This is a genomic window from Enterobacter sp. BWH64, from assembly GCF_001037645.1.
Classification (GTDB): domain Bacteria; phylum Pseudomonadota; class Gammaproteobacteria; order Enterobacterales; family Enterobacteriaceae; genus Enterobacter; species Enterobacter hormaechei_C.
The window spans coordinates 750,643-803,846 of the sequence record NZ_KQ089922.1; the positions used below are offsets into that span (position 1 = coordinate 750,643).

The 53,204-nt window shown below is 54.7% G+C and carries 71 protein-coding genes (1 of these 71 running past the window's edge); 57 read left to right on the forward strand and 14 right to left on the reverse strand.

All coding sequences use genetic code 11. From position 1 onward, the window contains the following. Positions 1-22: 22 nt before the first annotated feature. From rpe to trpS, 3 genes are read left to right on the forward strand one after another with little or no spacing between them, the layout of a single operon-like run. On the forward strand, positions 23-700 hold the full coding sequence (gene rpe, locus SK50_RS03495; protein ID WP_003861634.1) for a ribulose-phosphate 3-epimerase: 678 nt from the start codon (positions 23-25) through the stop codon (positions 698-700). Continuing rightward, positions 693-1,454 carry a phosphoglycolate phosphatase gene (gph, locus tag SK50_RS03500; RefSeq protein ID WP_017384158.1) on the forward strand — a complete coding sequence of 254 codons (762 nt, stop codon included), beginning with the start codon at positions 693-695 and terminating at the stop codon, positions 1,452-1,454. The genes rpe and gph overlap by 8 nt, the downstream gene beginning before the upstream one ends. Continuing rightward, positions 1,447-2,451 (forward strand): tryptophan--tRNA ligase, encoded by a 1,005-nt coding sequence (gene trpS / locus SK50_RS03505; RefSeq protein ID WP_045344745.1) that lies wholly within the window; start codon positions 1,447-1,449, stop codon positions 2,449-2,451. Before gph ends, trpS begins: the two co-directional genes overlap by 8 nt. A 137-nt stretch (positions 2,452-2,588) precedes the next feature. Here trpS and SK50_RS03510 read toward each other — a convergent pair whose 3' ends face one another. The 5 genes from SK50_RS03510 to tsgA all read right to left on the reverse strand — a co-directional run bounded on the left by SK50_RS03510 (position 2,589) and on the right by tsgA (position 8,721). Then, positions 2,589-2,759, reverse strand: a complete 171-nt coding sequence (locus tag SK50_RS03510; RefSeq protein WP_008503029.1) for a YhfL family protein — start codon at positions 2,757-2,759, stop codon at positions 2,589-2,591. Between the two features lie 142 nt (positions 2,760-2,901). Continuing rightward, positions 2,902-4,275: a siroheme synthase CysG gene (gene cysG / locus SK50_RS03515; RefSeq protein WP_045328514.1), complete on the reverse strand. Its 1,374-nt coding sequence runs from the start codon at positions 4,273-4,275 to the stop codon at positions 2,902-2,904. 134 nt (positions 4,276-4,409) lie between these two features. Further along, positions 4,410-4,736 carry a nitrite reductase small subunit NirD gene (nirD, locus tag SK50_RS03520; RefSeq protein ID WP_015571429.1) on the reverse strand — a complete coding sequence of 109 codons (327 nt, stop codon included), beginning with the start codon at positions 4,734-4,736 and terminating at the stop codon, positions 4,410-4,412. Further along, entirely contained in the window at positions 4,733-7,276 is a 2,544-nt protein-coding gene (gene nirB / locus SK50_RS03525; protein ID WP_045344746.1) for a nitrite reductase large subunit NirB, read from the reverse strand. Before nirB ends, nirD begins: the two co-directional genes overlap by 4 nt. A gap of 260 nt (positions 7,277-7,536) precedes the next feature. Then, positions 7,537-8,721, reverse strand: coding sequence for an MFS transporter TsgA (gene tsgA, locus SK50_RS03530; RefSeq protein ID WP_015571426.1), 1,185 nt, complete (start codon positions 8,719-8,721; stop codon positions 7,537-7,539). A gap of 278 nt (positions 8,722-8,999) precedes the next feature. On the opposite strand from tsgA, the gene ppiA reads away from it, so the two are divergent. From ppiA to SK50_RS03550, 4 genes are all read left to right on the forward strand, one after another. Next, a complete protein-coding gene (gene ppiA / locus SK50_RS03535) occupies positions 9,000-9,572 on the forward strand; it encodes a peptidylprolyl isomerase A (RefSeq protein WP_000920483.1) in 573 nt (190 codons plus the stop codon). Positions 9,573-9,677: 105 nt separating this feature from the next. Then, complete coding sequence (locus SK50_RS03540) at positions 9,678-10,262, forward strand: putative adenosine monophosphate-protein transferase Fic (RefSeq protein WP_023295530.1); 585 nt, start codon at positions 9,678-9,680, stop codon at positions 10,260-10,262. A 30-nt stretch (positions 10,263-10,292) separates the two neighbouring features. Further along, positions 10,293-10,856: an aminodeoxychorismate synthase component 2 gene (pabA, locus tag SK50_RS03545; protein WP_017384162.1), complete on the forward strand. Its 564-nt coding sequence runs from the start codon at positions 10,293-10,295 to the stop codon at positions 10,854-10,856. 87 nt (positions 10,857-10,943) lie between these two features. Further along, positions 10,944-12,164: a bifunctional acetylornithine/succinyldiaminopimelate transaminase gene (locus tag SK50_RS03550; protein ID WP_180260367.1), complete on the forward strand. Its 1,221-nt coding sequence runs from the start codon at positions 10,944-10,946 to the stop codon at positions 12,162-12,164. On the opposite strand, the gene SK50_RS03555 is transcribed toward SK50_RS03550, so the two are convergent. Beyond that, a complete protein-coding gene (locus SK50_RS03555) occupies positions 12,161-14,248 on the reverse strand; it encodes a YccS/YhfK family putative transporter (protein ID WP_039269627.1) in 2,088 nt (695 codons plus the stop codon). The genes SK50_RS03550 and SK50_RS03555 overlap by 4 nt on opposite strands. Before the next feature lie 57 nt (positions 14,249-14,305). Beyond that, positions 14,306-14,938, reverse strand: a complete 633-nt coding sequence (gene crp / locus SK50_RS03560; RefSeq protein ID WP_000242758.1) for a cAMP-activated global transcriptional regulator CRP — start codon at positions 14,936-14,938, stop codon at positions 14,306-14,308. Positions 14,939-15,248: 310 nt separating this feature from the next. Between crp and SK50_RS03565 the strand changes: the two genes are divergently transcribed. Then, positions 15,249-15,653, forward strand: coding sequence for an OsmC family protein (locus SK50_RS03565; RefSeq protein ID WP_015571423.1), 405 nt, complete (start codon positions 15,249-15,251; stop codon positions 15,651-15,653). Between the two features lie 94 nt (positions 15,654-15,747). Here SK50_RS03565 and SK50_RS03570 read toward each other — a convergent pair whose 3' ends face one another. The 3 genes from SK50_RS03570 to SK50_RS03580 are packed head-to-tail and all read right to left on the reverse strand — an operon-like array spanning position 15,748 to position 17,885. Next, positions 15,748-16,617 (reverse strand): phosphoribulokinase, encoded by an 870-nt coding sequence (locus SK50_RS03570; protein WP_003861663.1) that lies wholly within the window; start codon positions 16,615-16,617, stop codon positions 15,748-15,750. Between the two features lie 30 nt (positions 16,618-16,647). Continuing rightward, on the reverse strand, positions 16,648-16,866 hold the full coding sequence (locus SK50_RS03575; protein ID WP_014171926.1) for a YheU family protein: 219 nt from the start codon (positions 16,864-16,866) through the stop codon (positions 16,648-16,650). Continuing rightward, positions 16,866-17,885, reverse strand: a complete 1,020-nt coding sequence (locus SK50_RS03580) for a hydrolase (protein WP_017693875.1) — start codon at positions 17,883-17,885, stop codon at positions 16,866-16,868. Before SK50_RS03580 ends, SK50_RS03575 begins: the two co-directional genes overlap by 1 nt. Positions 17,886-18,113: 228 nt before the next feature. Here SK50_RS03580 and mdcA point away from each other — a divergent pair, with 228 nt between their 5' ends. From mdcA to mdcH, 8 genes are all read left to right on the forward strand, one after another. Next, entirely contained in the window at positions 18,114-19,769 is a 1,656-nt protein-coding gene (mdcA, locus tag SK50_RS03590) for a malonate decarboxylase subunit alpha (protein WP_015571421.1), read from the forward strand. Next, entirely contained in the window at positions 19,769-20,626 is an 858-nt protein-coding gene (locus SK50_RS03595) for a triphosphoribosyl-dephospho-CoA synthase (RefSeq protein ID WP_017384166.1), read from the forward strand. The genes mdcA and SK50_RS03595 overlap by 1 nt, the downstream gene beginning before the upstream one ends. Positions 20,627-20,635: 9 nt before the next feature. After that, entirely contained in the window at positions 20,636-20,935 is a 300-nt protein-coding gene (gene mdcC / locus SK50_RS03600; RefSeq protein ID WP_015571419.1) for a malonate decarboxylase acyl carrier protein, read from the forward strand. Then, on the forward strand, positions 20,928-21,761 hold the full coding sequence (locus tag SK50_RS03605) for a biotin-independent malonate decarboxylase subunit beta (protein ID WP_048229098.1): 834 nt from the start codon (positions 20,928-20,930) through the stop codon (positions 21,759-21,761). The genes mdcC and SK50_RS03605 overlap by 8 nt, the downstream gene beginning before the upstream one ends. Beyond that, positions 21,761-22,561 (forward strand): biotin-independent malonate decarboxylase subunit gamma, encoded by an 801-nt coding sequence (gene mdcE / locus SK50_RS03610; protein WP_048229947.1) that lies wholly within the window; start codon positions 21,761-21,763, stop codon positions 22,559-22,561. The genes SK50_RS03605 and mdcE overlap by 1 nt, the downstream gene beginning before the upstream one ends. A 123-nt stretch (positions 22,562-22,684) precedes the next feature. Next, the gene (locus SK50_RS03615) at positions 22,685-23,644 is read left to right on the forward strand and encodes an AEC family transporter (RefSeq protein ID WP_000222846.1); all 960 of its coding nucleotides are present in this window, start codon (positions 22,685-22,687) and stop codon (positions 23,642-23,644) included. A 2-nt stretch (positions 23,645-23,646) separates the two neighbouring features. Beyond that, positions 23,647-24,264 (forward strand): malonate decarboxylase holo-ACP synthase, encoded by a 618-nt coding sequence (locus SK50_RS03620; protein ID WP_045344748.1) that lies wholly within the window; start codon positions 23,647-23,649, stop codon positions 24,262-24,264. Continuing rightward, a complete protein-coding gene (gene mdcH / locus SK50_RS03625) occupies positions 24,264-25,160 on the forward strand; it encodes a malonate decarboxylase subunit epsilon (RefSeq protein WP_045344749.1) in 897 nt (298 codons plus the stop codon). Before SK50_RS03620 ends, mdcH begins: the two co-directional genes overlap by 1 nt. Positions 25,161-25,245: 85 nt before the next feature. Here mdcH and SK50_RS03630 read toward each other — a convergent pair whose 3' ends face one another. Both SK50_RS03630 and SK50_RS03635 read right to left on the reverse strand, forming a co-directional pair. Next, positions 25,246-26,178: a LysR substrate-binding domain-containing protein gene (locus SK50_RS03630; RefSeq protein ID WP_017384171.1), complete on the reverse strand. Its 933-nt coding sequence runs from the start codon at positions 26,176-26,178 to the stop codon at positions 25,246-25,248. 15 nt (positions 26,179-26,193) lie between these two features. Next, positions 26,194-28,098, reverse strand: coding sequence for an ABC transporter ATP-binding protein (locus SK50_RS03635; RefSeq protein ID WP_017693878.1), 1,905 nt, complete (start codon positions 28,096-28,098; stop codon positions 26,194-26,196). Between the two features lie 132 nt (positions 28,099-28,230). On the opposite strand from SK50_RS03635, the gene kefG reads away from it, so the two are divergent. From kefG to slyD, 4 genes are all read left to right on the forward strand, one after another. After that, entirely contained in the window at positions 28,231-28,782 is a 552-nt protein-coding gene (kefG, locus tag SK50_RS03640; protein ID WP_003861686.1) for a glutathione-regulated potassium-efflux system ancillary protein KefG, read from the forward strand. After that, positions 28,782-30,587, forward strand: coding sequence for a glutathione-regulated potassium-efflux system protein KefB (gene kefB, locus SK50_RS03645; protein ID WP_032103994.1), 1,806 nt, complete (start codon positions 28,782-28,784; stop codon positions 30,585-30,587). Before kefG ends, kefB begins: the two co-directional genes overlap by 1 nt. Before the next feature lie 13 nt (positions 30,588-30,600). Beyond that, a complete protein-coding gene (locus SK50_RS03650) occupies positions 30,601-30,801 on the forward strand; it encodes a YheV family putative zinc ribbon protein (RefSeq protein ID WP_003861689.1) in 201 nt (66 codons plus the stop codon). A 94-nt stretch (positions 30,802-30,895) separates the two neighbouring features. After that, positions 30,896-31,486 (forward strand): peptidylprolyl isomerase, encoded by a 591-nt coding sequence (slyD, locus tag SK50_RS03655; protein ID WP_003861691.1) that lies wholly within the window; start codon positions 30,896-30,898, stop codon positions 31,484-31,486. A 51-nt stretch (positions 31,487-31,537) separates the two neighbouring features. Here slyD and SK50_RS03660 read toward each other — a convergent pair whose 3' ends face one another. Continuing rightward, positions 31,538-31,756, reverse strand: coding sequence for a protein SlyX (locus SK50_RS03660; RefSeq protein WP_045344750.1), 219 nt, complete (start codon positions 31,754-31,756; stop codon positions 31,538-31,540). 238 nt (positions 31,757-31,994) lie between these two features. Between SK50_RS03660 and fkpA the strand changes: the two genes are divergently transcribed. From fkpA to bfr, 11 genes are all read left to right on the forward strand, one after another. Further along, positions 31,995-32,813 (forward strand): FKBP-type peptidyl-prolyl cis-trans isomerase, encoded by an 819-nt coding sequence (gene fkpA, locus SK50_RS03665; protein WP_003861695.1) that lies wholly within the window; start codon positions 31,995-31,997, stop codon positions 32,811-32,813. A gap of 167 nt (positions 32,814-32,980) precedes the next feature. Then, entirely contained in the window at positions 32,981-33,703 is a 723-nt protein-coding gene (locus SK50_RS03670) for a helix-turn-helix transcriptional regulator (RefSeq protein WP_003861697.1), read from the forward strand. After that, on the forward strand, positions 33,703-34,089 hold the full coding sequence (tusD, locus tag SK50_RS03675) for a sulfurtransferase complex subunit TusD (protein WP_003861699.1): 387 nt from the start codon (positions 33,703-33,705) through the stop codon (positions 34,087-34,089). Before SK50_RS03670 ends, tusD begins: the two co-directional genes overlap by 1 nt. Further along, positions 34,089-34,448: a sulfurtransferase complex subunit TusC gene (gene tusC / locus SK50_RS03680; RefSeq protein WP_045344751.1), complete on the forward strand. Its 360-nt coding sequence runs from the start codon at positions 34,089-34,091 to the stop codon at positions 34,446-34,448. The genes tusD and tusC overlap by 1 nt, the downstream gene beginning before the upstream one ends. 7 nt (positions 34,449-34,455) lie before the next feature. Beyond that, positions 34,456-34,743, forward strand: coding sequence for a sulfurtransferase complex subunit TusB (gene tusB / locus SK50_RS03685; RefSeq protein WP_015571409.1), 288 nt, complete (start codon positions 34,456-34,458; stop codon positions 34,741-34,743). Between the two features lie 124 nt (positions 34,744-34,867). Next, positions 34,868-35,242, forward strand: a complete 375-nt coding sequence (rpsL, locus tag SK50_RS03690) for a 30S ribosomal protein S12 (RefSeq protein WP_000246815.1) — start codon at positions 34,868-34,870, stop codon at positions 35,240-35,242. A 96-nt stretch (positions 35,243-35,338) separates the two neighbouring features. Beyond that, positions 35,339-35,809, forward strand: a complete 471-nt coding sequence (rpsG, locus tag SK50_RS03695; protein WP_003861706.1) for a 30S ribosomal protein S7 — start codon at positions 35,339-35,341, stop codon at positions 35,807-35,809. A 96-nt stretch (positions 35,810-35,905) separates the two neighbouring features. Further along, on the forward strand, positions 35,906-38,020 hold the full coding sequence (fusA, locus tag SK50_RS03700; RefSeq protein WP_006812195.1) for an elongation factor G: 2,115 nt from the start codon (positions 35,906-35,908) through the stop codon (positions 38,018-38,020). A gap of 69 nt (positions 38,021-38,089) precedes the next feature. After that, positions 38,090-39,274, forward strand: a complete 1,185-nt coding sequence (tuf, locus tag SK50_RS03705; protein ID WP_032634256.1) for an elongation factor Tu — start codon at positions 38,090-38,092, stop codon at positions 39,272-39,274. Positions 39,275-39,452: 178 nt separating this feature from the next. Then, positions 39,453-39,647, forward strand: coding sequence for a bacterioferritin-associated ferredoxin (gene bfd, locus SK50_RS03710; protein WP_003863268.1), 195 nt, complete (start codon positions 39,453-39,455; stop codon positions 39,645-39,647). Between the two features lie 72 nt (positions 39,648-39,719). Beyond that, positions 39,720-40,196, forward strand: a complete 477-nt coding sequence (bfr, locus tag SK50_RS03715; RefSeq protein ID WP_003863270.1) for a bacterioferritin — start codon at positions 39,720-39,722, stop codon at positions 40,194-40,196. On the opposite strand, the gene SK50_RS03720 is transcribed toward bfr, so the two are convergent. Then, positions 40,180-40,653, reverse strand: coding sequence for a prepilin peptidase (locus tag SK50_RS03720; protein ID WP_017693881.1), 474 nt, complete (start codon positions 40,651-40,653; stop codon positions 40,180-40,182). The genes bfr and SK50_RS03720 overlap by 17 nt on opposite strands. A 381-nt stretch (positions 40,654-41,034) precedes the next feature. On the opposite strand from SK50_RS03720, the gene rpsJ reads away from it, so the two are divergent. The 26 genes from rpsJ to rpsD form a co-directional block, all read left to right on the forward strand. Continuing rightward, a complete protein-coding gene (rpsJ, locus tag SK50_RS03725) occupies positions 41,035-41,346 on the forward strand; it encodes a 30S ribosomal protein S10 (protein ID WP_001181005.1) in 312 nt (103 codons plus the stop codon). A gap of 32 nt (positions 41,347-41,378) precedes the next feature. Beyond that, positions 41,379-42,008, forward strand: coding sequence for a 50S ribosomal protein L3 (rplC, locus tag SK50_RS03730; RefSeq protein WP_003863274.1), 630 nt, complete (start codon positions 41,379-41,381; stop codon positions 42,006-42,008). Between the two features lie 10 nt (positions 42,009-42,018). Further along, on the forward strand, positions 42,019-42,624 hold the full coding sequence (gene rplD / locus SK50_RS03735) for a 50S ribosomal protein L4 (RefSeq protein ID WP_000424395.1): 606 nt from the start codon (positions 42,019-42,021) through the stop codon (positions 42,622-42,624). Beyond that, positions 42,621-42,923 (forward strand): 50S ribosomal protein L23, encoded by a 303-nt coding sequence (gene rplW, locus SK50_RS03740; RefSeq protein WP_000617546.1) that lies wholly within the window; start codon positions 42,621-42,623, stop codon positions 42,921-42,923. Before rplD ends, rplW begins: the two co-directional genes overlap by 4 nt. A 17-nt stretch (positions 42,924-42,940) precedes the next feature. Then, positions 42,941-43,762: a 50S ribosomal protein L2 gene (gene rplB, locus SK50_RS03745; protein WP_000301859.1), complete on the forward strand. Its 822-nt coding sequence runs from the start codon at positions 42,941-42,943 to the stop codon at positions 43,760-43,762. Between the two features lie 16 nt (positions 43,763-43,778). Next, positions 43,779-44,057 carry a 30S ribosomal protein S19 gene (gene rpsS / locus SK50_RS03750; protein WP_001138117.1) on the forward strand — a complete coding sequence of 93 codons (279 nt, stop codon included), beginning with the start codon at positions 43,779-43,781 and terminating at the stop codon, positions 44,055-44,057. Between the two features lie 14 nt (positions 44,058-44,071). Further along, positions 44,072-44,404: a 50S ribosomal protein L22 gene (rplV, locus tag SK50_RS03755; protein WP_002919773.1), complete on the forward strand. Its 333-nt coding sequence runs from the start codon at positions 44,072-44,074 to the stop codon at positions 44,402-44,404. 17 nt (positions 44,405-44,421) lie between these two features. Beyond that, a complete protein-coding gene (rpsC, locus tag SK50_RS03760; protein ID WP_000529945.1) occupies positions 44,422-45,123 on the forward strand; it encodes a 30S ribosomal protein S3 in 702 nt (233 codons plus the stop codon). A 12-nt stretch (positions 45,124-45,135) separates the two neighbouring features. Next, positions 45,136-45,546: a 50S ribosomal protein L16 gene (gene rplP, locus SK50_RS03765; RefSeq protein WP_002919759.1), complete on the forward strand. Its 411-nt coding sequence runs from the start codon at positions 45,136-45,138 to the stop codon at positions 45,544-45,546. Continuing rightward, positions 45,546-45,737, forward strand: a complete 192-nt coding sequence (gene rpmC, locus SK50_RS03770) for a 50S ribosomal protein L29 (protein ID WP_003863282.1) — start codon at positions 45,546-45,548, stop codon at positions 45,735-45,737. Before rplP ends, rpmC begins: the two co-directional genes overlap by 1 nt. After that, positions 45,737-45,991, forward strand: coding sequence for a 30S ribosomal protein S17 (rpsQ, locus tag SK50_RS03775; protein WP_002438707.1), 255 nt, complete (start codon positions 45,737-45,739; stop codon positions 45,989-45,991). The genes rpmC and rpsQ overlap by 1 nt, the downstream gene beginning before the upstream one ends. 166 nt (positions 45,992-46,157) lie before the next feature. Next, on the forward strand, positions 46,158-46,529 hold the full coding sequence (gene rplN / locus SK50_RS03780) for a 50S ribosomal protein L14 (protein WP_002919748.1): 372 nt from the start codon (positions 46,158-46,160) through the stop codon (positions 46,527-46,529). 10 nt (positions 46,530-46,539) lie between these two features. Then, positions 46,540-46,854, forward strand: coding sequence for a 50S ribosomal protein L24 (gene rplX / locus SK50_RS03785; protein ID WP_003863287.1), 315 nt, complete (start codon positions 46,540-46,542; stop codon positions 46,852-46,854). 14 nt (positions 46,855-46,868) lie between these two features. Continuing rightward, positions 46,869-47,408 (forward strand): 50S ribosomal protein L5, encoded by a 540-nt coding sequence (gene rplE / locus SK50_RS03790; RefSeq protein ID WP_003863290.1) that lies wholly within the window; start codon positions 46,869-46,871, stop codon positions 47,406-47,408. Positions 47,409-47,422: 14 nt separating this feature from the next. Further along, positions 47,423-47,728 (forward strand): 30S ribosomal protein S14, encoded by a 306-nt coding sequence (gene rpsN / locus SK50_RS03795; RefSeq protein WP_003863291.1) that lies wholly within the window; start codon positions 47,423-47,425, stop codon positions 47,726-47,728. Positions 47,729-47,758: 30 nt separating this feature from the next. Further along, on the forward strand, positions 47,759-48,151 hold the full coding sequence (gene rpsH / locus SK50_RS03800; RefSeq protein WP_006178918.1) for a 30S ribosomal protein S8: 393 nt from the start codon (positions 47,759-47,761) through the stop codon (positions 48,149-48,151). Positions 48,152-48,163: 12 nt separating this feature from the next. Then, positions 48,164-48,697 carry a 50S ribosomal protein L6 gene (rplF, locus tag SK50_RS03805; protein WP_006178917.1) on the forward strand — a complete coding sequence of 178 codons (534 nt, stop codon included), beginning with the start codon at positions 48,164-48,166 and terminating at the stop codon, positions 48,695-48,697. Positions 48,698-48,706: 9 nt separating this feature from the next. Beyond that, a complete protein-coding gene (gene rplR, locus SK50_RS03810) occupies positions 48,707-49,060 on the forward strand; it encodes a 50S ribosomal protein L18 (RefSeq protein WP_003863297.1) in 354 nt (117 codons plus the stop codon). 14 nt (positions 49,061-49,074) lie between these two features. Further along, positions 49,075-49,575, forward strand: a complete 501-nt coding sequence (gene rpsE, locus SK50_RS03815; RefSeq protein WP_003863299.1) for a 30S ribosomal protein S5 — start codon at positions 49,075-49,077, stop codon at positions 49,573-49,575. Between the two features lie 6 nt (positions 49,576-49,581). After that, complete coding sequence (gene rpmD / locus SK50_RS03820; RefSeq protein WP_003863301.1) at positions 49,582-49,761, forward strand: 50S ribosomal protein L30; 180 nt, start codon at positions 49,582-49,584, stop codon at positions 49,759-49,761. 3 nt (positions 49,762-49,764) lie between these two features. After that, positions 49,765-50,199 carry a 50S ribosomal protein L15 gene (gene rplO / locus SK50_RS03825; protein ID WP_003863304.1) on the forward strand — a complete coding sequence of 145 codons (435 nt, stop codon included), beginning with the start codon at positions 49,765-49,767 and terminating at the stop codon, positions 50,197-50,199. 7 nt (positions 50,200-50,206) lie between these two features. Continuing rightward, complete coding sequence (gene secY / locus SK50_RS03830) at positions 50,207-51,538, forward strand: preprotein translocase subunit SecY (protein WP_003863305.1); 1,332 nt, start codon at positions 50,207-50,209, stop codon at positions 51,536-51,538. Positions 51,539-51,569: 31 nt separating this feature from the next. Beyond that, complete coding sequence (rpmJ, locus tag SK50_RS03835; RefSeq protein ID WP_000868187.1) at positions 51,570-51,686, forward strand: 50S ribosomal protein L36; 117 nt, start codon at positions 51,570-51,572, stop codon at positions 51,684-51,686. Between the two features lie 146 nt (positions 51,687-51,832). Further along, a complete protein-coding gene (rpsM, locus tag SK50_RS03840; RefSeq protein ID WP_003863308.1) occupies positions 51,833-52,189 on the forward strand; it encodes a 30S ribosomal protein S13 in 357 nt (118 codons plus the stop codon). A 16-nt stretch (positions 52,190-52,205) separates the two neighbouring features. Further along, positions 52,206-52,595, forward strand: coding sequence for a 30S ribosomal protein S11 (rpsK, locus tag SK50_RS03845; RefSeq protein WP_003863312.1), 390 nt, complete (start codon positions 52,206-52,208; stop codon positions 52,593-52,595). A gap of 32 nt (positions 52,596-52,627) precedes the next feature. Continuing rightward, on the forward strand, positions 52,628-53,204 hold the 5' portion of the coding sequence (gene rpsD, locus SK50_RS03850; protein WP_003863314.1) for a 30S ribosomal protein S4. Its footprint extends 44 nt past the window's final position; 577 of the gene's 621 nt are visible here — the first part of the coding sequence; the start codon lies at positions 52,628-52,630; the stop codon falls past the right edge of the window.

The following is a 53,204-nucleotide window of genomic DNA, read 5'->3' on the forward strand; positions in this document are numbered from 1 at the left end:
AACACATTTCAAGGAGATGCGGATGAAACAGTTTTTGATTGCCCCCTCAATTCTGTCGGCCGATTTTGCCCGCCTGGGTGAAGACACTGCCAAAGCTCTCGCGGCTGGCGCGGATGTCGTCCATTTCGACGTTATGGATAACCACTACGTTCCCAACCTGACCATCGGTCCGATGGTGCTTAAAGCACTGCGTAACTACGGGATCACCGCGCCCATTGACGTGCATCTGATGGTGAAACCGGTTGACCGCATCGTGCCTGATTTCGCCGCGGCGGGTGCCAGCATCATCACTTTCCACCCGGAAGCCTCCGAACACGTTGACCGCACGCTACAGCTGATCAAAGAGAACGGCTGTAAGGCGGGACTGGTCTTTAACCCGGCGACCCCGCTGAGCTATCTCGACTACGTGATGGACAAGCTGGACGTGATCCTGCTGATGTCCGTCAACCCGGGCTTTGGTGGTCAGTCATTTATCCCTCAGACCCTCGACAAACTGCGTGAAGTGCGCCGCCGTATTGATGAGTCTGGCTATGATATTCGTCTGGAAGTGGACGGCGGCGTGAAGGTCAATAACATCGGTGAGATTGCGGCGGCAGGAGCGGATATGTTCGTCGCAGGCTCCGCCATCTTCGATCAACCGGATTACAAAAAAGTCATTGATGAAATGCGCCGTGAACTGGCGAAGGTAAGTCATGGATAAATTGCAGGCTATTCGGGGTGTAGCATTTGACCTCGACGGCACGCTGGTCGACAGCGCGCCAGGATTAACCCGCGCCGTCGATCAGGCGCTATATGCCCTTGAACTCCCCGTTGCAGGCGAAGAGCGCGTCGTGACGTGGATTGGTAACGGTGCAGACGTGCTGATGGAGCGCGCGCTGACCTGGGCTCGTCAGGAGCGTGCCTCTCAGCGTTCCGCGCAAGGTAAACCGAGTGTTGACCACGCGGATATTCCCCAGGATGAGCAGCAGCGTATTCTGCGCAAACTGTTCGACCGTTTCTACGAAGAGACCGTCGAAGAGGGCAGCTTCCTGTTCCCGGATGTCGCTGAAACGCTGAGCGCGCTACATGCCAAAGGCATCCCGCTGGGACTGGTGACTAACAAGCCGACACCGTTCGTTGCGCCTCTGCTGGAAGCGCTGGATATCGCGAAATACTTCTCCGTAATTGTGGGCGGCGATGACGTGCAGAATAAAAAGCCGCATCCGGAACCGCTATTGTTGGTGGCAGGAAAATTATCCTTAGCGCCTGCGGAGCTGCTCTTTGTCGGGGATTCCCGCAATGATATTCTGGCTGCCAGAGCGGCAGGTTGCCCGTCGGTTGGGTTGACCTACGGCTACAACTACGGTGAAGCCATTACGCTGAGTGAGCCGGACGTTGTGTTCGACCACTTCAAAGATTTGTTGCCCGCACTCGGGCTCTCGCACAGTGAACATCAGGAATTGAATAATGACTAAGCCCATCGTTTTTAGTGGCGCACAGCCTTCAGGTGAACTGACCATTGGTAACTACATGGGTGCGTTACGTCAGTGGGTGAGCATGCAGGATGACTACCACTGCATTTACTGCATCGTGGATTTGCATGCTATCACCGCGCGTCAGGAGCCCGAGAAGCTGCGCAAAGCCACGCTGGACACCCTGGCGCTGTATCTGGCCTGCGGTATCGATCCAGAGAAGAGCACCATTTTCGTTCAGTCTCACGTGCCAGAGCACGCGCAGCTGGGCTGGGCGCTGAACTGCTACACCTATTTCGGCGAGCTGAGCCGCATGACCCAGTTCAAGGATAAGTCTGCCCGCTACTCTGAAAACATCAACGCCGGTCTGTTTGACTATCCGGTGCTGATGGCGGCCGACATTCTGCTGTACCAGACCAACCAGGTGCCGGTGGGTGAAGACCAGAAGCAGCACCTGGAGCTGAGCCGCGATATTGCCCAGCGCTTCAATGCGCTTTACGGTGACGTGTTCAAAGTGCCTGAGCCGTTTATTCCGAAATCCGGCGCGCGCGTGATGTCCCTGCTGGAGCCGACCAAAAAGATGTCCAAGTCTGACGATAACCGCAACAACGTTATCGGCCTGCTGGAAGATCCGAAATCGGTGGTGAAAAAGCTCAAGCGTGCGGTGACCGACTCCGACGAGCCGCCAGTGGTGCGCTACGACGTGCAGAACAAAGCGGGCGTGTCAAACCTGCTGGACATTCTCTCCGGTGTGACCGGACAGAGCATTCCTGAGCTGGAAAAGCACTTTGAAGGCAAGATGTACGGCCACCTGAAAGGCGAAGTGGCAGACGCCGTTTCCGGCATGCTGACCGAGTTGCAGGAGCGCTATCACCGTTACCGTAACGACGAAGCTTTCCTGCAAAAAGTGATGAAAGAGGGCGCGGAAAAAGCCAGCGCGCGCGCCTCCGAAACCCTGAAAGCGGTGTACGACGCGATTGGGTTTGTGGCGAAACCTTAAGCCGCTTTGCCGGGTGGCGCTAACGCTTACCCGGCCTACGGGACTTTGCAGGTCGGGTAAGGCGGAGCCACCACCCGACAAAACTGACGAAACAAAAAAACCGGGACATCCCCGGTTTTTTTACGCCTGAAAAACGCTTACTGCTGTGCCGCCGGGCCGCAACCGCCGATGATCTTCGAAATGGAGATCGCCGGGTGAAGCAGGTAATCGTAGCTGCAATTATTTTTAGTATTTTGAACGTGACCGGTGCAGGCCGTCAGAGTTGATAACAGGCCGACCAGTACGGCAGCTTTTGCCAGTTTGAACATACGCATTCCTTGTCAAAAAATCGAAAATTGGATGTAACACGAGGGAATAAATGGAAAAGTTCCATTATGCGGGCGGTATGTTATCGACTGAGGTAAGAAGGGAGTAGTCCGCTTAAAGACTACTCCCGGGAGAGATTATGCGTTAGTGGCTGGAGAACCAGTTCAGTTTTTCGCGCAGGGCTACCACGCGACCCACCACGATCAGCGCCGGGCTTTCAACCTGCTGCGCCAGCTCGCCCAGCTGCGTCAGCACGCCATCGACCACGCGCTGCGTAATGGCGGTGCCGTTTTCCACCAGCGCGACCGGCATATCTGCTTCCATGCCGTGCTCCAGCAGTTTCGCCTGGATCGTGGCTGCCTGATTTAGCCCCATATAGAACACCAGCGTCTGCTTTTCAGCGGCCAGATTATGCCAGTCCAGTTCGCTGCCGGTTTTCAGGTGGCCCGTCACCAGGCGCACGCTCTGGGCATAGTCGCGATGGGTTAACGGAATGCCGGAATAGGCAGAACAGCCGGACGCCGCCGTAATGCCCGGCACCACGGAGAACGGAATACCCGCGTTGCACAGGGTTTCCAGCTCTTCGCCGCCACGACCAAAGATAAACGGATCGCCACCCTTCAGGCGCACCACGCGCTTTCCTTTTTGCGCTTCCCGCAGCAGGATCTGATTGATCTCCTCCTGCGGCACGCAGTGATAACCTGCCCGTTTGCCGACGAACACGCGGTCAGCATCGCGGCGCACCAGATTCATGATGTCATCAGAGACCAGACGGTCATACACCACGATGTCCGCCTGCTGGATCTGCTGGAGACCCTTCAGCGTCAGCAGGCCCGCATCGCCGGGACCTGCGCCCACCAGCACCACTTCACCGCGATGGTCCAGCGGCTCGCTCAGGAGCTGTTCGGTCGTCTCTTCAACGGCTTTGGTGTCCTGATTGGCAAGGGACTGCGCCAGCCTGTCGTTGACAAAGAACTTCTCCCAGAAGCGACGGCGTTCGCCCACGGTTGCGAAGGTTTGCTTCACGCGGGAGCGCAGCTCTCCGGCGTATTGGGCAATCTGACCAAGATGCTGCGGCAGCACGGCTTCCAGTTTTTCCCGCAGCAGACGGGCAAGAACGGGCGAGCGCCCGCCGGACGACACCGCAATCATCAGCGGTGAACGGTCAATAATCGACGGCATGATAAAGCTCGCCTCTTTCGGCGCATCCACCACGTTACAGAAGATGCGGCGCGCTTCGCAGGCGTCGCTGACGCGCTGGTTAACATCATCGTTATCCGTTGCGGCGATGGTCAACCAGCAGGTATCCAGCAGGGATTCATCAAATTCGCCCTGCACCTGGGTGAGCATCCCTGCCTGCGCCCAGACGTCAAACTGTGGGGCGAAAGTGAGGGCGTTGACGGTCAGTCGGGCGCCCGCCTCTAACAGCAGGCGTGCCTTGCGTTCAGCCACATCGCCGCCGCCCACGAGCAGGCAGTCGCGGTTGCGTAATTGACAAAAAATCGGCAGGTGATCCACGACGTTACCTCACAGCATTCATGGCGGGGGAAGAATTGACGTCAGGATAACAGCAGGAATCGTACAGAACATACGGTTTTTCCTGCCGTTACCCATAAGGGGTCATAAGCCTTTCCTATTGAAAAGGCGAGAGGTTACGCTTTCAGCTGCACCTCGCCGTCCTTCACGCGGACGTCGTAGTGTTTGACCGAGAAGCTTTCATCTTCCATGCAGAGTCCGTCGGTTAAGCGGAAGCGCTGCTTTTTCAGCGGGCTGGCAACCCACAGCTCGCCCTGGTGCTCCGCAATCAGACCGCGGGAGAGCACGCTGGCCTCGAAGAACGGGTCGATATTGCTGATGGCATAGACCTGTTCATCGTGGCGAGGGCGGAAAATCGCCACCTGCTCGTTGCCCAGCAGGGCACAGACGCCGGTTGCTGGCAGAATGTCGTTAATATTGCAGATGTTTACCCACTGGCTCATGCGTTTTCCTCCACCAGCATCACCGGAATACGTTCATACGGGGTCGCTGGACGATGCTGTTCGCGCTCCGGCACCACCTGCACGTTCGGGTCGCGCTGGGTGCTGTTGATAAAGTGTTTGAAGCGCGTCTGCGCTGCTGGCGTGTTCACGGTTTCGGTCCACTCGCAGATCACCGCCTCGCGCAGGCGAGTCATCTCGGATTCCAGCTGTTCATTCAGACCCAGCTTGTCGTCGATAATGACCGACTTCAGGTAGTTGATGCCGCCTTCGAGATTATCCAGCCAGGACGCGGTACGGGTCAGCTTATCGGCGGTACGAATGTAGAACATCATGAAGCGGTCGAGGTATTTGATCAGTGTATCGCGATCGAGATCGGCGGCCAGCAGATCCGCGTGGCGAGGTTTCATCCCGCCGTTACCGCACACGTACAGGTTCCAGCCTTTCTCCGTGGCAATGATACCCACGTCTTTCCCCTGTGCTTCCGCACATTCACGGGTACACCCTGAGACGCCGAACTTCATTTTGTGCGGCGTACGGATGCCTTTGTAGCGGTTTTCCAGCTCTACGCCGAAGCCCACGCTGTCGCCCACGCCGTAGCGGCACCAGGTGCTGCCGACGCAGGTTTTCGCCATGCGCAGCGCCTTGGCGTACGCGTGACCGGTTTCAAAGCCCGCTTCAATCAGCTGACGCCAGATTTCCGGCAGGTCATCTTTCTGCGCTCCGAACAGGCCGATACGCTGGGAGCCGGTGATTTTGGTGTACAGGTTAAACTCACGGGCGATACGGCCCACGGCGACCAGCCCTTCCGGGCTAATCTCCCCTCCGGCAGAACGCGGGATCACCGAGTAAGTCCCGTCTTTCTGAATATTGGCCAGGAAGTTATCGTTGGTGTCCTGAAGCGGAGTGTGTTCTGGTTTGAGCACATATTCGTTCCAGCAGGACGCCAGCAGGGAACCGACGGTAGGCTTACATACTTCACAGCCATAGCCCTGGCCGTGTTTCTCCAGCAGTTCGTCGAAGGACTTAATGCCTTCCACGCGGATCAGGTGATACAGCTCCTGGCGAGAGTAAGCGAAGTGCTCGCACAGGTTGTTGTTCACTTCAATGCCCTGTTTTGCCAGCTCGGCGTTCAGCACCTGAGTGACCAGAGGAATACAGCCGCCGCAGCCGGTCCCGGCTTTGGTTTCCGCCTTCAGCGCCGCAACAGTGTGGCAGCCTTTGTTAATGGCGGAGATCAGCATGCCTTTAGTCACGTCGAAGCAGGAACAGATTTGCGCGCTGTCCGGCAGTTTATCCACGCCGATGGACGGCTTACCGCTGGAGGCGTGCGCCGGGAGGATTAGCGCGTCCGGGTTCTCCGGCAGCTCAATGGCGTTCAGCACCAGCTGGAGCAGGTTACCGAAGTCGCTGGTATCACCCACCAGCACCGCCCCGAGCAGGGTTTTGTTGTCCTGGCTGACGATGAGACGTTTGTAGACTTCTTTGCTTTCGTCCAGATAAACATAGCTGCGGGAGTTCGGGGTGCGGCCATGCGCATCACCAATACCGCCCACGTCCACGCCCAGCAGTTTCAGCTTGGCGCTCATGTCTGCGCCGGTGAAGGCGTTTTCGCTGCCGAGGATATGGTCAACGGCGACCTGCGCCATTTTGTACCCTGGTGCAACCAGGCCGTATACGCGGTTATTCCAGCTGGCGCATTCGCCGATGGCGTAGATATCCGGATCGGAGGTCTGGCAGGTATCGTTGATCATGATCCCGCCGCGCTGCGCAACGGCCAGACCGCACTGGGTGGCCAGCTTGTCGCGCGGGCGAATACCGGTGGAGAAGACGATGAAATCCACTTCCAGCTCGCTGCCGTCGGCAAAGCGCATGGTTTTACGCGCTTCGGTGCCTTCCTGCACGATCTCTTTGGTGTTCTTGCTGGTGTGAACCTTCACGCCCATGCTTTCGATTTTACGGCGTAGCTGGTCGCCACCCATATGGTCCAGCTGTTCTGCCATCAGCATCGGGGCAAATTCGATGACGTGGGTTTCAACGCCGAGGTTTTTCAGTGCGCCTGCCGCTTCCAGACCCAGCAGACCACCGCCGACAACCGCGCCGCGTTTGCTTCGACGTGCGCAGGATTCAATGGCGTTGAGGTCTTCAATGGTACGGTAAACGAAGCAATCCTGGGTTTCCGACCCTTTAATAGGCGGGATCCACGGATACGAGCCCGTCGCCATGATCAGCTTATCGTAAAAAACCGTACGTCCGGCGCTGGAGTGGATCACTTTCTCCTGACGGTTGATGGTGATAGCGCGTTCGCCCACCAGCACTTTTACGCCATGCTTCTCGTAGAACCCTTCACGCACCAGAGAGAGCTCTTCGGCGGTATGGTGAGAGAAGTAGGAAGACAAGTGCACACGGTCGTACGCCTTGCGGGGTTCTTCACAGAACACGGTAATATCGAACTGCTCAGCATCGGCTTTATCGAGAAGATCCTCAATAAAGCGGTGGCCGACCATGCCGTTACCGATGATAGCGAGTCTGACTTTGCTCATTTTTGCCTCGATTTCTTTTCTATTACTGCCTACCTTAACGATTCAGCAGGGGCACTTATTGATGCAAATCAAATACGCCTTCACCTACCCCTTAGTGGGTATATCTATGATTTGTCAGGATTTTTATAAGTGACGGATATTGTTTGATTTTTGTGCTTGCTTATTTTTTGCACAAATATAGTGGGGTTTTTTACCCATCGGCGGGCAGGGCGGGTGAGCAGGGGAAAACCCCTTTGCAGTACGCAAAGGGGTTACGGCGATTAGTGGGTAGCTGTTGCCGGGTTGTGTTGACGGTGACGGGTCACAAAGCCCAGCACGAAGCACATGATGAACACCACGGCGTACAGACCGTTAGCGGTATGCAGCGCCGCCAGCGGGCCGCTGTGCGCAACAATCGGGCCCGTGACCACGAAGGTCAGCATAGTGCCGATGGTGCCGCAGGTCAGCACGAAGTTCACCAGCTTTGGCGAGGCCACTTTGGTCTGAAGAGAGCCAAGGGTGATGATCGAGGTATAAATCGCGCTGGAGAAGAAGCCCAGGGTCAGGATGAACCACGGCATATGCTCGGGGGAACCGTTGATGAACAGATACATCAGCACGGTTGCCAGACCCGCCAGAACGGTCAGGATCCGTTGCAGGTCGAAGAAGCGCAGGATAAAGCTAAACGCCCACATGCCGAACATGTAAGACATCCAGAAATCGCTTACCAGTTTACCCGCGTCGTTCAGGCTCATGCCCAGACCTTTCGCGTATTCAGGAACCCAGGAGATAAAGCCCAGCTGGCCGAGGATGTAACACAGCGCGGCGATGGAGAGGAACAGTACGCCGATACCCCATTTTTCTTTCGCAACCGGCTCGGACGTAGTCTGCGCTTTTTTGCCCAGCACCGGGAACTCGCAGCCGAAGGTGAGAACAAAGATCGCGACATAAACCAGACCAATGCAGGCGTACACCCAGTACCACTCAATGCTGCGCGCCAGAAGATACGCGGCGACCATCGGGAAAATCATCCCGGCCATGCTGAAGAAGGAGTCGGTGAACAGCAGACGCGCGCCGCGCTGGCGGCCTTCATACATATGCGTAATCAGGAATGTACCGATCGACATGGTGATCCCGCTCACCAGACCCAGCACGAACATGGCGGCAGAGAAGAGGGCGATGCTGTGGCTCAGCATCAGGCCCGCCACGGCGGCAACCATCAGCACGAAGCCGAAACGCAGCTGCGTTTTCAGCGGCACGATTTCCATCAGCCAGGCATTAAGGAAAATAGAGATCAGGATCCCCGCGTTCAGGAAGGTGAAGGTGTTACTCATACTGGAAACGGGCAGCTGGAAGTAGTCTGCGATATTTCCCATCACCATCCCGGTGACGATCACCAACGCGCCGGTCAGGGCGTAAGAGAAGAAGCTGATCCATGTGAGCTTGATGCGATTGCTGTTAGTCATGTCTGGCCTGTTAAAAGTAAAGAAAAACGCAATGACTGCGTTTGAGCGGGCAGATTTTAGTCGCGAAAGTGATCTAATTAAATCTTTTCAGAAAATTTTGAGCACAATTGCAGGTTTTAATGTGATACAGATCACATTACGTTGCGGGGTGAACAATCGTTTGCGCGGTAATAATTGTTTCAATTTGGTAAAATTAGGTAAAAGACTGGTCTGGGTTCATACTGCTCTTTAGAATCAAGCCATTCGCTTTTTATACTGCGCTTTGTTAAGGAATTCTCATGCTCAAATCAACACTGGCGGCTGTCGCAGCTGTGTTTGCTCTTTCTGCCGTTTCCCCTGCTGCGCTGGCAGCCAAAGGAGACCCTCACGTCCTGCTGACTACCTCTGCGGGGAATATTGAGCTGGAGCTGGATAGCCAGAAAGCCCCTGTTTCGGTGAAAAACTTCCTCGACTACGTGAACAGTGGTTTTTATAACAACACCACGTTCCACCGCGTGATCCCGGGCTTTATGATTCAGGGTGGCGGTTTTAACGAGCAGATGCAGCAGAAACAGCCCAACCCGCCCATCAAAAATGAAGCAGACAACGGCCTGCTGAACAAGCGCGGCACCATCTCTATGGCGCGTACGGCGGACAAAGACAGCGCCACCAGCCAGTTCTTCCTCAACGTGGCTGATAACGCCTTCCTGGACCACGGTCAGCGCGACTTTGGCTACGCGGTGTTTGGCAAAGTGGTGAAAGGCATGGACGTTGCGGATAAGATCTCTCAGGTTCAGACTCACGATGTCGGTCCATACCAGAATGTGCCGTCTAAGCCAGTCGTCATTCTCTCCGCGAAAGTGCTGCCGTAATCGTTCCCCCACACGGGCACATCTTGCCCGTGTCTTTCCACCCTCCCTGCGAAAGCGCGTTTTGCTGCTTATACTTGTGGCAAACGGACTATTCAGGGAGGCGTAGTGAAAAAACTCACCGACAAGCAAAAATCCCGTCTCTGGGAGCAACAACGTAAGGTCAATTTTCAGGCCAGCTGCCTCCTTGAAAAAGGTAAGGGTCCCGCTGAACCCGATATCGAGACGCTGGAACTGGGGCCTTCCGCACCGGGTTTACCCCATCTGTGTCTTATTCACCGCCATTTATTCCGCAACGAAATGAAAGGCGCGGGCGAGCTGCGCACCGCCGATATTTCTAAGGGCGACATTCCTTTTTGCCATTTCGAGTACATCGAGAAAGTGGGTAATGAGCTGATGGCTTCGCTGGAAAGTGATAAATATCTGGTGGGCCTTCAGAAAGCAGAGTTTACAGACAGAATCAGTCATTACTACTGTGAAATCAACATGCTACATCCGTTTATGAGCGGTAATGGCGTGGCCCAGCGGATCTTCTTTGAACAACTGGCTATTCATGCGGGCTATGTGCTGAACTGGCAGGGGATCGACCCGAACGACTGGGCTGCCGCCAACCAGAGCGGGGCGATGGGGGATTTGACAGCCCTGAACGCCATCTTTGCCAAAGTTGTGAGCGAAGCGCGGGAATCTGCGTAAAATAGGGCGGCCATTTTTTCAGGAGCCGCCATGATTCTGCTGATTGATAACTACGATTCCTTTACCTGGAACCTTTACCAGTATTTTTGTGAGCTGGGGGCAGAGGTGGTTGTCCGCCGTAACGATGAGATCGCGCTGGCTGACATTGACGCGCTGGCACCCCAGAAAATCGTGATTTCGCCGGGGCCGTGTACCCCTTCGGAGTCTGGTATCTCGCTGGAGGCGATCCGCCATTATGCGGGCAAACTGCCGATTCTGGGCGTCTGCCTGGGTCATCAGGCCATTGCGCAGGTCTTTGGCGCCACCATTGTCCGTGCCGCGAAAGTCATGCACGGCAAAACCTCTCCGGTCACGCACACCGGTACCGGCGTATTTCTGGGGCTAAACAATCCGTTAACCGTGACGCGCTACCATTCTCTGATCATTGATCCGCCGACCCTGCCGGCCTGCTTTGAGGTCACCGCCTGGAGCGAGACGCAGGAGATCATGGGCATTCGTCACCGTGAGTACGATCTGGAAGGCGTGCAGTTCCACCCGGAAAGCATTCTCAGCGAACAGGGGCACGCGCTGCTGGCCAATTTCCTTAATCGCTGAATATCTGTTGCCTTGTTGTGATTTTTTATGCATATTTTGTGATTATATTTTCACAATCAATGTGACATAAAAATGGATGGTCATGACATGGCAACTGAACAACCAGCAATTACCCGCGCGACATTCGATGAAGTGATCCTGCCGATTTATGCACCGGCTGAGTTTATCCCGGTGAAAGGGAGAGGCAGCCGCGTCTGGGATCAGCAGGGCAACGAGTATGTTGATTTCGCAGGCGGTATTGCGGTGACGGCGCTGGGCCATTGCCATCCTGCGCTGGTGGACGCGCTGAAAACGCAGGGCGAAACGCTGTGGCACACGAGCAACGTGTTCACCAACGAACCGGCGCTGCGTCTGGGGCGTAAGATCATCGATGCCACCTTCGCCGAACGCGTGCTGTTTATGAACTCCGGCACCGAAGCCAACGAAACCGCCTTTAAGCTGGCGCGCTACTACGCAACCACGCGTCATAGCCCGTACAAAACCAAAATCATCGCCTTCCATAACGCCTTCCACGGACGCTCCTTCTTTACCGTTTCCGTTGGCGGCCAGCCGAAGTATTCCGACGGCTTTGGTCCGAAACCTGCGGATATCATCCACGTGCCGTTTAACGATCTCCACGCCGTTAAAGCGGTGATGGACGATCACACCTGTGCCGTGGTGGTCGAGGCCATTCAGGGGGAAGGCGGCGTCACGGCGGCCACCCCGGAATTTCTGCAAGGGCTGCGCGAGCTGTGCGACGAGCACCAGGCGCTGCTGGTGTTTGATGAAGTGCAGTGTGGGATGGGGCGTACCGGAGACCTGTTTGCTTATATGCACTACGGCGTAACGCCGGATATTCTGACCAGCGCGAAAGCGCTCGGCGGCGGTTTCCCGGTCAGTGCGGTGCTCACCACCCAGGATATCGCTTCCGCATTTCATGTGGGCTCACACGGCTCCACCTACGGCGGTAATCCGCTGGCGTGCGCCGTGGCGGGTGCGGCGTTCGACATCATTAATACGCCGGACGTCCTGAATGGCGTGAATGCGAAACGCGACCTGTTTGTGAAACATCTCCAGCAGATTGACCAACAGTTTGATGTCTTCAGCGACATCCGCGGGATGGGGCTGCTGATCGGCGCCGAACTGAAGCCGCAGTACAAAGGCCGCGCGCGCGATTTCCTGCACGCCGCCGCGCACGAAGGCGTCATGGTGCTCAACGCCGGGCCGGACGTGATGCGCTTTGCGCCATCGCTGGTGGTGGAAGACAAAGACATCGAAGACGGATTAACCCGTTTTGCCGCGGCGGTCGCGAAGATCGTCAGCGGCTAATACGCCGTTCGTTTTAACCGGCGCGTTAACCAAATCCCGTGATGCGGGCGCTGACGCCATGCCACCGACGAAATGGTGTGCATGGTGTTCAGATGTCCGAGAACGCGCTGTAAATGCTGCTCAAGGGTGCTCATCGGCCCGTGGGTCAGCGTCTCCGGCGCTTCCAGAATGTTCGAATCCCCTGACTCGCCCGGCGCGTCATACTCCAGACGCTGCTGACAGCGCTGCAACGCAATTTCACACGACTGCAAATAGCGCTGCGCCAGATCCGGCGTCAGCATCGTGTGCTCCCGCGCCAGCGTCGTCATGGCATTGATGTGCTCGACGATAAACTGGCTGTGCGTGACCCACAGCTTCATGTCAGCCAGATAGTGCGCGTTAAAGCCCGGCTCCTGCATGGCCTGGTTAAGAGAGTTGAACAGGGCGTTATGCGCCTGGTTGACCTTCATGCGCTCGTAGGCCAACGGAGAGGGCTGCGGGTCATCGCTCAGAATAAGACGAATGGCCTGCTGGTCAGCTTCGAGCGCGTCGTGGGCGTTCTGCCTGAGCAGCCCGCTTTGCCACTGCGGCCACAGCCAGACCATGCCGCCAAAGGCGATCAGGCAGCCAATCAGCGTATCGACCAGCCGGGCAATAATAAACTGTTCCCCGTTAAGCGTGAGCAGTTGCAGGGTATACACCGCCGTCACCGTAAAGCCCACCATCGCCCAGCCGTAGTTTTTGCGGATGATCAGGTAGCTCACCATCGTGATCGCCAGCATACCGGCCAGGGTATAGCCTTCCGGCACGTGAAAGTGCAGCGTCACGCCCGCGATAATCAGCCCCGCCATCGTACCGCCCGCCCGATGCAGAATGCGCACCCGCGTGGCGCCATAGCCGTTCTGGGTGACAAACAGCACGGTCATTAAGATCCAGTAGGGTTTCGGCAGGTGCAGGGCCATTCCCATCAGGCTGGCGATGCTCAGCATCACACTGATCCGCGCGGCATTGCGCAGGGCGGAAGATTTCAGTGAAAGATAACTTTTGAGCGCGGGCAGTAGCGGCAGCCGTTTTTGCTTATCGGCCATCAGGTCCCGGGCATAAAGCGGGCGCTGGGTGCGTAACACCCGGGCGATGCGGCTGAAATGCCAGGCAGCAAATTGCCCGACCGGGTTATCCGCGTGCTGACGCGCAATCTTTTCCAGCGCGCCGAGCTGTTTGTCCATGTTAAAGCGCGTCGGGTAGCGGTGATAGAGGATATCGTCAGCCAGCACCCGTAGGCGGGCCGCGACGGTCTGCGCGTTCCAGCGGATCACCGCTTCCGCATGGCTGCGCTCCACCAGCTTTTGCACCTCTTCCGGATTATGAAGGCTGACGGAGATATGCTCCTGCAAATCCAGCCCGACCTGGAAGGTTCGCAGCAGCCGCTTGTATTCATGATTTTTGTTGGCGGCAAGCATGTGCAACTGCTGATAGCACTGGCTGATCAGATCCACCACTTTTTGCTGGCGCGCCAGCAGCGGCGGCAGGGATTTTTCCGGGTCGGTATGTTGAGTGAGCAGGGTGTATTTTGCTTCGCAGTATTCAGCAAGCTGCACGTAGAGCAGGCTCAGGGATTCGCGCAGCGGCTGTTCCCGCCACAGCCAGAACCAGAACCAGTTAAACAGCCCGTACCATAGCGTGCCGAGGGCGTAAATCAGCAATGGCTCCCACACCGGCATATTGCCCGCAAGGCTTAAGGTGAAGATGGCGGCAATCAGCGACGCGGGAAGCAGGCGGGCGTGCAGCGAGCTGATTTCGGCGGTGACGCCGAGCGTCATCGCCAGCACGGTCAGGATCAGCGGCAGAGGAATGTCGCGGGCCAGTAAGAGTTGTACGGCAAGGCTACAGCCGGCAAACAGGCAGCCGCCAATAATCAGACGTTTAAAAAAGCGTTTATGCGGCGTATCCAGACCGGCAATGTTGCAGCAGGCGGGCACAAGAGAAAACAGCAGGCCTTGCTGAAGATGTCCGAGGATCAGGCCCACGGCCACGGGAAGACACAACACCAGCGTTTGTCGCAGTGCGTAGTTAACTTCCGGGTGATAGATCAGCCTGCGCCACATGAGGAGTAGAGACAAAAACGGCGTGCCACCCTGCGGCGGCACGCCGTTTGACCGAAATTAACGGGTTCCGTAGACCACGATAGTTTTACCGTGGGCAGAGATCAGGTTCTGGTCTTCCAGCATCTTCAGGATACGGCCCACTGTTTCACGGGAGCAGCCGACGATCTGACCGATTTCCTGGCGGGTAATTTTAATTTGCATACCGTCAGGGTGGGTCATGGCGTCTGGCTGTTTCGCCAGGTTCAACAGCGTCTGCGCGATACGACCGGTCACGTCCAGGAAGGCGAGGTTACCCACCTTCTCAGAGGTCACTTGCAGACGGCGTGCCATCTGGGAAGAAAGACGCATCAGGATGTCAGGGTTGACCTGAATCAGCTGACGGAATTTCTTGTAAGAAATTTCAGCCACTTCACATGCTGTTTTTGCACGAACCCAGGCGCTACGTTCCTGGCCTTCTTCAAACAGGCCCAGTTCACCGATAAAATCGCCCTGGTTCAGATAAGAAAGGATCATCTCTTTCCCTTCTTCATCTTTGATCAGCACGGCCACCGAGCCTTTAACGATGTAATACAACGTTTCCGCTTTTTCACCCTGGTGAATCAGCGTGCTCTTTGATGGGTACTTATGAATGTGGCAATGAGACAAGAACCATTCGAGAGTCGGGTCTGTTTGCGGTTTGCCAAGCACCATGCGCTGTTATCCTCTGTTATAAGCTGTCACCAGAGTCATAAGATGCATCCGGACTCTGGGGTTGCAATCGAATTCTTACCCATACCTGGGAAGTCGGCTGTCGTAACGTTTCGCAGCCAGTAAAGTTTGATGTCCTCTGCATACATGTGTAACGTCAATGTATTACTGTAGCATCCAGAGTGTTTTAGCATAGCTTTCGCCGCGTGTCTCCTGGTGTCTCGCTTCAGCATGACGCAGGTCGCCTTCCGTTGCGAGAAATGTAACGTACACGTAATCTGTCATAAAAAATGCAACGTTGGAGTGAGTGAATATGCAAGCGCGTGTGAAATGGGTTGAAGGGTTAACGTTCCTGGGCGAGTCTGCTTCTGGGCACCAGGTTTTGATGGATGGCAACTCCGGCGATAAAGCGCCAAGCCCAATGGAAATGGTGCTGATGGCGGCAGGCGGATGCAGTGCGATCGACGTGGTGTCGATCCTGCAAAAAGGCCGTCATGACGTGACCGATTGTGAAGTGAAGCTGACGTCGGAACGTCGCGAGGAGGCGCCACGCCTGTTCACGCATATTAATTTGCACTTTATCGTCACCGGCAAAGAACTGAAGGATGCGGCGGTCTCGCGTGCGGTTGACCTGTCTGCGGAAAAATACTGCTCTGTGGCGTTAATGCTGGAGAAAGCGGTAAAAATCACCCATTCGTATGAAGTGATCGCGGCTTAATTTTTGGCGGGTGGCGCTTCGCTGACCCGCCCTACAAAAGCTACAACTGCACGAACGTAGGCCGGATAAGCGAAGCGCCATCCGGCAACAGGTGTCACGCGATCTGCTTTCCTTCCATCAGCCGCTGCACCAGCGGTGTCATGATCAGCTCCATTGCCAGCCCCATTTTTCCGCCCGGTACCACTAACGTATTCATGTGCGAAATAAACGAACCCTGTAGCATCGCCAGCAGCCAGGGATAATCAATGCCTTCCAGGTTGCGGAAGTGGATCACCACAAAGCTCTCGTCCAGCGACGGGATGCTTTTTGCAGCGAACGGGTTAGAGGTGTCCACGGTGGGGACGCGCTGGAAGTTAATGTGGGTTCGGGAGAACTGCGGCGTCAGGAAGTTGATGTAATCTTCCATGGAGCGCACCACCGAGTCCATGACCGCCTCTCGCGAATGGCCGCGCTCGCTCATGTCACGCGTCAGCTTCTGGATCCACTCAAGGTTAACAATCGGCACCACCCCCACCAGCAAATCCACGTGGCGCGCCACGTCGTGCTGAGGCGTCACCACGCCGCCGTGCAATCCTTCGTAAAACAGCACGTCAGTCGGTTCCGGCAGCGGCTGCCAGGGCGTGAACGTGCCGGGGACCTGGTTCCAGGGCACGGCTTCATCGTAGGTGTGGAGATACTTGCGGGACTGCCCGGTACCGCTTTGCCCGTATTCACGGAAGGTTTGCTCCAGCAGGCCGAAGTCATTGGCCTCCGGGCCGAAGTAGCTGATGTGTTTACCCAGATCGCGCGCCTTGCGGATGGCCATATCCATCTCCGGGCGCGTGTAGCGGTGAAAGCTGTCGCCTTCTACCTCTGCCGCCCGTAAGTTAAGCTGGGCGAAGATCTTGCGGAAGGCGAGGCTGGTGGTAGTGGTTCCCGCCCCACTCGAACCCGTAACGGCAATAACCGGATGTCTGGCAGACATAGCAACTCCCTGACTGGAAAAGTGTAAAGATCAGCCGTGAAACGCGTTGCGTGGCATGATATTGACCGTCTCATGCAGTTCGGACCATACCAGCACCACGTCGCCGCTTTTAAGCTGGCGCTTAACATCGTTGACCTTTTGTTCAAGCGAACGTTCATGTTCACCATAATCGGTGCCTTCGCGCAAGACAAAGCTTTCAATCAGATTATCGAGCGTGTCGGGAGAGAGATCCTGCCAGGGAATAATCATTATTTACCGTCCAGATAAGCCGTTAACCAGTCGGGAATACGCGTCTCAAGCCACATTTTTGGCCGACGCAGCGTGCCGCCGACAAAGCCGACGTGTCCCCCGAATTGGGTGAGCTGATACTCCACGTTGGCCGGCAGATGATCGGGCGCCGGAATCGAGTGATGATCCATAAACGGATCATCTTTGGCGTGGATAATCAGCGTAGGTTTCGTGATTTGGTTCAGTAAAGGCATGGCGCTGCACTGACGGTAATAGTCAATCGCATCGGCAAAGCCGTGAATTTTCGAGGTGATCAAATCATCAAACTCGCGCAGGCGCTTCACGCGTTTGAGCTGTTGCAGCGTCACAGGCAGCGTATCCGGATAGGCCTTCAGCTTGCGCGCGGCGTTGGCTTTCAGCAGGTTGAGCAGGTAGCGCTGGTACACTCGCGAAAACCCCTTTTCCATATGATAGCTGCACTGCTCCAGCATAAAGGGCGCAGAGACGATCACCGCCGCATCCAGCGGTACGGCGTCGCTCTCCTTCGCCAGCAGGCAGGCCAGCATATTGCCGCCCAGGGAATACCCCACCGCTGCCGTTGGCGCCTCGCCGAAATTGTCTCTTAGCCAGCGCAGGAACCAGGTACCGTCCTCGGTTTCACCCGAGTGATAAATACGTTTCTGACGATTAGGCTCGCCGCTGCATCCGCGAAAATGCATCACTACCCCAAGCCAGCCGCGGGCTTTCGCCGCCTCAATGAGACCGTGTGCGTAAGGGCTGTGCAGGCTGCCTTCCAGACCGTGAAACACCACCAGACGGGGTTTATGTCTGGCCCGATCCGGATCTTCGCTCCAGGCGAGATCCAAAAAATCGCCATCCGGCAAATCCAGCCGTTGCCAGTGCGGGGTGAACTGTACCTTGCGGCGGATCAGGCGCGGCAGCATGGTTTGCAGGTGAGGGTTAGCCACACCGCGCATGGGCACGAACTCTGCGCTCTCTTCGGCTGCAATGTCGAAGTCTGAGGGAATGATTTGGGTCATAAGGGCGATGCTGATTCTTGTCAGAAATTAACTATACCTTCCGAATTGTACCCCGTTTAGCCCGTTTTTCCGAAACATGAACTGATCCCGATCACAAATATTTACCTTGATTATTACTCTCAGGCTAATGATTTGGCTCTACGCTTAATTGATGCCTTTCTCACCAGAGCGCACACTTTACTCAACGTTAAGCAAATCAGAATGATGTGCTGAATCAGGAGGTTAATAATGTTATCTGGGCAAACACCCACCCGGCAATGGAACACCCGACGCAGTGAGAAAGCGCGTCGTCTGGCGTCCGTACCGGTGCAGGGCAAGGTACTGCCAACCGGCGATCTTGTCGCCATGCTGGAAAAACTGATCGCACCAGGCGACAAAGTCGTTCTGGAAGGCAACAACCAGAAGCAGGCGGATTTCCTTTCCCGTTCACTGGCGGAAGTGAACCCGCAAATCGTGCACGATCTGCATATGATCATGCCGAGCGTGGGCCGCAGCGAACATCTGGACATCTTTGAGAAAGGCATCGCCCGCAAGCTGGACTTCTCCTTCTCCGGTACACAAAGCCTGCGAATCTCCCAACTGCTGGAGGATGGTCAGCTCGAAATCGGGGCGATTCACACCTACATCGAACTCTACTCACGTTTATACGTCGACCTTTCGCCAAACGTGGCGCTGATTGCCGGTTTTAAAGCGGACCGCAAAGGCAACCTCTATACCGGGGCGAGTACCGAAGATACCCCGGCGCTGGTGGAAGCCGCCGCGTTCCATGACGGCATCGTCATCGCGCAGGTGAACGAGCTGGTGGACGACGAGTGCGACCTGCCGCGTGTGGATATTCCGGGCTCGTGGATTGATTTTGTGGTGGTTGCCGATAAGCCGTTCTTTATCGAACCGCTTTTCACCCGTGACCCGCGCCTGATCAAACAGGAACATATCCTGATGGCGATGATGGCGATTAAAGGCATCTACGCTGAACACCAGGTGCAGTCCCTGAACCACGGGATTGGCTTTAACACCGCAGCGATCGAGCTGCTGCTGCCAACCTACGGCGAACAGCTCGGACTCAAAGGCAAAATCTGTAAACACTGGACCCTGAACCCGCATCCAACGCTGATCCCGGCCATCGAAAGCGGCTGGGTGGAGAGCGTCCACTGCTTCGGCGGCGAGCTGGGAATGGAAGAGTACATCCGCGCCCGCCCTGACGTGTTCTTTACCGGTGCCGATGGCTCCATGCGTTCTAACCGCGCCTTCTGCCAGCTGGCTGGTCAGTACGCGGTCGATATGTTTATCGGCTCCACGCTACAGGTTGATGGTTACGCTAACTCCTCAACCGTGACCCGCGGCCGTCTTTCCGGCTTCGGCGGCGCGCCAAACATGGGCCACGATCCGCACGGTCGTCGCCACGCCACACCGGCCTGGCTGAACATGATCACCGAGCCTGACCCGATGCAGCGCGGTAAAAAGCTGGTTGTGCAGATGGTGGAAACCTTCCAGGCGGGCGTGAAGCCAACCTTCGTGGAAAAACTCGACGCCGTTGAGGTCGCGAAAGCCTCTGGTATGCCGCTGGCGCCGGTCATGATTTACGGCGATGACGTCACCCACGTGCTGACGGAAGAGGGGATTGCTTACCTCTACCGGGCGAAAGATCTGGAAGAGCGTCGCGCCATGGTCGCCGCCGTGGCGGGTATCACCGATATCGGTCTGGGCGTTGACGCCAAACGCGTGGCGGAACTGCGCCAGAGCGGCAAGGTTGTGTATCCGGAAGATATGGGCATTCGCCGCACCGATGCCACCCGTTCGCTGCTGGCGGCCGGTAGCGTCGCGGACCTGGTGGAATGGTCCGGCGGTCTTTACAACCCACCTGCGAAATTCCGGAGCTGGTAATGAAACTTCTGCCCCAGATCCAGGTTGAAGGCGGTGCCGAATGGCTGGCGCGAACCGCCACGCAGTGTCTGATTGACGAAGCACGTTTAAGCCCGAAGCCCGGTCTGGTGGACAGCCGGGGGAACGGCGCGCACCACGATTTATCGCTTGCGCTGATGGAGCGCTCCGCTCACAGCCTGACCCCCACGTTTCAGGCGCTGGCGCAGCAGAGCTGGCAGCGTCCGGCGGATATTGCCCTCAGGCAAACCGTTGGCCGCCTGGGTCGCGAAGGTGAACGGCAGATGATGGCCGCTACCGACGGCGTGAACACGCACCGTGGCGCGATCTGGGCGCTGGGATTGCTGGTGAGCGCGGTGGCGATGCTGGGCGGCGATGCCCGGGCGCAAACCGTCGCGAACACCGCCGCTCAGCTGGCGAAGCTGCCGGATGACGCGGCGCCGAAAGTGTTCAGCAAGGGGTTACGCGTTACGCACCGCTACCGTGTGCCGGGCGCGCGTGAAGAGGCTCAGCAGGCGTTTCCGCACATCATGCAGCGCGCGCTGCCGCAGCTTCGCCTCAGCCGTCTCAACGGCAGCAGCGAAACGCAGGCCAGACTCGACGCGCTGATGGCGATCATGACCTCGCTCACCGACACCTGCGTGCTGTCGCGCGCCGGCATGGAGGGGCTGGACGCCATGCAGAACGGCGCCCGTGCGGTGCTGAACGCCGGAGGATGCGCAACCCTCGCCGGGCAGCAGGCGCTGGCGCGGTTAGACCGTCAGATGCTGGCGCTTAACGCCTCGCCGGGCGGAGCCGCAGACCTGCTTGCCGCCACGCTGTTTCTTGACCGCGCCGAAACGCCCTATTCAAAGCATTAAGAGGATGTTATGGAAAAAATCACATTGACCGTGCCCGCCAGCCGCGAAGTAAGCGGCAGGGCGCTGGCAGGGGTCGTCGGTTCCGGGGATATGGAGGCGCTTTTCACCGCCGAACCGGGCCAGACCTTAACCATTGATATCACCACCTCCGTCGACAACAGCCGCGGGCGCTGGGAGGCATTGTTCAACCGCCTGCAAACCGTCAGCAGCCTGCCCGCAGGTAAGCTGACCATCCACGACTTCGGCGCGACGCCGGGCGTGGCACGCATTCGTATCGAACAGGTTTTTGAAGGGGTGAACCATGCGTGATGACAGCAGCTTTATCGAATTAAAAGCGCGCCAGCGTGCGCAGGCGCTGCTCGACGACGGCAGCTACCGCGAACTGCTGGATCCGTTTGAAGGCATTATCTCTCCGTGGCTTGGGCCACAGGGGATTGTTCCTCAGGCCGATGACGGCATGGTGGTCGCGAAAGGGACCATCAACGGCCAGCCTGCGGTGGTGGTGGCGATTGAAGGCACCTTCCAGGGCGGCAGCATGGGCGAAGTGTCCGGCGCCAAAATGGCGGCAGCGCTGGAGCTGGCGGCGGAAGATAACCGCAACGGCATTCCGACTCAGGCGGTGCTGTGCCTCGAAACCGGCGGCGTACGTTTGCTGGAAGCCAACCTCGGCCTGGCGGCGATTGCCGATATCCACGCCGCGATCGTTGACCTGCGTCGCTATACCCCGGTCGTCGGGATTGTCGCCGGGACCGTGGGCTGCTTCGGTGGGATGTCTATCGCCGCGGCGCTGTGCAGCTACCTGATTGTGACCCGCGAAGCGCGGCTCGGCCTCAACGGTCCGCAGGTTATCGAGCAGGAAGCGGGCATTGAAGAGTATGACTCCCGCGACCGTCCGTTTATCTGGAGCATGACCGGCGGCGAAGTACGCTTTGAAAGCGGGCTGGTGGACGCGCTGGTGGGCGACGGCGTGAACGCGGTGAAAGCCGCGATGAACGAAGCCATCGCCAAAGGCGTACCGGCGAAACATCGCACCGATAACTACGACGATTACCTGAACCGTCTGACGAATTTCGACACCCGCAAACAGGCCGATGCCGAACAGATTAAAGCGCTTTTTGCCCGGGAGGTGAAATGATGACTAACTCAATTAGCCGTGGCGAACTCTGGCTGGAAACTCTGGCCCCGAACGCGAAACGTCTGGAGGGGTTATGCCCGTCCGTGCAGGCCGCAGACGGCGAGCTAAACGGTGAAACGGTGCGTTTTGTCGCCGTGGTGCCGGACGCCAACAACCACTTCCCGCGCGCGGCGCAGGGTGAAGTCGGCCTGCTGGAAGGATGGACGCTGGCAAAAGTGGTCAGCGAAACCGTCGCCGCCGACGCAGATAAAGCCGTGAAGCGCCCGATTGTGGCGGTAATCGACGTCCCAAGCCAGGCCTATGGCCGTCGCGAAGAGGCGTTTGGTATCCACCAGGCGCTGGCCGGCGCCGCTGCCGCCTACGCTAATGCGCGGCTGGCGGGTCATCCGGTGATTGGTCTTATCGTCGGTAAGGCCATGTCCGGCGCGTTTCTGGCGCACGGCTACCAGGCTAACCGTCTGATTGCCTTCAACGATAAAGGCGTGCTGATCCATGCCATGGGCAAAGAGTCTGCGGCGCGCATTACGCTGCGTACCGTTGAGGCGCTGGAAAAACTGGCTGCAACCATTCCGCCAATGGCGTATGACATCAGCAACTACGCCACGCTGGGGCTGCTTTCCGACCTGCTGGATATCAGCAATCCGAATGCCCCTACCGAAAGCGATCTGACGCGGGTGAAAACCACCCTGCAACAGGCCATCAGCGACGCTCGTCAGGACACCACGTTGAAAAACCGTCTGGGTGCTGACAACCGCCGCAGCTCGGCGCTCGTACGTGAACGTATGCGAGCCAGCTGGTAAGTAAAAAGAGACCTGCCAGATGCATCACCCCGTGGGCGCGCCCGTTGCGTCCACGCGGGAACCTGCATCCTGAAAATAATAAACATCGCGCCAGTGCTTAAACTTTTTTACTACAGGTGATTTATGACTTACGTAATTGTTCATGCTCTTGCACCGATTTTCGTCATCATGCTGCTGGGATTCTGGGCCGGTAAGGCAAAGATGGTCGATAACAAAAATGTTTCCCTGCTGAATATCTTCGTGATGGATTTTGCACTCCCGGCTGCGCTGTTCAGCGCCACCGTGCAAACCCCGTGGACCGGCATCGTGGCGCAGTCGCCGCTGATCCTGGTGCTCACCCTGGCGATGTGGATCACCTATGCGGTCATCTACTTCCTCGCGACGAAAGTGTTTAAAAAATCCCCGCAGGATGCGGCCGTGCTGACGCTTACCGTCGCCCTGCCAAACTACGCGGCGCTTGGCCTGCCGATTCTGGGCAGCGTGCTGGGCGAAGGCCCTTCAACCTCACTGTCCGTGGCGGTCTCCATCGCCTGTGGTTCAGTGTTGATGACCCCGTTCTGCCTGCTGATTCTGGAGCGTGAGAAAGCCCGCGCCGAAGGCAATAACTCGGGTTCAACGCTTTCCATGCTGCCGGTGCTGATGTGGCGTTCCATTAAAAAACCGATCGTGATGGGCCCGCTGCTGGGTGTGATCCTGTCCGCTATCGGCATCAAAATGCCGGAGCTGGTACTGGCGGCGATTAAACCGCTGGGACTGTCTGCGACCGCTGCGGCGCTGTTCCTGACCGGGGTGATCCTCTCCGCGCGTAAACTTCAGATCAACACCATGGTGATCACTTCCACTATCGCCAAGCTGCTGATCCAGCCAGCGATCGCCTGGGGTATCGTTTTAATCTTCGGTCTGCACGGCTCCGTGGCGATCACCGCCATCCTGATGATTGCGCTGTCCGCGGGCTTCTTTGGCGTGGTGTTCGGTAACCGCTTTGGCGTGCAGTCGCCGGATGCTGAAGCCGTGCTGCTGTTGAGCTCCGTACTGTGTATCCTGTCGCTGCCGCTGTTTATCTCGCTGACTTCAGGAATGTAATCATGACCACAACATTACGCCCACACGACCTCATCTGGCTTACCGCGCGCGACGCCCTGGAAGGGATTACCGAATCCTGGGTGGATGCGGCCTGGCATGCCGGACTACCGGTAGTGGTGCGGCGTGATGTTGATAATGAAGGCCGTATTCCCGTTGGCGTGCGCGGATTGCGCCGCGACCAGCGGGCGGGCGGATGGGTGAAGCCTGAGAACGTGTTGCGCGTGGTGTCGCCCGAAGATTTGAGCGTTGCCGCCGACCTGCTGCGTTCGCCGTTTATCACTCAGCCGCCGGTTCAGGTGGCGCTTCAGCTTGCGCAGCAGTCGTGGCCGTGGACGTGGGGGATAACCGGCAGTACGGGTTACGCGCTGGCGACCGGCATTCCGGTGATCCACTCCGACAGCGATCTCGATCTGCTCATCCGCGCCCCGCGTGCCGTTTCCCCTGAGGCGTTTACTGGCTGGCAGGCTCAGCTCAGCCGTGCGTTGTGCCGGGCGGATACGCAGGTGGACACGCCCGAGGGCGGATTCGCGCTGGCGGAATGGTTACGCGACGGCAAAACGCTGCTAAAAACGCAATGTGGACCGCGCCTGGTGGCGGATCCATGGCACAGGGAGGAGTAATGAAAATACTGTTTACCTTTCCGGGGCAGGGCACACAGCATGAAGGTATGCTGCAAAACCTGCCGGGAACGGAGCTGGAGCAGGCCCGTGCTGTGCTGGGGGCGGAAGTTGATACCCTGGACAGCGCATCCTCGTTAACCCACACCCGTGCGGTTCAGCTTTCGCTGTTGATTGCCGGCGTGGCGTGGGCGCGCGAGCTGGAACGTCGCGGCGTGTCGCCGGATATCGTCAGCGGGCTGTCCATTGGCGCTTATCCTGCGGCGGTTATCGCCGGCGCGCTGGACTTTACGGACGCGCTGAAGCTGGTGGCGCTGCGTGGCGATCTGATGGAGCAGGCGTATCCCCACGGCTACGGCCTGACGGCGATTATGGGGTTGACCCTGCCCCAGGTGGAAAACCTGATTCAGGGGACTGGAACCTATATTGCTAATCTGAACGCCGAAACGCAGATCGTGATTGCCGGAACCGATGACGGCATGGCGCAGGTGGCGGAACGCGCGCTGGCAAAAGGCGCAAGCAAGGCTAAGCGGCTGGCGGTGAGCGTACCGTCGCACTGTGAACTGCTGGCGGAACCGGCGCAGAAGCTGGTGGCAGCATTTAATTCGGTCACGCTTTCACGTCCGCGCTGTGCGTACCTGAGCGGCAGTACCGGACGCGTGCTCTGGCAGCCGGAGAAAATTGCCGACGATCTGGCGATGAATATGGCGCGAACCGTGCGCTGGCAGGAGGCGGTGATTTCCGCTAACGAGCGTGAAGCGCGGCTGGCGATTGAGATGCCGCCAGGGGGCATCCTGACCTGTCTGACGCGGCAGGCGGCGTGGGAAGGTGAATCCATTTCGCTGGAGCGCAGCGGGGTGGACGTGGCGGTGCATCTGGCGGGTCGGCTTCGTGCATGAGTTTTTAGCCCGGTGGCGCTACGCTTACCGGGCCTACAATTCGGGAGTAGGCCCGGTAAGGCGCAGCCGCCACCGGGCAATAACATCAGGCACTATCCTGCAAACTTCTCGCATACATCCGCCCTTCCGCGGCCAATGCCCGCAGGCTCGGATCCTGCTCGCGGTTGCGGGCAAAGACGATCGCAATCAGCTGCTGCATCTGGTACGGCTGCGCCAGCTTCAGTAGCTGTACCGAATTTTCATACACTTTCTTCATCCTGCCCGGCATCAGCGTAAACCCGACCCCCGCCTGCACCAGACTCAGCATCGAGAAGATATCGTTCACGCGCGTCACAATCTCCGGCTCGAAACCGGCGATATGAAACGCTTCCTGAAACCCGGCGTAAGTGGCGAACCCTTCCGCGAGGGCGACAAACTTCTGATCTTTATAATCACGCAGATCGGCGGGGCCGCTGGTATTCAGCGTGGCAGAGGCCGGTGCGGCAAGGAAAATATCGTCATGGAACAGAGGAAGCACTTCGAGGCTGTTACGGTCGATATCGCTTTCGGAAATAGAGATTAAAATCGCATCCAGCGATCCCTCATCCAGCATATGGAGCAGGGTTTCGTTCGAGCCCATCGTCAGATCCATCTCCAGATCCGGACGGCGCAGCTTCATGCCCATTATCAGGCGCGGCACGGTTTCCAGTGTCAGCGAGTAGAGCGTGCCGACGCGCAACCGTCCCTGGCCGATACCGGCGATCTTGCGCGACTCTTCCAGCCCGCGCTCCATCACCTGCATCACCTCCTGACAATACTCCAGCAGCGTCCACGCGGAGGGGAGGGCAATCAGGTTACGCCCTTTGTGAGCAAAGAGCGGGCAGCGGACGTTCTCTTCGAGGGTATGCAGCGCGCGGTGCACGCTGACACCGCTCAGGCCGAGCGTTTCGGCGGTACGTGCGATATTGCCCTTCTCCATGAACGTCATGAAGATGCTGAGCTTACGGAATGTAATCTCGCTCGTGGTATCGAAGCCCATAACCCTCCCGGCGTGTTAGTCGGCTTGCAGCATCGCTTCCAGCTGTTCCTGCGCGTCCAGCCATGCCATTTCGCACTCTTCGAGGCTGGATTTGGTTTTCGCCTGAGTTTGCAGACAGTCCGTCAGCTCCGCTTTGCGGCTCTGATCGTACAGTTCGCTGTCGCCCAGCTTCTCTTCGACGGCAGCAAGCGTGGCGTTGAGCTTCTCCATCTCTTTTTCGAGACGGGCAATCTCTTTACGCAGCGGCTGCGTCTGGGTGCGCAGTTCCGCTTCACGGCGCTTCTGGTCTTTACGCGCCTGGGCGCTGTTGGCGTTGTCTTTCGCTGACTCTTCCGGCTGGTTTTCCTGCTTCTGCACGTCCGTCAGCCACTGCTGGTAGTCTTCCAGATCGCCGTCGAACGGCTCCACTTTGCCGCCGTGCACCAGGTAGAGATCGTCGGTGGTGGAGCGGATCAGGTGGCGGTCGTGCGATACGACAACCAGCGCCCCTTCGAACTCTATCAGCGCTTCGGTCAGCGCCTGGCGCATGTCGAGATCGAGGTGGTTGGTCGGTTCATCAAGCAGCAGCAGGTTCGGGCGCTGCCAGACGATCAGCGCCAGCACCAGACGGGCTTTTTCGCCCCCGGAGAAGCGCTCGGTGTTTTCAGTCACCTTATCGCCCTGGAAGCCAAAGCCGCCGAGGTAGTCGCGCAGTTTCTGCTCCATCTCCTGCGGCGCCAGGCGCGCCAGGTGCTGGATCGGCGATTCATCCGCGCGTAAAAATTCCAGCTGATGCTGGGCGAAGTAGCCAAGCTTGATGCCTTTCGCCAGGCCGATTTCGCCGCTGACCGGGTTAAGCTCGCCCGCCAGCAGCTTGATCAGCGTCGATTTACCGGCGCCGTTACGTCCCAGCAGACCAATGCGTGAACCCGGCACCAGGTTGAGCTTGATAGAGTCCAGGATAATGCGATCGCCATAGCCCGCGCTGACCTTCTCCATCTTCAGCAGCGGGTTAGGCAGGCTTTCAGGCTCGCGGAAGCTGAAGTGGAACGGGTTATCCACGTGCGCCGGGGCGATCATCTCCATGCGTTCCAGCATTTTGATGCGGCTCTGCGCCTGCTTGGCTTTTGACGCCTTGGCCTTGAAGCGATCCACAAAGCTTTGCAGGTGCGCCACGCGCTGCTGCTGGCTTTCATACATCGCCTGCTGCTGGGCAAGGCGCGTCGCGCGCTGGCGCTCGAAAGAGCTGTAGTTGCCGGTGTATTCGAACATGCTTTGCTGTTCGATATGAATGATTTTATCCACTACCGGATCGAGGAAGTCGCGGTCGTGAGAGATCAGAATCAGAGTGCCCTGATAGCTCTTGAGCCACTTCTCCAGCCAAATAACCGCATCAAGATCGAGGTGGTTGGTTGGTTCATCGAGCAGCAAAAGGTCGGAGCGGCAGATCAGAGCCTGGGCCAGGTTAAGGCGCATGCGCCAGCCGCCCGAGAAATCGCTCACCGGGCGTTCAAGCTGTTCGTTGCTGAAACCCAGACCGTGCAGCAGGCTGGAGGCACGGGAGCGAATGGTCCAGGCATCGATGGCGTCCAGCTTGCCGTGGACGGTGGCGATGGCGTGGCCGTCGTTACGTTCGTTGGCGGCGTTGAGCTCCGCTTCGAGCTTACGGTATTCACGATCGCCGTCGATAACATAGTCGAGCGCGGGTTCGCTCAGCGCGGGCGTCTCCTGGTTCACCCAGGCGAGCTGCCAGTTGCCCGGGAAGGTAAAGTTACCGCCATCCGCGCTTATCTCGTTTTTCAGCAGCGCCAGCAGGGTGGATTTACCGCAGCCGTTTTTGCCGACCAGCCCCACTTTCTGGCCCGGGTTGATGGTAGCAGTCGCGTTATCCAGCAGGACGCGCACGCCGCGACGAATTTGTAACGAGGAGAAAACAATCATAGAAGCGCCGTATGTTCCGACTATGTTAATTTGTCATTATGATAATGTAAGGTGTGGGCCATTTTCCCCACCGGGCCGCCATGGTAGCCCAAAACGACAACAATACACAAAAACAGAACCGGGAGGGGAGTGATGTCTCAGACAGCGAAAGTGCTGCTGCTGTATGCCCATCCGGAATCACAGGACTCGGTGGCGAACCGGGTGCTGCTTAAGCCGGCCACACAGCTCAGTAACGTAACGGTGCACGATCTCTACGCGCACTATCCTGATTTTTTTATCGATATTCCTTACGAGCAGGAACTGCTGCGTCAGCACGACGTGATTGTGTTCCAGCATCCGCTTTATACCTACAGCTGTCCGGCGCTGCTCAAAGAGTGGCTGGACCGCGTGCTGAGCCGGGGCTTCTCCAGCGGGGTGGGGGGCAACCAGCTGGCGGGAAAGTACTGGCGGAGTGTCATTACCACCGGTGAGCCGGAAAGCGCTTACCGTCACGACGGGCTGAACCGTTACCCCATGAGCGACATTCTGCGGCCGTTTGAGCTGACGGCGGCGATGTGCCGTATGCACTGGATGAGCCCGATTATTATCTACTGGGCACGGCGGCAGGATCCGAAAGCACTGGCGAGCCATGCCAGGGCCTATGGCGAATGGCTGGCGTCACCGATTCCGGCGGGAGGACGCTAATGGACGGTTCGAATTTACTCCTTGCCGGGGTGCTGTTTTTGTTTGCCGCCGTCGTCGCGGTCCCGCTTGCCGCGCGTCTCGGCATTGGCGCGGTGCTGGGCTATTTGCTGGCGGGGATCGCCATTGGCCCCTGGGGGCTTGGGTTTATCAGCGATGTGGATGAAATTCTCCACTTCTCCGAGCTGGGCGTGGTCTTCCTGATGTTTATCATCGGGCTGGAGCTGAACCCCGCCAAGCTGTGGCAACTGCGGCAATCTATTTTTGGCGTCGGGGCGGCGCAGGTGTTACTCAGCGCGGCCATTCTCGCGGGACTGCTGATGTTGACGCAGTTTTCCTGGCAGGCCGCGGTGATTGGCGGGATCGGTCTTGCGATGTCGTCGACGGCGATGGCGCTTCAGCTGATGCGCGACAAAGGGATGAACCGCAACGAGGCGGGGCAGCTGGGTTTTTCGGTGCTGCTGTTCCAGGATTTAGCGGTGATCCCGGCGCTGGCGCTGGTGCCGCTGCTGGCGGGCTCCGGAGACGATCATTTCGACTGGATGAAGATCTCCATGAAGGTGCTGGCCTTCGCGGGGATGCTGATCGGCGGACGGTTTTTACTGCGTCCGGTATTCCGGTTTATTGCCGCATCCGGCGTGCGCGAGGTATTCACCGCCGCAACGCTGCTGCTGGTGCTTGGCTCAGCGCTGTTTATGGATGCGCTGGGGCTGTCGATGGCGCTTGGGACGTTTATCGCCGGGGTGCTGCTTGCGGAAAGTGAGTACCGCCACGAGCTGGAGACCGCCATCGATCCGTTTAAGGGGCTGCTGTTAGGGCTGTTCTTTATCTCGGTGGGTATGGCGCTTAATCTTGGCGTGCTCTATACCCATCTGCTGTGGGTTATTGCGAGTGTCGCCGTGCTGGTGGCGGTCAAAACGCTGGTGCTGTATCTCCTCGCGAGGATTTACGGGCTGCGCAGCTCGGAAAGAATGCAGTTTTCCAGCGTGTTAAGCCAGGGTGGAGAATTTGCGTTTGTGCTGTTTTCCACGGCGTCGTCTCAGAAGCTGTTCAAAGATGACCAGATGGCGCTGCTGCTGGTGACGGTTACGCTGTCGATGATGACCACCCCGCTGCTGATGAAGCTGGTGGACAAACTGCTGTCGCGCCGCCTGAATCCCGCAGACGATGAAGACGAAGCGCCGTGGGTGGAAGATGATAAACCGCAGGTGATCGTCGTGGGCTTTGGTCGCTTCGGACAGGTGATTGGTCGCCTGTTGATGGCGAATAAAATGCGCATTACGGTGCTGGAGCGTGATATCAGCGCCGTCAACCTGATGCGCAAATATGGTTATAAGGTGTACTACGGCGATGCGACGCAGCTTGAGCTGTTGCGCTCGGCGGGGGCAGAGGCTGCGGAGTCCATCGTCATCACCTGCAACGATCCGGAAGACACGATGAAGCTGGTGGAGCTGTGCCAGCAGCATTTCCCGCATCTGCATATTCTGGCGCGTGCGCGTGGACGTGTGGAGGCTCACGAACTTTTGCAGGCGGGTGTGAAACACTTCTCCCGCGAAACCTTCTCCAGCGCGCTGGAGCTGGGACGCAAGGCGCTGGTTTCGCTGGGTATGCATCCTCACCAGGCGCAACGCGCCCAGATGCATTTCCGCCGGCTGGATATGCGAATGCTGCGTGAACTGATGCCCGTGCACAGCGACACGGCGCAGATCTCCCGCGTTCGGGAAGCGCGTCGCGAACTGGAGGAGATCTTCCAGCGTGAGATGCAACAGGAACGACGCCAGCTCGACGGCTGGGATGAATTTGAATAAAGGGTAACGAAAGATGGCTGTACGTAAACGCTTTATCGCGGGCGCAAAATGCCCATCCTGCCAGGCGCAAGATACGCTGGCCATGTGGCGTGAAAATAATATCGATATCGTTGAATGTGTTAAGTGCGGTCACCAGATGCGTGAGGCCGATAAAGAAGCCCGCGATCACGTTCGCAAAGAAGAGCAAGTGATCGGCATTTTTCATCCAGACTAGCGATATGCTCTGAGTTTTTTTAAGCTTAAGGGTACACGGGTGCAGATTTCCGCTACAATCTGCGCCAGCAATTTTCCCACGCTCAGGAGATATCATGAAAGTAGCAAAAGACCTGGTGGTCAGCCTGGCCTATCAGGTACGTACAGAAGACGGTGTGTTGGTTGATGAGTCTCCGGTGAGTGCGCCGCTGGACTACCTGCATGGTCACGGTTCCCTGATTTCCGGCCTGGAAACGGCGCTGGAAGGCCATGAAGTTGGCGACAAATTCGACGTTGCTGTAGGCGCGAACGACGCTTACGGTCAGTATGATGACAACCTGGTTCAGCGCGTTCCTAAAGACGTATTCATGGGCGTTGACGAGTTGCAGGTTGGCATGCGCTTCCTGGCGGAAACTGACCAGGGTCCGGTTCCGGTTGAAATCACTGAAGTTGAAGACGACCACGTTGTGGTTGACGGCAACCACATGCTGGCGGGTCAGAACCTGAAGTTCAACGTAGAAGTTGTTGCGATCCGTGAAGCGACCGAAGAAGAGCTGGCTCATGGCCACGTTCACGGTGCGCACGGTCACGACCATGACCACGATCACGGCCATGACGGCTGCTGCGGTGGTCACGGCCACGACCATGGTCATGACCACGGCCACGGTAAAGGTGGTTGCGGTAACGGCGGCTGCGGTTGCCACTGATTCCGTACTCCGGAAAATAAAAAAGCGGGATAATCCCGCTTTTTTTACGCCTCAATAATGAGGTGGTGGTGTCTCTTCTGACTGAGAGGCAATGTTTGACGGCTGCGTGGCCTTCAGCTTTTCCGTCAGCAGGCGCATGTGATCGCGCAGTTTTGCCATTTCAAGCTCATGGGCCGTCACGGTCTGGTTCAGTTCTTCGATGGTGATGTCCTGAAAAGCCAGGCGGCTTTCCAGCTCAGCCAGTCTCGCTCCGATCGTTGTATCCTTCATCATTCACCTCGTTTATCTCTCATTCGCCATAATGGACCAGCGGCGGCGAAGTTTAGCTGACTTTTTCCTTAAGTACAGTATCCATCTCCCTGACAAGAAACTTATTTAAACAAAAATAGTCTGAAAAGAAGCGACATTCGGGGGAGTCTGTCTGTAGATTTCTTCCGCAACGTTTTATAGTACGTCACTCATTTACGTTTAACACTGGGGTGAGAGACCTCAGGTCCTGGAGATATGGATGAAATCACTGTTTAAAGTTACGCTGCTGGCGACCACTATGGCTGTAGCGCTCAATGCGCCGCTGTCTTTCGCTGCTGATACTGCTGCGAAGCCTGCTGCGACTACAGACAGCAAAGCGGCATTCAAAAATGACGACCAGAAATCCGCCTACGCACTTGGCGCGTCTCTGGGTCGTTACATGGAAAACTCTCTGAAAGAACAAGAGAAACTGGGCATCAAACTGGACAAAAACCAGCTGATCGCAGGGGTTCAGGATGCGTTCGCAGACAAGAGCAAACTGTCTGACCAGGAAATCGAGCAGACTCTGCAAGCGTTTGAAGCGCGCGTGAAAGGCGCCGCTCAGACCAAGATGGAAGCAGACGCTAAAGATAACGAAGCGAAAGGCAAAGCCTACCGCGACAAGTTCGCTAAAGAGAAAGGCGTTAAAACGTCTTCTACTGGCCTGATCTATAAAGTTGAGAAAGAAGGTACCGGCGACGCGCCTAAAGACAGCGACACCGTTGTGGTGAACTACAAAGGTACGCTGATCGACGGTAAAGAGTTCGATAACTCTTATACCCGCGGTGAGCCTCTCTCCTTCCGTCTGGATGGTGTGATCCCGGGCTGGACCGAAGGCCTGAAGAACATCAAGAAAGGCGGTAAAATCAAGCTGGTCATCCCACCGGATCTGGCTTACGGCAAAACCGGCGTTCCGGGTATCCCGGCTAACTCCACGCTGGTATTTGATGTAGAACTGCTGGACATCAAACCGGCGCCGAAAGCGGATGCGAAAACAGACGCACCGGCTGACGACAAAGCCGCAGCAGCTAAGAAGTAATGCTGAAAAAAACCGCCGCCTTTACAGGCGGCGGTTTTTTTATTGTGGGGCAGATATAATTAACACTGGAAAGCGTTATACACGCTGTATTAATTTAGTTGTCCGTGTAGATAATGAGCCTGCCCTGAAAACCTAACGACAGGCTCCTGAAAAGGAGTGTTTTTTTCATGTCCAGGTCGCTTTTAACCAACGAAACCAGTGAACTTGATTTGCTGGATCAACGTCCATTTGACCAGACCGACTTCGATATTCTGAAATCCTACGAAGCGGTAGTGGACGGGTTAGCGATGCTCATTGGTTCCCACTGCGAAATCGTATTGCATTCCCTGCAAGATCTTAAGTGTTCCGCTATCCGCATTGCGAATGGTGAGCACACTGGCCGTAAAATTGGTTCGCCAATCACCGACCTTGCATTGCGTATGTTGCATGACATGACCGGCGCGGACAGCAGCGTCTCAAAATGCTATTTCACCCGCGCCAAAAGTGGCGTGCTGATGAAATCAGAAACGATCGCGATTCGAAATCGCGAACACCGGGTAATCGGTTTGCTGTGCATCAACATGAACCTTGATGTGCCATTCTCGCAAATCATGAGCACCTTCATCCCGCCAGAAACGCCGGACGTGGGCTCATCGGTGAACTTTGCTTCTTCGGTTGAGGATCTCGTGACCCAGACGCTGGAGTTCACCATTGAAGAGGTGAATGCCGATCGCAACGTATCCAACAACGCCAAGAATCGTCAGATCGTCCTGAACCTCTATGAGAAAGGGATTTTTGATATCAAAGATGCCATCAACCAGGTGGCCGATCGCCTGAATATCTCCAAACACACGGTTTACCTCTATATTCGCCAGTTCAAAAGCGGCGACTTCCTGGGACAAGACAAGTAATGCGTTTTGCGTTAATGGTGACGGGCCCGGCGTACGGTACCCAGCAGGCCAGCAGCGCGCTACAGTTTGCCCATGCGCTGCTTGATGCCGGTCATGAACTGGCAAGCGTCTTCTTTTATCGCGAAGGCGTATATAACGCGAACCAGTTTACGTCTCCGGCGAGCGATGAGTTTGACCTCGTGCGCGCCTGGCAAAAATTAAACGAAACGCAGGGCGTTGACCTGCATATCTGCGTCGCGGCGGCACTGCGTCGCGGCGTGACGGATGCGACCGAAGCCGAACGCCTTGGTCTGGCGGGGGCTAACCTGCAACCGGGCTTTTCGCTCAGCGGACTAGGTGCCCTGGCACAGGCGGCGTTGACCTGCGACAGAGTGGTGCAATTTTGATGAAGCGCGTAGCGTTTGTTTTTACTTCTGCGCCGCATGGCAGCGCTTCAGGCCGGGAAGGGCTGGATGCATTGCTCGCGACATCGGCTTTAACCGAAGATATCGGCGTCTTCTTTTTAGGCGATGGCGTATTCCAGCTTCTGGCAGGCCAACAACCGCAGGCCATTCTTGCGCGCGACTACATTGCGACCTTCAAAGTTCTGCCGCTCTATGACATTGAAACCTTCTATGTGTGCGCCGACTCGCTGGCCGCGCGTGGGTTAAACGAGAAAACACCGTTCGTGCTGGACGTGACGATCCTGACATCTGCTACGCTGCGCGAACAACTCTCTCACTACGATACCGTTCTGACTTTCTGAGGCTGTCATGCTCCATACCCTGAGCCGTTCACCGTGGCAATGCGATATCGACACGTTACTGAGCATGCTGCGCGAAGGTGATGATCTGCTGCTGATTCAGGATGGCGTGCTTGCGGCGCTTGAAGGCAGCCGTTTTGTTGAAATCCTCGCTAATGCCCCCATAACAGTCTCTGCGCTGAAAGAGGATCTGGATGCGCGGGGTCTTTCTGGTCAAATTTCAGCCAAAATTGACGTGGTTGGCTATACTGATTTCGTCAATCTTACTGTGACGCACGCCAGTCAAATGAACTGGTGATTTGAGAACGCTGTATATTTCTTGACACCTTTTCGACGTAGCCCTAAAATTTCGCGTCCTCATATTGTATGAGGTCGTTTTATTACGTGTTTACGAAGCAAAAGCTAAAACCAGGAGCTATTTAATGGCAACAGTTAACCAGCTGGTACGCAAACCACGTGCACGCAAAGTTGCAAAAAGCAACGTGCCTGCGCTGGAAGCCTGCCCGCAGAAACGTGGCGTATGTACTCGTGTATATACCACCACTCCTAAAAAACCAAACTCCGCACTGCGTAAAGTATGCCGTGTGCGTTTGACTAACGGTTTCGAAGTGACTTCCTACATCGGTGGTGAAGGTCACAACCTTCAGGAGCACTCCGTGATCCTGATCCGTGGCGGTCGTGTTAAAGACCTTCCGGGTGTTCGTTACCACACCGTTCGTGGTGCGCTGGACTGCTCAGGTGTTAAAGACCGTAAGCAGGCTCGCTCCAAGTACGGCGTGAAGCGTCCTAAGGCTTAATGGTTCTCCGTTAAGTAAGGCCAAACTGATTTATCTTAATGTCAAACTAAACTCGTAGAGTTTTGGACAATCCTGAATTAACAACGGAGTAATCCCATGCCACGTCGTCGCGTCATTGGTCAGCGTAAAATTCTTCCAGATCCGAAATTCGGATCAGAACTGCTGGCAAAATTTGTAAATATCCTGATGGTAGATGGTAAAAAATCTACCGCAGAAGCAATCGTATACAGCGCGCTGGAGACCCTGGCTCAGCGTTCTGGTAAAAATGAACTGGAAGCCTTCGAAGTCGCTCTCGACAACGTGCGCCCGACTGTAGAAGTTAAGTCTCGCCGCGTTGGTGGTTCTACTTATCAGGTTCCAGTTGAAGTTCGTCCGGTTCGTCGTAATGCTCTGGCAATGCGTTGGATCGTTGAAGCTGCTCGTAAACGCGGTGATAAATCCATGGCTCTGCGTCTGGCGAACGAACTTTCTGATGCTGCGGAAAACAAAGGTACCGCAGTTAAGAAACGTGAAGACGTTCACCGTATGGCAGAAGCCAACAAGGCGTTCGCACACTACCGTTGGTAATCCCTTCGGAGTCGTAGTCACCAGGCGGGCGCTTCAGAGAAGCCGCCCGCTCTGGGTAACTTAACTGAACGCCTAAAGATATAAACGAGGAATCAAATGGCTCGTACAACACCCATCGCACGCTACCGTAACATCGGTATCAGTGCGCACATCGACGCCGGTAAAACCACTACTACCGAACGTATTCTGTTCTACACCGGTGTAAACCATAAAATCGGTGAAGTTCATGACGGCGCAGCCACCATGGACTGGATGGAACAGGAGCAGGAGCGTGGTATTACTATCACCTCCGCAGCGACTACTGCATTCTGGTCAGGTATGGCTAAGCAGTACGAACCGCATCGCGTAAACATCATCGACACCCCAGGGCACGTTGACTTCACCATCGAAGTAGAACGTTCCATGCGTGTTCTTGACGGCGCGGTAATGGTTTATTGCGCAGTTGGTGGTGTTCAGCCACAGTCTGAAACCGTATGGCGTCAGGCAAACAAATATAAAGTTCCACGCATCGCGTTCGTTAACAAAATGGACCGTATGGGTGCTAACTTCCTGAAAGTTGTTGGCCAGATCAAAACCCGTCTGGGCGCGAACCCTGTTCCGCTTCAGCTGGCAATTGGTGCTGAAGAAGGTTTCACCGGCGTTATCGACCTGGTGAAAATGAAAGCCATCAACTGGAACGAAGCAGATGCGGGCGTTACCTTCGAATACGAAGATATCCCGGCAGAGATGCAGGACCTGGCTGACGAATGGCACCAGAACCTGATCGAATCCGCAGCAGAAGCTTCTGAAGAGCTGATGGAGAAATACCTGGGTGGTGAAGAACTGTCTGAGCAAGAGATCAAATCTGCTCTGCGTCAGCGCGTTCTGAACAACGAAATCATCCTGGTAACCTGTGGTTCTGCGTTCAAGAACAAAGGTGTTCAGGCGATGCTGGATGCGGTAGTTGACTACCTGCCATCCCCGGTTGACGTTCCTGCGATCAACGGCATCCTGGACGACGGTAAAGATACTCCGGCTGAGCGTCACGCAAGTGATGACGAGCCGTTCTCTGCACTGGCGTTCAAAATTGCTACCGACCCATTCGTGGGTAACCTGACCTTCTTCCGCGTTTACTCTGGTGTGGTTAACTCCGGTGACACCATCCTGAACTCCGTGAAAGCGGCGCGTGAACGTTTTGGCCGTATCGTACAGATGCACGCTAACAAACGTGAAGAGATCAAAGAAGTTCGTGCGGGCGATATCGCTGCTGCTATCGGTCTGAAAGACGTGACCACTGGTGACACCCTGTGTGACCCGGATCACCCGATCATTCTGGAGCGTATGGAATTCCCTGAGCCGGTAATCTCCATCGCAGTTGAACCAAAAACCAAAGCTGACCAGGAAAAAATGGGTCTGGCTCTGGGCCGTCTGGCGAAAGAAGACCCATCATTCCGCGTATGGACTGATGAAGAATCTAACCAGACCATCATCGCTGGTATGGGTGAACTGCACCTGGACATCATCGTTGACCGTATGAAGCGTGAATTCAACGTTGAAGCGAACGTGGGTAAACCTCAGGTTGCTTACCGCGAAGCGATTCGCGCGAAAGTTACCGATGTTGAAGGTAAACACGCTAAGCAGTCTGGTGGTCGCGGTCAGTACGGTCACGTTGTGATCGACATGTACCCACTGGAGCCGGGCTCTAACCCTAAAGGTTACGAGTTCATCAATGACATCAAAGGTGGTGTAATTCCTGGCGAATACATCCCTGCCGTTGATAAAGGCATCCAGGAGCAGCTGAAAGCTGGTCCTCTGGCTGGTTACCCGGTTGTAGACATGGGTGTTCGTCTGCACTTCGGTTCTTACCACGACGTTGACTCCTCTGAACTGGCGTTTAAACTGGCTGCGTCTATTGCCTTTAAAGAAGGCTTTAAGAAAGCAAAACCAGTTCTGCTTGAGCCGATCATGAAGGTTGAAGTAGAAACTCCTGAAGAGAACACCGGTGACGTTATCGGTGACTTGAGCCGTCGTCGCGGTATGCTGCGTGGTCAGGAATCCGAAGTAACTGGCGTTAAGATCCACGCTGAAGTTCCGCTGTCTGAAATGTTCGGATATGCGACTCAGCTGCGTTCTCTGACCAAAGGTCGTGCATCATACACTATGGAATTCCTGAAGTATGATGATGCGCCGAACAACGTTGCTCAGGCCGTTATCGAAGCCCGTGGTAAGTAATCCACAGGATTAAAACCTAAGTCCCGTGCTCTCTCCGAAGGGGAGAGCACTATAGTAAGGAATATAGCCGTGTCTAAAGAAAAATTTGAACGTACAAAACCGCACGTCAACGTTGGTACTATCGGCCACGTTGACCATGGTAAAACTACCCTGACTGCTGCAATCACTACCGTACTGGCTAAAACCTACGGCGGTGCTGCTCGTGCTTTCGACCAGATCGATAACGCACCAGAAGAAAAAGCTCGTGGTATCACCATCAACACCTCTCACGTTGAGTATGACACCCCGACTCGCCACTACGCACACGTAGACTGCCCAGGCCACGCCGACTATGTTAAAAACATGATCACCGGTGCTGCGCAGATGGACGGCGCGATCCTGGTTGTTGCTGCGACTGACGGCCCTATGCCTCAGACTCGTGAGCACATCCTGCTGGGTCGTCAGGTAGGCGTTCCTTTCATCATCGTGTTCCTGAACAAATGTGACATGGTTGATGACGAAGAGCTGCTGGAACTGGTAGAGATGGAAGTTCGTGAACTGCTGTCTCAGTACGATTTCCCAGGCGACGACACTCCAATCGTTCGTGGTTCCGCGCTGAAAGCGCTGGAAGGCGACGCAGAGTGGGAAGCGAAAATCATCGAACTGGCTGGCTACCTGGATTCTTACATCCCAGAACCAGAGCGTGCGATTGACAAGCCATTCCTGCTGCCAATCGAAGACGTATTCTCCATCTCCGGTCGTGGTACCGTTGTTACCGGTCGTGTAGAGCGCGGTATCATCAAAGTTGGTGAAGAAGTTGAAATCGTTGGTATCAAAGAGACTGCGAAGTCTACCTGTACTGGCGTTGAAATGTTCCGCAAACTGCTGGACGAAGGCCGTGCTGGTGAGAACGTTGGTGTTCTGCTGCGTGGTATCAAACGTGAAGAAATCGAACGTGGTCAGGTTCTGGCGAAGCCAGGCTCAATCAAGCCACACACCAAGTTCGAATCTGAAGTGTACATTCTGTCCAAAGACGAAGGCGGCCGTCATACTCCGTTCTTCAAAGGCTACCGTCCACAGTTCTACTTCCGTACAACTGACGTGACCGGTACCATCGAACTGCCAGAAGGCGTAGAGATGGTAATGCCAGGCGACAACATCAAGATGGTTGTGACGCTGATCCACCCAATCGCGATGGACGACGGTCTGCGTTTCGCAATCCGTGAAGGCGGCCGTACCGTTGGCGCGGGCGTTGTTGCTAAAGTTCTGGGCTAATTAATTATCCCTGAAATAAAAAGGACGCTCCGGCGTCCTTTTTTGTTTTCTGCCGTTGGGGCATTGTCATAAAAATTCGCATTTTTTGCTTTCTCCCGCCACGTATTCCGAAGCCCGTGCTATTGTAATCATAACCATTCTCACTTACACTTTGCGCATATTTTGAACGGGAGTCTTTATGTACGTTTGTTTATGTAATGGTGTAAGCGACAAAAAAATTCGTCAGGCCGTTCGCCAGTTTCAACCACAATCTTTCCAGCAGCTTCGCAAGTTTGTTCCGGTGGGAAATCAATGCGGTAAATGCGTTCGCGCAGCGCGTGAGATCATGCAGGACGAACTGATGCAGATCCCGGAATTCAAAGAGATCGCGTAAGCCTCTATCTTTTTTTTGACATCCCCGTAGCCCGATCTACGCTTCAATGAGTGGAAGCGGAGGGACTATATAATGAAAGGTGATGTTAAAATCATAAGTTATCTCAATAAATTATTGGGAAATGAGCTTGTCGCAATCAATCAGTATTTTCTCCATGCAAGAATGTTTAAAAACTGGGGACTGACTCGCCTCAACGATGTTGAATACCATGAGTCCATTGATGAAATGAAACACGCCGATAAATACATTGAGCGTATTTTATTCCTCGAAGGCATTCCTAACCTACAGGATCTCGGAAAACTGGGCATCGGAGAAGATGTCGAAGAGATGCTGCGTTCTGATCTCCGGCTGGAGCTGGAGGGTGCAAAAGATCTGCGTGAAGCCATTGCCTATGCGGACAGCGTACATGACTACGTCAGCCGCGATATGATGATCCAGATCCTGGCCGATGAAGAAGGGCACATCGACTGGCTTGAGACCGAACTAGATCTCATTAGCAAAATTGGCCTACAGAACTACCTTCAGTCTCAGATTAAAGTGGAAAGTTAATCAGGCTTTCCCAGCCAACGCATAAACCCGCTGCCGCCAGAAATGGCCCAAAAGGCAGTGGGTTTTTTAATGCCTGCTTATCAGGGGTAAATAACGAGAAAGCAACCAGATACAGCAGAGCCATTAGCGCGGCCACTAATGCCAGTATTGGTAGTACACACCAGCCATGCCATGCCCCCAGCGCCGCCAGATATTTTATGTCGCCATATCCCATCCCTTCACGTCGGCAGATGAGACGGTATCCCCAATAGATAATGGCGAATCCGGCGTATCCTGCCATCGCACCCACTACCGCGCTCGGCAAAAAATCAGGATGGAGACAAAGCTGGTAGAGCAGGCCCGTCCATAGCAGCGGGCAAAGAAATTTATCGGGAAGAAGCCCCGTGCGAATATCGGTGCGAACAAGCAAGGCCGATAACGCAAAATAGATCAGCAGAAAGGGGAGGGACAGTAGCATAGCGAGAGCCTCAAAATGGTTTGAGCGCATACTCGTAATAATCTGCATGGCCCGGCAATGTGTAAAAACAGCAATTGCGTAGCGGCTTCAGACAAAGAGTTGAGAAGGGATACTTTGCATAAAAAATTGCGCGGCCTTACGTATAGTACGTCTTTGGCGCTTAATTTCTAAACGGCACTTGCGTCTTTCTCTGATTTACGTATAATGCGCGGGCTTGTCGTAATTGACGGCGGGTTCAATCTGAACCAGAGTAGCTCACTTTGTTACTCAACAATGCTCCCAATTGGGGAGCTACGTAAGAACGGTTACACTCTCCCATCAATCGTAATGGGTTTGAGGAGTAATCATTTTCGTTTATAAAATAATTGGAGCTCTGGTCTCATGCAGAACCAAAGAATCCGTATCCGCCTTAAAGCGTTTGATCATCGTCTGATCGATCAATCAACCGCGGAAATCGTCGAGACTGCTAAGCGCACTGGTGCGCAAGTCCGTGGTCCGATCCCGCTGCCGACCCGCAAAGAGCGCTTTACCGTTCTGATCTCTCCGCACGTTAACAAAGATGCGCGTGATCAGTACGAAATCCGCACTCACAAGCGTCTGGTTGACATCGTTGAGCCAACTGAGAAAACCGTTGATGCTCTGATGCGTCTGGATCTGGCTGCCGGTGTAGACGTGCAGATCAGCCTGGGTTAATCAGGTCATCGAGCGATTGAGAGGTTGAAACAATGATTGGTTTAGTCGGTAAAAAAGTGGGTATGACCCGCATCTTCACTGAAGATGGCGTTTCTATCCCAGTAACCGTAATCGAAGTTGAAGCAAACCGCGTTACTCAGGTTAAAGATCTGGCTAACGATGGCTACCGCGCTATTCAGGTTACCACTGGTGCTAAAAAAGCTAACCGTGTAACCAAACCAGAAGCGGGTCACTTCGCTAAAGCTGGCGTTGAAGCTGGCCGTGGTCTGTGGGAATTCCGTCTTGCTGAAGGCGAAGAGTTCACCGTAGGTCAGGACATTAGCGTTGAGCTGTTTGCTGACGTTAAAAAAGTTGACGTAACCGGTACCTCTAAAGGTAAAGGTTTTGCTGGTACCGTTAAGCGCTGGAACTTCCGTACCCAGGACGCTACTCACGGTAACTCCTTGTCTCACCGCGTTCCGGGTTCTATCGGTCAGAACCAGACTCCGGGCAAAGTGTTCAAAGGCAAGAAAATGGCAGGTCAGCTGGGCAACGAACGTGTAACCGTTCAGAGCCTGGACGTAGTACGTGTTGACGCTGAGCGCAACCTGCTGCTGGTTAAAGGTGCGGTCCCGGGTGCAACCGGTAGCGACCTGATCGTTAAACCAGCTGTGAAGGCGTAAGGGGATAGCAATGGAATTAGTATTGAAAGACGCGCAGAGCGCGCTGACTGTTTCCGAAACTACCTTCGGTCGTGATTTCAACGAAGCGCTGGTTCACCAGGTTGTTGTTGCTTATGCAGCTGGTGCTCGTCAGGGTACTCGTGCTCAGAAGACTCGTGCTGAAGTAACTGGTTCAGGCAAAAAGCCATGGCGCCAGAAAGGTACCGGCCGTGCGCGTTCAGGTTCTATCAAGAGCCCGATCTGGCGTTCAGGTGGCGTGACCTTCGCTGCGCGTCCACAGGACCACAGTCAAAAAGTTAACAAAAAGATGTACCGCGGCGCGCTGAAAAGCATTCTGTCCGAACTGGTACGTCAGGATCGTCTGATCGTTGTCGAGAAGTTCTCTGTTGAAGCGCCTAAAACTAAGCTGCTGGCACAGAAACTGAAAGACATGGCTCTGGAAGATGTGCTGATCATCACCGGTGAGCTGGACGAGAACCTGTTCCTGGCCGCGCGTAACCTGCACAAGGTTGACGTACGCGACGCGACTGGTATCGACCCGGTTAGCCTGATCGCCTTCGACAAAGTCGTAATGACTGCTGATGCTGTTAAGCAAGTTGAGGAGATGCTGGCATGATTCGTGAAGAACGTCTGCTGAAGGTGCTGCGCGCACCGCACGTTTCTGAAAAAGCGTCTACTGCGATGGAAAAAACAAACACCATCGTTCTCAAAGTTGCTAAAGACGCGACCAAAGCAGAGATCAAAGCTGCTGTGCAGAAACTGTTTGAAGTCGAAGTCGAAGTCGTTAACACCCTGGTAGTTAAAGGGAAAGTTAAACGTCACGGACAGCGTATCGGTCGTCGTAGCGACTGGAAAAAAGCTTACGTCACCCTGAAAGAAGGCCAGAACCTGGACTTCGTTGGCGGCGCTGAGTAAGTCGGAGGAGTAATACAATGGCAGTTGTTAAATGTAAACCGACATCTCCGGGTCGTCGCCACGTAGTTAAAGTGGTTAACCCTGAGCTGCACAAGGGCAAACCTTTTGCTCCGTTGCTGGAAAAAAACAGCAAATCCGGTGGTCGTAACAACAATGGCCGTATCACCACTCGTCACATCGGTGGTGGCCACAAGCAGGCTTATCGTATTGTTGACTTCAAACGCAACAAAGACGGTATCCCAGCAGTTGTTGAGCGTCTTGAGTACGATCCGAACCGTTCCGCGAACATCGCGCTGGTTCTGTACAAAGATGGCGAACGCCGTTACATCCTGGCCCCTAAAGGCCTGAAAGCTGGCGACCAGATTCAGTCTGGCGTTGATGCTGCAATCAAAGCAGGCAACACCCTGCCGATGCGCAATATCCCGGTTGGTTCTACCGTTCATAACGTAGAAATGAAACCAGGTAAAGGCGGTCAGCTGGCGCGTTCCGCGGGTACTTACGTTCAGATCGTTGCGCGTGACGGTGCTTATGTCACCCTGCGTCTGCGTTCTGGTGAAATGCGTAAAGTCGAAGCAGACTGCCGCGCTACTCTGGGCGAAGTTGGCAATGCTGAGCATATGCTGCGCGTTCTGGGTAAAGCTGGTGCTGCACGCTGGCGTGGTGTTCGTCCTACCGTTCGCGGTACTGCGATGAACCCAGTCGACCACCCACATGGTGGTGGTGAAGGTCGTAACTTTGGTAAGCACCCGGTAACTCCGTGGGGCGTTCAGACCAAAGGTAAGAAGACCCGCAGCAACAAGCGTACTGATAAATTTATCGTACGTCGCCGTAGCAAATAATTTTAGAGGATAAGCCATGCCACGTTCTCTCAAGAAAGGTCCTTTTATTGACCTGCACTTGCTGAAGAAGGTAGAGAAAGCGGTGGAAAGCGGAGACAAGAAGCCCCTGCGCACTTGGTCCCGTCGTTCAACGATCTTTCCTAACATGATCGGTTTGACCATCGCTGTCCATAATGGTCGTCAGCACGTTCCAGTCTTTGTTACCGACGAAATGGTTGGTCACAAACTGGGTGAATTCGCACCGACTCGTACTTATCGCGGCCACGCTGCTGATAAAAAAGCGAAGAAGAAATAAGGTAGGAGGAAGAGATGGAAACTTTAGCTCAACATCGCCATGCTCGTTCTTCTGCACAGAAGGTTCGCCTTGTTGCTGACCTGATTCGCGGTAAGAAAGTGTCGCAGGCCCTGGACATCCTGACCTATACCAACAAGAAAGCTGCGGTATTGGTCAAGAAAGTACTGGAATCTGCCATTGCTAACGCTGAACACAACGATGGCGCTGACATCGACGATCTGAAAGTCGCGAAAATTTTCGTAGATGAAGGCCCAAGCATGAAGCGCATTATGCCGCGTGCGAAAGGTCGTGCAGATCGCATCCTGAAGCGCACCAGCCACATTACTGTGGTTGTGTCCGATCGCTGAGACTCTGGAGACTAGCAATGGGTCAGAAAGTACATCCTAATGGTATTCGCCTGGGTATTGTAAAACCATGGAACTCTACCTGGTTTGCGAACACCAAAGAATTCGCTGACAACCTGGACAGCGATTTTAAAGTACGTCAGTACCTGACTAAGGAACTGGCTAAAGCGTCTGTATCTCGTATCGTTATCGAGCGTCCAGCTAAGAGCATCCGTGTGACTATTCACACTGCTCGCCCTGGCATCGTTATCGGTAAGAAAGGCGAAGACGTAGAAAAACTGCGCAAGGTCGTAGCGGATATCGCTGGCGTTCCTGCACAGATCAATATCGCTGAAGTTCGTAAGCCTGAACTGGACGCTAAATTGGTTGCTGACAGCATCACTTCTCAGCTGGAACGTCGCGTTATGTTCCGTCGTGCTATGAAGCGTGCTGTACAGAACGCAATGCGTCTGGGCGCTAAAGGTATCAAAGTTGAAGTTAGCGGCCGTCTGGGCGGCGCGGAAATCGCACGTACCGAATGGTACCGCGAAGGTCGCGTACCGCTGCACACTCTGCGTGCTGACATCGACTACAACACCTCTGAAGCGCACACCACTTACGGTGTAATCGGCGTTAAGGTATGGATCTTCAAAGGTGAGATCCTGGGTGGTATGGCTGCTGTTGAACAACCGGAAAAACCGGCTGCTCAACCTAAAAAGCAGCAGCGTAAAGGCCGTAAATAAGGAGCGTCGCTGATGTTACAACCAAAGCGTACAAAATTCCGTAAAGTGCACAAAGGCCGCAACCGTGGTCTGGCGCAGGGTACGGATGTTAGCTTCGGCACTTTCGGTCTGAAAGCTGTTGGCCGTGGTCGTCTGACTGCACGTCAGATCGAAGCAGCACGTCGTGCAATGACCCGTGCAGTTAAGCGTCAAGGTAAGATCTGGATCCGTGTATTCCCGGACAAACCGATCACCGAGAAGCCACTGGAAGTTCGTATGGGTAAAGGTAAAGGTAACGTGGAGTACTGGGTTGCCTTGATCCAACCGGGCAAAGTCCTTTATGAAATGGACGGTGTTCCGGAAGAGCTGGCCCGTGAAGCCTTCGGCCTGGCAGCAGCGAAACTGCCTATCAAAACCACCTTTGTAACTAAGACGGTGATGTAATGAAAGCAAAAGAGCTGCGTGAAAAAAGCGTTGAAGAGCTGAACGCTGAGCTGCTGAACCTGCTGCGTGAGCAGTTCAACCTGCGTATGCAGGCTGCAAGTGGCCAGCTGCAACAGACTCACCTGCTGAAGCAAGTGCGTCGCAATGTTGCGCGCGTTAAGACTTTACTGACTCAGAAGGCGGGTGCGTAATGACCGATAAAATCCGTACTCTGCAAGGTCGTGTTGTTAGCGATAAAATGGAGAAATCCATTGTTGTAGCTATCGAACGTTTTGTGAAACACCCGATCTACGGTAAATTCATCAAGCGTACGACCAAACTGCACGTACATGACGAGAACAACGAATGTGGTATCGGCGACAAGGTTGAAATCCGTGAATGCCGTCCACTGTCCAAGACTAAGTCCTGGACGCTGGTTCGCGTTGTAGAGAAAGCGGTTCTGTAATAGAGTACGCATTCTCAATACGAATAAACGGCTCAGCGATGAGCCGTTTATTTTTTCTACCCATATTGCAGAAGCGGTGTTATAATGCCGCGCCCTCGATATGGGGCTTTTTAACGGCTCTGATTTTAGAGTCTCAGGTAGTAGTTGACATTAGCGGAGCACTAAAATGATCCAAGAACAGACTATGCTGAACGTCGCCGACAACTCCGGTGCACGTCGCGTAATGTGTATCAAGGTTCTGGGTGGCTCGCACCGTCGCTACGCAGGCGTAGGCGACATCATCAAGATCACCATCAAGGAAGCAATTCCACGTGGTAAGGTCAAAAAAGGTGATGTGCTGAAGGCGGTAGTGGTGCGCACCAAGAAGGGTGTTCGTCGCCCTGACGGTTCTGTCATTCGCTTCGATGGTAATGCATGCGTTATTTTAAACAATAACAGCGAGCAGCCTATCGGCACGCGTATCTTTGGGCCGGTAACTCGTGAACTTCGTACTGAGAAGTTCATGAAAATTATCTCTCTGGCACCAGAAGTACTCTAAGGAGCGAATCATGGCAGCGAAAATCCGTCGTGATGACGAAGTTATCGTGTTAACCGGTAAAGATAAAGGTAAACGCGGTAAAGTAAAAAATGTTCTGTCTTCCGGCAAACTTGTCGTTGAAGGTATCAACCTGGTTAAGAAACATCAGAAGCCGGTTCCGGCCCTGAACCAACCAGGCGGCATCGTTGAAAAAGAAGCTGCTATTCAGGTTTCTAACGTTGCAATCTTCAATGCGGCTACCGGCAAGGCTGACCGTGTAGGCTTTAGATTCGAAGACGGTAAAAAAGTCCGTTTCTTCAAATCTAACAGCGAAACTATCAAGTAATTTGGAGTAGTACGATGGCGAAACTGCATGATTACTACAAAGACGAAGTAGTTAACAAACTCATGACTGAGTTTAACTACAATTCTGTCATGCAAGTCCCTCGGGTCGAGAAGATCACCCTGAACATGGGTGTTGGTGAAGCGATCGCTGACAAGAAACTGCTGGATAACGCAGCAGCTGACCTGACAGCAATCTCCGGTCAAAAACCGCTGATCACCAAAGCACGCAAATCTGTTGCAGGCTTCAAAATCCGTCAGGGCTATCCGATCGGCTGTAAAGTAACTCTGCGTGGCGAACGCATGTGGGAGTTCCTTGAGCGCCTGATCACTATTGCTGTTCCACGTATCCGTGACTTCCGTGGCTTGTCCGCTAAGTCTTTCGACGGTCGTGGTAACTACAGCATGGGTGTCCGTGAGCAGATCATCTTCCCAGAAATCGACTACGATAAAGTCGACCGCGTGCGTGGTTTGGATATTACCATTACCACTACTGCGAAATCTGATGAAGAAGGCCGTGCTCTGCTGGCTGCCTTTGACTTCCCGTTCCGCAAGTAAGGTAGGGTTACTGAATGGCTAAGCAATCAATGAAAGCACGCGAAGTAAAGCGCGTAGCTTTAGCTGATAAATTCTTCGCTAAACGCGCTGAACTGAAAGCGATCATTTCTGATGTGAACGCTTCCGACGAAGATCGTTGGAATGCGGTTCTCAAGCTGCAGTCTCTGCCGCGTGATTCCAGCCCGTCTCGTCAGCGTAACCGCTGTCGTCAAACAGGTCGTCCACATGGTTATGTGGGCAAGTTTGGGTTGAGCCGTATCAAACTGCGTGAAGCCGCCATGCGCGGTGAAGTGCCAGGCTTGAAAAAGGCTAGCTGGTAATTACCAATTGAATCACGGGAGTAAAGACAGATGAGCATGCAAGATCCGATCGCGGATATGCTGACCCGTATCCGTAACGGTCAGGCCGCGAACAAAGTTGCGGTCACCATGCCTTCCGCCAAGCTGAAAGTGGCAATTGCCAACGTGCTGAAGGAAGAAGGTTTTATCGAAGATTTTAAAGTTGAAGGCGACACCAAGCCGGAACTGGAACTTACTCTCAAGTATTTCCAGGGTAAAGCTGTTGTAGAAAGCATTCAGCGTGTCAGCCGCCCAGGCCTGCGCATCTATAAGAAAAAAGATGAGCTGCCAAAAGTAATGGCTGGTCTTGGTATCGCAGTTGTTTCTACCTCTAAAGGTGTTATGACTGATCGTGCAGCGCGCCAGGCTGGTCTTGGTGGCGAAATTATCTGCTACGTAGCCTAATCGGAGGAAAGAATGTCTCGTGTTGCTAAAGCACCGGTCGTTATTCCTGCCGGCGTTGATGTAAAAATCGACGGTCAGGTTATTACGATCAAAGGTAAAAACGGCGAGCTGACTCGTACCCTCAACAATGCTGTTGAAGTTAAACATGCAGATAACGCTCTGACCTTCGGTCCACGTGATGGTTTCGTGGATGGATGGGCTCAGGCTGGTACCGCGCGTGCCCTGCTGAACTCAATGGTTGTTGGTGTTACCGAAGGCTTCACTAAAAAGCTTCAGCTGGTTGGTGTAGGTTATCGTGCAGCTATCAAAGGGAATGCAGTAGGCCTGTCTCTGGGCTTCTCACACCCTGTTGAGCATCCGCTGCCGGCCGGTATCACTGCAGAATGCCCGACTCAGACTGAAATCGTGCTGAAAGGCGCTGATAAACAGCTGATCGGTCAGGTTGCAGCAGATCTGCGCGCCTACCGTCGTCCTGAGCCTTATAAAGGCAAGGGTGTTCGTTACGCCGACGAAGTCGTGCGTACCAAAGAGGCTAAGAAGAAGTAAGGTAACACTATGGATAAGAAATCTGCTCGTATCCGTCGTGCGACCCGCGCACGCCGCAAGCTCAAAGAGCTGGGTGCAACTCGCCTGGTGGTACATCGTACCCCGCGTCATATTTACGCACAGGTAATTGCACCGAACGGTTCTGAAGTTCTGGTAGCTGCTTCTACTGTAGAAAAAGCTATCTCAGAACAATTGAAGTATACCGGTAACAAAGACGCCGCAGCAGCTGTAGGTAAAGCTGTCGCTGAACGCGCTCTGGAAAAAGGCATCAGCAATGTTTCCTTTGACCGTTCCGGGTTCCAATATCATGGTCGTGTCCAGGCACTGGCAGATGCTGCCCGTGAAGCTGGCCTTCAGTTCTAAGGTAGAGGTGTAAGATGGCTCACATCGAAAAACAGGCTGGCGAACTGCAGGAAAAGCTGATCGCGGTAAACCGCGTATCTAAAACCGTTAAAGGTGGTCGTATTTTCTCCTTCACAGCTCTGACTGTAGTGGGTGATGGTAACGGTCGCGTTGGTTTTGGTTACGGTAAAGCGCGTGAAGTTCCAGCAGCGATCCAGAAAGCGATGGAAAAAGCCCGTCGCAATATGATTAACGTCGCGCTGAACAACGGTACCCTGCAACACCCAGTTAAAGGTGTTCACACGGGTTCTCGTGTATTCATGCAGCCAGCTTCCGAAGGTACCGGTATCATCGCCGGTGGTGCAATGCGCGCCGTTCTGGAAGTTGCTGGAGTTCATAACGTTCTGGCTAAAGCATATGGTTCCACCAACCCGATCAACGTGGTTCGTGCAACTATTGATGGCCTGGAAAATATGAATTCTCCAGAAATGGTCGCTGCCAAGCGTGGTAAATCCGTTGAAGAAATTCTGGGGTAATTGACCATGGCAAAGACTATTAAAATCACTCAAACCCGCAGTGCAATCGGTCGTCTGCCGAAACACAAGGCAACGCTGCTTGGCCTGGGTCTGCGTCGTATTGGTCATACCGTTGAGCGCGAGGATACTCCTGCTGTTCGTGGTATGGTCAACGCGGTTTACTTCATGGTTAAAGTTGAGGAGTAAGAGATGCGTTTAAATACTCTGTCTCCGGCCGAAGGCTCTAAAAAGGCGGGTAAACGCCTGGGTCGTGGTATCGGTTCTGGCCTCGGCAAAACCGGTGGTCGTGGTCACAAAGGTCAGAACTCTCGTTCTGGCGGTGGCGTACGTCGCGGTTTCGAGGGTGGCCAGATGCCACTGTACCGTCGTCTGCCGAAGTTCGGCTTCACCTCTCGCAAAGCAGCGATCACAGCGGAAATCCGTCTGTCTGACCTGGCGAAAGTTGAAGGCGGCGTTGTAGACCTGAACACGCTGAAAGCGGCTAACATTATCGGTATCCAGATCGAGTTCGCGAAAGTGATCCTGGCTGGTGAAGTTTCTACTCCGGTAACTGTTCGTGGCCTGCGTGTTACTAAAGGTGCTCGTGCTGCTATCGAAGCTGCTGGCGGTAAAATTGAGGAATAAGTAGCAGATGGCTAAGCAACCGGGATTAGATTTTCAAAGTGCCAAAGGTGGATTTGGCGAGCTGAAACGCAGACTGCTGTTTGTAATCGGCGCGCTGATTGTGTTCCGTATTGGCTCTTTTATTCCGATCCCTGGTATTGATGCCGCTGTACTTGCCAAACTGCTTGAGCAACAGCGAGGCACCATCATTGAAATGTTCAACATGTTCTCTGGTGGTGCTCTCAGCCGTGCTTCTATTTTCGCACTGGGTATTATGCCGTACATTTCGGCATCGATTATTATCCAGCTGCTGACGGTCGTTCATCCGGCCCTGGCAGAGTTGAAGAAAGAAGGGGAGTCTGGACGTCGTAAGATTAGCCAGTACACCCGTTACGGCACTCTGGTGCTGGCAATATTCCAGTCGATCGGTATTGCTACCGGTCTTCCGAATATGCCTGGTATGCAGGGCCTGGTATTAAACCCAGGCTTTGCATTCTATTTCACCGCTGTTGTAAGTCTGGTCACAGGGACCATGTTCCTGATGTGGCTCGGCGAACAGATTACTGAACGAGGTATCGGTAACGGTATCTCAATCATTATCTTCGCCGGTATCGTTGCGGGTCTCCCGCCGGCCATCGCCCATACTATCGAGCAAGCGCGTCAAGGCGACCTGCACTTCCTCCTGTTGCTGTTGGTTGCAGTATTAGTATTTGCAGTGACGTTCTTTGTTGTCTTCGTTGAACGTGGTCAACGCCGCATTGTGGTGAACTACGCTAAACGTCAGCAGGGTCGTCGTGTCTATGCTGCACAGAGCACACATTTACCGCTGAAAGTGAATATGGCGGGGGTTATCCCGGCTATCTTCGCTTCCAGTATTATTCTGTTCCCGGCAACCATCGCGTCATGGTTCGGGGGCGGTACTGGTTGGAACTGGCTGACAACAATTTCGCTGTATTTGCAGCCTGGGCAACCACTTTATGTGTTACTCTATGCGTCTGCGATCATCTTCTTCTGTTTCTTCTACACGGCGTTGGTCTTCAACCCGCGTGAAACAGCAGATAACCTGAAGAAGTCCGGTGCATTTGTACCAGGAATTCGTCCGGGAGAGCAAACGGCGAAGTATATCGATAAAGTAATGACTCGCCTGACTTTGGTTGGTGCGCTTTATATTACTTTTATCTGCCTGATCCCGGAGTTCATGCGTGATGCAATGAAAGTACCGTTCTACTTCGGTGGGACCTCACTGCTTATCGTTGTGGTCGTGATTATGGACTTTATGGCTCAAGTGCAAACTCTGATGATGTCCAGTCAGTATGAGTCTGCATTGAAGAAGGCGAACCTGAAAGGCTACGGCCGCTAACTGGTCGCCTGAGAAGTTACGGAGAGTAAAAATGAAAGTTCGTGCTTCCGTCAAGAAATTATGCCGTAACTGCAAAATCGTTAAGCGTGATGGTGTCATCCGTGTGATTTGCAGTGCCGAGCCGAAGCATAAACAGCGCCAAGGCTGATTATTTCGCATATTTTTCTTGCAAAGTTGGGTTGAGCTGGCTAGATTAGCCAGCCAATCTTTTGTATGTCTGTACGTTTCCATTTGAGTATCCTGAAAACGGGCTTTTCAGCATGGTGCGTACATATTAAATAGTAGGAGTGCATAGTGGCCCGTATAGCAGGCATTAACATTCCTGATCAGAAACATGCTGTGATCGCATTAACTTCGATCTATGGCGTCGGCAAGACCCGTTCTAAAGCCATTCTGGCTGCAGCGGGTATCGCTGAAGATGTTAAGATCAGTGAGCTGTCTGAAGAACAAATCGACACGCTGCGTGACGAAGTTGCCAAATTTGTCGTTGAAGGTGATCTGCGCCGTGAAATCAGCATGAGCATCAAGCGCCTGATGGATCTTGGTTGCTATCGCGGTTTGCGTCATCGTCGTGGTCTGCCAGTGCGCGGTCAGCGTACTAAGACCAACGCACGTACCCGTAAGGGTCCGCGCAAACCGATCAAGAAATAATCGGGGTGATTGAATAATGGCAAAGGCACCAGTTCGTGCACGTAAACGTGTAAGAAAACAAGTCTCTGACGGCGTGGCTCATATCCATGCTTCTTTCAACAACACCATCGTTACTATTACTGATCGTCAGGGTAACGCATTGGGTTGGGCAACAGCCGGTGGTTCCGGTTTCCGTGGTTCTCGCAAATCCACTCCGTTCGCAGCTCAGGTTGCAGCAGAGCGTTGCGCTGAAGCCGTAAAAGAATACGGCATCAAGAATCTGGAAGTTATGGTTAAAGGTCCGGGTCCGGGTCGTGAATCTACTGTTCGCGCTCTGAACGCCGCTGGTTTCCGCATCACGAATATTACTGATGTGACTCCGATCCCTCATAACGGTTGTCGTCCGCCGAAAAAACGTCGCGTATAACGCTCGTTTTTTAGGTTAGTTGGAGATAGAAAATGGCAAGATATTTGGGTCCTAAGCTCAAGCTGAGCCGTCGTGAGGGCACCGACTTATTCCTTAAGTCTGGCGTTCGCGCGATCGATACCAAGTGTAAAATTGAACAAGCTCCTGGCCAGCACGGTGCGCGTAAACCGCGTCTGTCTGACTATGGTGTGCAGTTGCGTGAAAAGCAAAAAGTTCGCCGTATCTACGGTGTGCTGGAGCGTCAGTTCCGTAACTACTATAAAGAAGCAGCACGTCTGAAAGGCAACACAGGTGAAAACCTGCTGGCTCTGCTGGAAGGTCGTCTGGACAACGTTGTATACCGTATGGGCTTCGGCGCGACTCGTGCTGAATCACGCCAGCTGGTTAGCCATAAAGCAATCATGGTAAACGGTCGTGTTGTTAACATCGCTTCTTATCAGGTTAAAGCGAATGACGTTGTTAGCATTCGTGAGAAAGCGAAAAAGCAATCTCGCGTGAAAGCCGCTCTGGAGCTGGCTGAGCAGCGTGAAAAGCCAACCTGGCTGGAAGTTGATGCTGGCAAGATGGAAGGTACGTTCAAGCGTCAGCCAGAACGTTCTGATCTGTCTG

Excerpts from the sequence above, each read along its gene's own strand:
- rpe (WP_003861634.1), top strand. The coding sequence starts at position 23 with ATGAAACAGTTTTTGATTGCCCCCTCAATTCTGTCGGCCGATTTTGCC.
- gph (WP_017384158.1), top strand. The coding sequence starts at position 693 with ATGGATAAATTGCAGGCTATTCGGGGTGTAGCATTTGACCTCGACGGC.
- trpS (WP_045344745.1), top strand. The coding sequence starts at position 1,447 with ATGACTAAGCCCATCGTTTTTAGTGGCGCACAGCCTTCAGGTGAACTG.
- SK50_RS03510 (WP_008503029.1), bottom strand. The coding sequence starts at position 2,759 with ATGTTCAAACTGGCAAAAGCTGCCGTACTGGTCGGCCTGTTATCAACT.
- nirD (WP_015571429.1), bottom strand. The coding sequence starts at position 4,736 with ATGAGCCAGTGGGTAAACATCTGCAATATTAACGACATTCTGCCAGCA.
- nirB (WP_045344746.1), bottom strand. The coding sequence starts at position 7,276 with ATGAGCAAAGTCAGACTCGCTATCATCGGTAACGGCATGGTCGGCCAC.
- tsgA (WP_015571426.1), bottom strand. The coding sequence starts at position 8,721 with ATGACTAACAGCAATCGCATCAAGCTCACATGGATCAGCTTCTTCTCT.
- ppiA (WP_000920483.1), top strand. The coding sequence starts at position 9,000 with ATGCTCAAATCAACACTGGCGGCTGTCGCAGCTGTGTTTGCTCTTTCT.
- pabA (WP_017384162.1), top strand. The coding sequence starts at position 10,293 with ATGATTCTGCTGATTGATAACTACGATTCCTTTACCTGGAACCTTTAC.
- SK50_RS03550 (WP_180260367.1), top strand. The coding sequence starts at position 10,944 with ATGGCAACTGAACAACCAGCAATTACCCGCGCGACATTCGATGAAGTG.
- SK50_RS03555 (WP_039269627.1), bottom strand. The coding sequence starts at position 14,248 with ATGTGGCGCAGGCTGATCTATCACCCGGAAGTTAACTACGCACTGCGA.
- crp (WP_000242758.1), bottom strand. The coding sequence starts at position 14,938 with ATGGTGCTTGGCAAACCGCAAACAGACCCGACTCTCGAATGGTTCTTG.
- SK50_RS03565 (WP_015571423.1), top strand. The coding sequence starts at position 15,249 with ATGCAAGCGCGTGTGAAATGGGTTGAAGGGTTAACGTTCCTGGGCGAG.
- SK50_RS03570 (WP_003861663.1), bottom strand. The coding sequence starts at position 16,617 with ATGTCTGCCAGACATCCGGTTATTGCCGTTACGGGTTCGAGTGGGGCG.
- SK50_RS03575 (WP_014171926.1), bottom strand. The coding sequence starts at position 16,866 with ATGATTATTCCCTGGCAGGATCTCTCTCCCGACACGCTCGATAATCTG.
- SK50_RS03580 (WP_017693875.1), bottom strand. The coding sequence starts at position 17,885 with ATGACCCAAATCATTCCCTCAGACTTCGACATTGCAGCCGAAGAGAGC.
- mdcA (WP_015571421.1), top strand. The coding sequence starts at position 18,114 with ATGTTATCTGGGCAAACACCCACCCGGCAATGGAACACCCGACGCAGT.
- SK50_RS03595 (WP_017384166.1), top strand. The coding sequence starts at position 19,769 with ATGAAACTTCTGCCCCAGATCCAGGTTGAAGGCGGTGCCGAATGGCTG.
- mdcC (WP_015571419.1), top strand. The coding sequence starts at position 20,636 with ATGGAAAAAATCACATTGACCGTGCCCGCCAGCCGCGAAGTAAGCGGC.
- SK50_RS03605 (WP_048229098.1), top strand. The coding sequence starts at position 20,928 with ATGCGTGATGACAGCAGCTTTATCGAATTAAAAGCGCGCCAGCGTGCG.
- mdcE (WP_048229947.1), top strand. The coding sequence starts at position 21,761 with ATGACTAACTCAATTAGCCGTGGCGAACTCTGGCTGGAAACTCTGGCC.
- SK50_RS03615 (WP_000222846.1), top strand. The coding sequence starts at position 22,685 with ATGACTTACGTAATTGTTCATGCTCTTGCACCGATTTTCGTCATCATG.
- SK50_RS03620 (WP_045344748.1), top strand. The coding sequence starts at position 23,647 with ATGACCACAACATTACGCCCACACGACCTCATCTGGCTTACCGCGCGC.
- mdcH (WP_045344749.1), top strand. The coding sequence starts at position 24,264 with ATGAAAATACTGTTTACCTTTCCGGGGCAGGGCACACAGCATGAAGGT.
- SK50_RS03630 (WP_017384171.1), bottom strand. The coding sequence starts at position 26,178 with ATGGGCTTCGATACCACGAGCGAGATTACATTCCGTAAGCTCAGCATC.
- SK50_RS03635 (WP_017693878.1), bottom strand. The coding sequence starts at position 28,098 with ATGATTGTTTTCTCCTCGTTACAAATTCGTCGCGGCGTGCGCGTCCTG.
- kefG (WP_003861686.1), top strand. The coding sequence starts at position 28,231 with ATGTCTCAGACAGCGAAAGTGCTGCTGCTGTATGCCCATCCGGAATCA.
- kefB (WP_032103994.1), top strand. The coding sequence starts at position 28,782 with ATGGACGGTTCGAATTTACTCCTTGCCGGGGTGCTGTTTTTGTTTGCC.
- SK50_RS03650 (WP_003861689.1), top strand. The coding sequence starts at position 30,601 with ATGGCTGTACGTAAACGCTTTATCGCGGGCGCAAAATGCCCATCCTGC.
- slyD (WP_003861691.1), top strand. The coding sequence starts at position 30,896 with ATGAAAGTAGCAAAAGACCTGGTGGTCAGCCTGGCCTATCAGGTACGT.
- SK50_RS03660 (WP_045344750.1), bottom strand. The coding sequence starts at position 31,756 with ATGAAGGATACAACGATCGGAGCGAGACTGGCTGAGCTGGAAAGCCGC.
- fkpA (WP_003861695.1), top strand. The coding sequence starts at position 31,995 with ATGAAATCACTGTTTAAAGTTACGCTGCTGGCGACCACTATGGCTGTA.
- SK50_RS03670 (WP_003861697.1), top strand. The coding sequence starts at position 32,981 with ATGTCCAGGTCGCTTTTAACCAACGAAACCAGTGAACTTGATTTGCTG.
- tusD (WP_003861699.1), top strand. The coding sequence starts at position 33,703 with ATGCGTTTTGCGTTAATGGTGACGGGCCCGGCGTACGGTACCCAGCAG.
- tusC (WP_045344751.1), top strand. The coding sequence starts at position 34,089 with ATGAAGCGCGTAGCGTTTGTTTTTACTTCTGCGCCGCATGGCAGCGCT.
- tusB (WP_015571409.1), top strand. The coding sequence starts at position 34,456 with ATGCTCCATACCCTGAGCCGTTCACCGTGGCAATGCGATATCGACACG.
- rpsL (WP_000246815.1), top strand. The coding sequence starts at position 34,868 with ATGGCAACAGTTAACCAGCTGGTACGCAAACCACGTGCACGCAAAGTT.
- rpsG (WP_003861706.1), top strand. The coding sequence starts at position 35,339 with ATGCCACGTCGTCGCGTCATTGGTCAGCGTAAAATTCTTCCAGATCCG.
- fusA (WP_006812195.1), top strand. The coding sequence starts at position 35,906 with ATGGCTCGTACAACACCCATCGCACGCTACCGTAACATCGGTATCAGT.
- bfd (WP_003863268.1), top strand. The coding sequence starts at position 39,453 with ATGTACGTTTGTTTATGTAATGGTGTAAGCGACAAAAAAATTCGTCAG.
- bfr (WP_003863270.1), top strand. The coding sequence starts at position 39,720 with ATGAAAGGTGATGTTAAAATCATAAGTTATCTCAATAAATTATTGGGA.
- SK50_RS03720 (WP_017693881.1), bottom strand. The coding sequence starts at position 40,653 with ATGCTACTGTCCCTCCCCTTTCTGCTGATCTATTTTGCGTTATCGGCC.
- rpsJ (WP_001181005.1), top strand. The coding sequence starts at position 41,035 with ATGCAGAACCAAAGAATCCGTATCCGCCTTAAAGCGTTTGATCATCGT.
- rplC (WP_003863274.1), top strand. The coding sequence starts at position 41,379 with ATGATTGGTTTAGTCGGTAAAAAAGTGGGTATGACCCGCATCTTCACT.
- rplD (WP_000424395.1), top strand. The coding sequence starts at position 42,019 with ATGGAATTAGTATTGAAAGACGCGCAGAGCGCGCTGACTGTTTCCGAA.
- rplW (WP_000617546.1), top strand. The coding sequence starts at position 42,621 with ATGATTCGTGAAGAACGTCTGCTGAAGGTGCTGCGCGCACCGCACGTT.
- rplB (WP_000301859.1), top strand. The coding sequence starts at position 42,941 with ATGGCAGTTGTTAAATGTAAACCGACATCTCCGGGTCGTCGCCACGTA.
- rpsS (WP_001138117.1), top strand. The coding sequence starts at position 43,779 with ATGCCACGTTCTCTCAAGAAAGGTCCTTTTATTGACCTGCACTTGCTG.
- rplV (WP_002919773.1), top strand. The coding sequence starts at position 44,072 with ATGGAAACTTTAGCTCAACATCGCCATGCTCGTTCTTCTGCACAGAAG.
- rpsC (WP_000529945.1), top strand. The coding sequence starts at position 44,422 with ATGGGTCAGAAAGTACATCCTAATGGTATTCGCCTGGGTATTGTAAAA.
- rplP (WP_002919759.1), top strand. The coding sequence starts at position 45,136 with ATGTTACAACCAAAGCGTACAAAATTCCGTAAAGTGCACAAAGGCCGC.
- rpmC (WP_003863282.1), top strand. The coding sequence starts at position 45,546 with ATGAAAGCAAAAGAGCTGCGTGAAAAAAGCGTTGAAGAGCTGAACGCT.
- rpsQ (WP_002438707.1), top strand. The coding sequence starts at position 45,737 with ATGACCGATAAAATCCGTACTCTGCAAGGTCGTGTTGTTAGCGATAAA.
- rplN (WP_002919748.1), top strand. The coding sequence starts at position 46,158 with ATGATCCAAGAACAGACTATGCTGAACGTCGCCGACAACTCCGGTGCA.
- rplX (WP_003863287.1), top strand. The coding sequence starts at position 46,540 with ATGGCAGCGAAAATCCGTCGTGATGACGAAGTTATCGTGTTAACCGGT.
- rplE (WP_003863290.1), top strand. The coding sequence starts at position 46,869 with ATGGCGAAACTGCATGATTACTACAAAGACGAAGTAGTTAACAAACTC.
- rpsN (WP_003863291.1), top strand. The coding sequence starts at position 47,423 with ATGGCTAAGCAATCAATGAAAGCACGCGAAGTAAAGCGCGTAGCTTTA.
- rpsH (WP_006178918.1), top strand. The coding sequence starts at position 47,759 with ATGAGCATGCAAGATCCGATCGCGGATATGCTGACCCGTATCCGTAAC.
- rplF (WP_006178917.1), top strand. The coding sequence starts at position 48,164 with ATGTCTCGTGTTGCTAAAGCACCGGTCGTTATTCCTGCCGGCGTTGAT.
- rplR (WP_003863297.1), top strand. The coding sequence starts at position 48,707 with ATGGATAAGAAATCTGCTCGTATCCGTCGTGCGACCCGCGCACGCCGC.
- rpsE (WP_003863299.1), top strand. The coding sequence starts at position 49,075 with ATGGCTCACATCGAAAAACAGGCTGGCGAACTGCAGGAAAAGCTGATC.
- rpmD (WP_003863301.1), top strand. The coding sequence starts at position 49,582 with ATGGCAAAGACTATTAAAATCACTCAAACCCGCAGTGCAATCGGTCGT.
- rplO (WP_003863304.1), top strand. The coding sequence starts at position 49,765 with ATGCGTTTAAATACTCTGTCTCCGGCCGAAGGCTCTAAAAAGGCGGGT.
- secY (WP_003863305.1), top strand. The coding sequence starts at position 50,207 with ATGGCTAAGCAACCGGGATTAGATTTTCAAAGTGCCAAAGGTGGATTT.
- rpmJ (WP_000868187.1), top strand. The coding sequence starts at position 51,570 with ATGAAAGTTCGTGCTTCCGTCAAGAAATTATGCCGTAACTGCAAAATC.
- rpsK (WP_003863312.1), top strand. The coding sequence starts at position 52,206 with ATGGCAAAGGCACCAGTTCGTGCACGTAAACGTGTAAGAAAACAAGTC.